The organism is Bradyrhizobium sp. WSM3983, assembly GCF_000473045.1.
In the GTDB taxonomy this organism is placed as follows: Bacteria; Pseudomonadota; Alphaproteobacteria; order Rhizobiales; family Xanthobacteraceae; genus Bradyrhizobium.
This window is the reverse complement of record NZ_AXAY01000017.1, coordinates 1-57,671: the sequence shown is the minus strand read 5'-3', so window position 1 is coordinate 57,671 and position 57,671 is coordinate 1. Positions and strand designations below refer to the sequence as shown.

Genomic DNA, 57,671 nt, shown 5'->3' with positions numbered 1-57,671 from the left:
CCAAGAGGGAAAAGGTTCTGCTCTTCGCTCTTCACCGGCACGAAGCGCATGGTCGGTCGCCTCACCGCCTCGCAGATTGCTTCCGCATCGGCCGCGTCGTTCTTGCCGCGCTAGAGGTAGGCTTGACGTAGCTCGGCGGCACAAGCCGGTGGCTCGTGGCCGAGCGCTATCAATGAGAGCGCCCAATGATGCGCAATCGCGCACGCCTCGATACCGGTCGGGCACGGAGCGAGCCCGGCCAAGAACTCCGGCAGATCGATCGGTCGCACAGTAAAGCTGGCATCGTCTCGGCGGCCACAACCACTTGCCAAACTCGTTCTCGGTCTGACATTCAGCGACGAGATCGAGTTCAGTCAGCGCACAGCCGCTAGCCCTGACCGGCCAAGCCGTCATCAGAACTCAGCGATGGCTCGCCATGACGCCGCAACCAGCTGAGCGGTTGTGCGAAGAAACGATTATATCAGTGAACGCAAGCTCGCGCTCCTCTCAATCATGATAGGGGAGCCGCGCTCCGGCTTGCGATATTGTTCGACCATTCAAACCGATCAATCGCTCGCAACCGAAAGCGCCGCAGCGGACGGGAAACGAGGGGTCGGTCCATTCACAAATCGCGCGAAGCTCTCAGAGCCGTCGTGGCGATTCGGCCAGGCGAGCGAAAGCAAGATAAGAGGTTAAGGCCGGAGGGCGATCATGAATACAATATTGGCAGGTCACGCGCGCGAGGGGGCAAACGATGTTCTTCTGAGCGATCTGGATGTCAGCGAGGTCAAGCGCTTTCAGGATGATAGCATATGGCCTTACTTCGAGCGGTTACGAAGGGAGGATCCCATCCACTACTGTAGAGATAGCCCCTACGGTCCATATTGGTCCATAACAAAATTCCACGACATCATTGCAGTAGACATGCTTCACGAAGTGTTCTCGTCGGAGCAGGGCGTCACGATCGTCGACTTGCCGGAGCAGTATTGGACGCCGAGCTTCATTAAGATGAGCCCTCCGAAACATGGCGAGCAGCGCAACACGATCAGTCCGATAGTGGCGCCGGAGAATCTGGCCAAGCTCGAGGGCTTGATCCGTCGGCGGGTCAAGGCCATTTTGGACGGCTTGCCACGCGATGAATCCTTCGACTGGGTCGACAAGGTCTCGATCGAGTTGACGACGCAAATGTTGGCTACGCTGTTTGATTTTCCGTTTGAGGATCGGCGGCTGCTGACCTATTGGTCCGACGTCGCCGCCACAACTCCGCGAACTGGCCACGAGATCGACACCTGGGAGAAGCGACGTGCAGTCCTGTCCGGGTGTCTGGACTATTTCACAAGACTTTGGAACGAGCGCAAAAATGCGGAGCCCCGCGCCGACTTGATTTCGATGATGGCGCACTCAGCAGCGACCCGGAATATGGAGCCACGCGAGTTCCTGGGAAACCTCATCCTCCTGATCGTGGGCGGGAACGACACCACGCGCAATTCAATGACTGGAAGCGTATTGTTCATGAACCAGAATCCGTCCGAGCTGAGGAAGCTACGCGAGACCCCTCGGCTGGTGTCGAGCGCCGTCTCCGAGATCATACGCTACCAGACGCCGATCGCACACATGCGCCGTACTGCCGTGGTCGATGTCGTGATAGGCAACAAGCAAATCCGACGAGGCGATAAGGTTGTCATGTGGTACATTTCCGGCAATCGGGACGATGAGGCCATCAACCAGGCCGACAGCTTCATCATCGATCGGAAGAACCCACGGCAACATCTCTCGTTCGGGTTCGGTATCCACCGCTGCGTCGGAAGACACCTTGCGGAACTGCAGCTGAAGATCCTTTGGGAGGAAATGCTGAATAGGCGCCTCGACATCAAGATTGTCGGCGAGCCGGAACGCGTCGCATCTAACTTCGTGCACGGCTATTCCGCCCTCCCAGTGCAGATAGTGGCTTAAGGAATAGGCTCCTTGGCGATCGATCTGAGATCAGCCGGAGCTCGCAACCGTGAGCCGGTCCGAGCAGCCCAACGCTGGACAGTCCCACGCTGGGAGGGTTCTCTCACCGGCCCTCGAGCATTATGGCTTCAGATGCGAAACTCACACTTCCGTTAAGAAGCCAATTGGCGGCAGCGAGGACATTCAGTTCGGGGAGGCGCGTTGATCACGTTCGGGGATGATTTGCGAGAACGCCGCGAGATGGGTGCCCGATTGCCTTTGGGGATCCCCATCAGTTCTTGCATTTCCGCGTCCAGACCAAGAACGGACAAGCAGCCAAGCCGACTATAAGTGGAGAAGACTCGCGCACAAAGATGCAACAAATATTTTGCTAGGAATATACGTGCCAGAACACCAGGAGCACTCGTTTGTTTGATGCTGGCTGATCTTTCGCATACAGCGATTCTGCTCGCCGTCACGTGGAAACGCAGCAAGCAATCGGATTGAGCCATGTAGCAAATGGCAGCATGCTTGATTTGGCTCCTCCTCGAAAGCACTGGCGAATGTCTCAGGCGGCTCTTTGTCAAGTCTTCGGTGAGTGCAGCGGCGCCAGCGCAAGAGTGACTTCATTTGCTAGTGTCAGCGTGACGACGCTGAACGTCGTCACGCGAAAGGTCGTGCTATTTGCGGTTTTTCGTGTTGGAGAGTTTCTCGCCCGGCCCGTCCTTGGTCGTCCCTTGACCAGCGGATATCAATTTCGACTTGTCGCCGCTGCCGAACGTGAAAGTGTCGGCGCCGGCACTGATCCCATTCCATACCACGGGCTCGGCGAGCGAAAGGATCCAAAGCACTTGAAAACCCGATGCGACATTGAGCTGTCCCGTCCACACGGTCGTTGAGCCGCAGCCCCCGAAGTTGACTGTAAAGCTGATCGCTGTGCCGCTATTGGTTTGGGCCAGCCAGCCTGTCATCGCCTGAGGGGCGCCTTCGTCGCAGCTATTCGTCGCGTTATTCGTATAGGTGCCGGAAATGGCGCCCGTGCTCTGGTCGTAGCTGTTGACCGCCAGAACCGAGCCGTATTGGTTGTTCCACGTCCAGATGGGCTGCGCCCGTGCGGGTGCCGCCAATAGCAGCCCAAGGCCAGCCAAAGCCATCCATCTTGTCAGTTTCCCATTTTCTTGGCGCATCGCCGACTCCATGTCGCTCCAGAAAGGTAGCGCTCTGCATATAAACCTCTCTTTGAAAATTCGCAATCGATACGTGTGTTTTTATATTGCAACACTTAATAGTTGTCTACGTCGATATACCGTTTAGTTTGGGCATCGTGCTTTTCACTCGGCGCGGCGCGGGACAACTTCTTCCAAGATGTGGATCGGCGCCGACGCATGGGTCTGCCCCATATGTAGCAAGGACCGGGCTGAAGATCTTTCCCTGGTTGAAAGAGATCGTGGTGCTTAGCGGCACTTGGCCGCTGGCTGACGCCTGATTGCCTGCGCCATCTTTTGATCCAACGAGAACACGCCGCTACAGAGTGAAACATGCTATTTTCCAGTAGACGGCAGTGGCGTGGTGTCGGTTCGCGTCGGCAGTATCGGATACTCGATCTTGGGCAGCTGCCCGGTCAGCGAATTCAGAAATGCGACAATATCGTTCTCTTCCTTTTCGCTAAGCTTGGCGCCAAGCTGAACTTCAGCCATCACGCCGACAGCTTGCTTAAGGCTCCAAACCTGACCCGAATGGAAATATGGCGGTCGCAACGCGACATTGCGTAACGGCGCCGCACGAAAAACGTATTCGTCGCTGGGCACCTTTGTGACCGCGAATCGGCCTTTGTCGGCGGCCGGAAGCAGGCTTGTGCTTGGCCTTTCGACCGCGCCAAACGGAAAATAATCCTGTCCGCCGACGTTGATTCCATTGTGACAGGAGGAGCATCCTGTTTCCATGAATAGCTTCAATCCTGCTTTCTGCCGATCACTGAGAGCATTTGGATCGCCTTCAAGGTACTGATCGAAAGGGGCTGCGGGCGTAATGAGAATCGCCTCAAAGGCCTCAATCGCCCTGGTGAAGTTGTCAAAGGTGACTGGCGACGCCTCGTTTGGAAACGCCTTTTTGAACATGACCACATAGTCGCTCATCGAGGTCAGCGTGTTGATCACATGCTCGGGAGTCGCGTTCATTTCAACACTCGCCTGCACTGGGCCCTTTGCTTGCGCCTTGAGATCCGGCGCCCGCCCATCCCAGAACTGCGCCACATTGAAGACCGCGTTATAGACGGTTGGGGCCCGGCGTGACCCCAGTTGCCAGCCGTGACCGATCGACGTCGGACCCGCATCCACCCCGCCGGTACCTAGATTGTGACAAGTATTGCAGCTAATGATCCCGCTAGCCGACATTCGCGGATCGAAGAACAGTATCTTGCCGAGTTCGACCTTTTCGTGGGTGACCGGGTTGTCCTTCACCGCAGGAACCACCGAGGGGATCGACTTGAACGTCCCCCTAGCAGCCTTCATCAAATCATCTTCTGCGCCAGCTTGCGGCGAGACCAGACTCGCAATGGCCGCAACACATAACTTGCGTATGAGGTGGAATCCCAGGATCGCGGACCTCTTTCTAACAAATATCATCCGTACCAGTTCTTATCGATGCTCTCCGGGTTCGGCGCCTGGCGCTAGCGCAGCTGCAACCCACCTGATATTCATGCTCGAGGCGCCTCAGCAAATCATCACAATAGAGCGACGCGCTTCAGTTTTTGCTCACCCATCATCCTTTCGAAAAGCCCCTGTCTTTCCGAGTTGTTCGCCGGCACCAGATGCGGCCGATCTGCGCGGCGTTTGCCCGGCTCCTGCAGTTGAACCTTGTGCTGCACTTGGCTGAAATCCAGTCGCGCAACCCCGCCCCGCGCGAAAGCGCGTCACGTAATACCAGCGGCCGGTTATGTGGCTTCGAGTGCCAATATGCGCGACGTCGAGGATCATTGCAGCATTCGATATGATCGTGGGGATCAGTCGGCGCCTTTTGGACGAACTGCACCACGCAGGAATTCCGGTTGGGATAAGGCTGGTAATGGTCCGCTTCCTTCTGGTCTACGGGCTATAGGTTACGAGCGCACGCAGATCTGCGAGGAGCCGACAACCTGCTTGACGGAGACGATACCGCGCACCCGGTCCTCTATCACTTCAGAGGACCTGGGATGAGAACAGCAAGTCTCGTACCAGTCGCGGCACTCGCCGAACTCCGCGCAGAAACAAGCGCTTGAGAAACTCGACGAGCCATTGCGGCGCATCATGCGATTGAAGCAAGCGCGACCTACGTCGGAAATGGGACACCACCGATTGCAGCAGCTGAGACATTGGTGGATATCGAACGACGCGGCTGGAGATGTCTTTGCTCGCTACAGATGTGCGAGAGCGAAGCACATACTACAATCAACGATCGCTGCGTTCACCAGGGATAGAAACACGTCCACCAGATTGCATAGACCAGGCCTTGCCACACCATGAGCGAAGTCAAGAGCCCAAGATTTAGCCAGATCGAGCAACGCAGGAAGCTGCGCGCTGATGAGGTTTGCTGGTCGTCTACCACGTGCGCTCTTCGACTTACCGCCAATCAACGATCACTATCCTGCACTTGGCGGTTAGCCGAAAACGCGTGGGTTATTTTATATCGGGAGGTGGAATGCGTTACGCGCCGGTCAACTACCAACGATGGTGATTGATCAAAATGACGGAAGCATGTCACCTGTTGACTGAGCTGCGGGATTGCCCAAACGACTTAGCCTTCGAGAACTCGACTAAGGACGCACTGTGCCCCCGACAGGTCAACGCACCTGCAAGGAATCGGCATGCAATATCAACCAAAATCGGCGGTCATCAATCAACCTGAGCGAAGCGCAGGCTCCTCACTTTCACAAATTCTGCGCGATGAAATTTGCTCCAAGACCACCCTCTCATTCTTGATGGAAGCTCATGATGCGCTTTCGGGCGCGATTGCCAAGCGCGTAGGCTTCAAGTGCCTGTGGGCGTCGGGCCTGTCCATTGCCAGCTCTCTCGGCTATCGCGACGCCAACGAGGCTTCTTGGAGCCAACTTGTCGACGTTGTTGAGCGCATAGTGGACTCGACCGAATTGCCTGTGCTCGTTGACGGCGATGGCGGATTTGGGAATTTCAACAATGCGCGCCTGCTGGCACGCAAACTCCATCAGCGTGGCGCCGCCGGGATTGCGCTGGAGGATAGCTGTTTTCCGAAAATAAACTCGTTTGTTGGCGATCGGCATCCCCTGGCTGACATCGATGAATTTTCCGGCCGCCTGCGGGCAGTGAAAGATACAGTCGCCGACGACTTGGTCCTTGTCGCCCGGACCGAAGCGCTGATAGCCGGCCATGGAATGGACGATGCTATTCTGCGCGCCAGCGCTTACGCCGCGGCGGGTGCCGACGCGATCCTCATTCACTCGAGCAAGACCACCGCGGAGGAGATCCTGTCCTTTGCAGCTGCCTGGCAACACCGTCTGCCTGTCGTGATCGTCCCAACGAAGTACTATCGGACGCCCGTCTCTGCATACCGCAATGCCGGTATCTCCGCAGTGATCTGGGCCAATCACTCCATGCGTGCGGCCATAGCGGCAATGAGGCACGTGTGCGGCCGCATTGTTGCCGAGGAAGGCATTGCCGGCATTGAGGCAGATATCGCGACACTCGACGAGGTTTTCCATTTGTTGAGGTACGACGAGCTTGCTCGTGCAGAGGCGAGATATCTTCCTCCTGACCAACAGCAATAGGTTCATCCACCCAGCAAGATACTCGTTTTGGACGGACTACCGTCATGCAATCGCGCTCCAATACAATCTCGGATAAAGCACTTGTTTGCCTTCCTGATACCGGCGGAATGATCAAGTGGCGCGACGGCGCGATGGCCGTTACAGAGCCACCGCCGGATCATGCTCGAACAGTTGATCAACTTCGGTGGCTAGGCAACAAAGAGAGCGACGAGCTCTCATCGCGACCGGCCGACGCAGCATTGGCTCTGCTGAGCCGTAACGCTCTCGTTTCTGATGACCCAGGCAAACCTCACGTCACTCGCCAACCATAGCCATCTAGTTGGAGAGGAGCGCGCTCATGTTGGCGCACCGGACAACCTTATTCAAATCGTCGGGCACCGCCGCGGCGAGGGTCGCCGCCAAAGCAGCTGCCGCGAGCGGCAGGGACATCATCGATTTGACCGCTGGCGAGGTCTGGAGCGACCTAGCGCCCTCGGTGCGCGATGGCGCTATCGCCGCGATAAATCGCAATCTCAACCGCTACACCGACACGGTCGGACTGCTAGAGTTACGCCAAGCTCTTGCTAGCAAGATTTCCGCGGAGACCGCTCAGCCCTGGTCGGTCGACGAAATTGCGGTGACAAGCGGTGCCAAACAGGCCCTCTTCAATGCGGCCATGGCTCTTCTGACGCCCGGGGACGAAGTGCTGATTCCCGCCCCATACTGGAGCACCTTCCCAGCCCAGGTCGGCATTGCCGGCGGTACGCCCGTCTTTATCGAGACCCGAAATAGCAATTATGTGCCGCGGCTTATGGACCTTGCGGCAGCAGTTACATCAAAGACTAAGGCGATTGTAGTCAACACGCCAAACAATCCGACCGGCACGATCTATGATCGCGGCACTCTGGCCGGCATCGCGCAACTCGCCATCGACCAAGATCTCTGGATCATCTTCGATGAATGCTACGGGGCTTTCGCCCACGACCCGCATACCCATCAATCGATCGTCTCGGTGGCGCCAGGGGCACGCGATCGTACTTTGATCGTTAATTCGTTTTCCAAGTCGTTAGCCCTGACTGGCTGGCGGATTGGTTATCTCGCCGGACCCGCGCCTGTCATCAGCGCGGTTAAGGCGCTACAAAGTCATACGACCTCCAATCCCAACGTCATTGCACAGCATGCGCTGCTCCACTTTCTGGAGCGCGGCGATCCTGCCTTCCAACTGCAACTCCGGCGCCAGGTCACCAAAGCGCGAGTGCTTGGGCTCTCAATCCTTTCGGCGCTGTCATTGGTGCCCCCGCCTGCTGCCCAAGGTGGATTTTACTTCTATCTTGATCTTACCGAATTGCTGCGATGTACCAATCGTCCTGGCCGCAAATTCACCGCCGATGACGTCGTTAACTTGCTGATGGACGCTGCTGTCGCAACGGTTTCCGGCACAGCCTTTGGCGATCCCGCCGGGGTTCGACTCTCCTACGGCGTCGATCTCGAATTACTGGACAGAGGCTTGAGGCTTCTGACCGCAGCTCTGAATGCGTGGACCAGAACCATCGATTGCAAGGCGCCCGCGATTGAAGAGGGTTGAGATCATGCTGCGCATTGCAAGCCTCGCCATCATCCTTGCGGCGGATGTCGGCTCGTGCCCAGCTACTTTTGAGCGAGACACGGCCTACCGCAGGCGCAAGATGGTCTCTATTTCTATCGACCCTTCCGCTCCGCTGTCGGCAACATTAGGAAACGGCGCCTCGATGGTCGCCGACGAACATCGTGAATACGCTGCTTGCGAAGCCAACGTCGCAACCGTATCCGGCACACGTTCGGGGCATTCGCTCTCCTGCGGACCTCTACCTGAAATACCAAAGACCGGGCTGGAGCGGCCCGTTGTCATCGCACGGTATGACGATGCGATATTGCGATTATGAAGGGGCATGAAATGACCGCCAATACTCCCAAAAACGCCGTTATTCTCGCTGCCGGCTCCGGCTCCCGCTTGCGACCGCTGACCGATCTGCGGCCCAAGCCTCTCGTTGAGGTCAATGGAACGCCGATCCTCCACAACGCTCTACGACATTTGGATGCTGTGGGCGTCGAAGATGTTACGATCGTTGTCGGTTACCGCAAAGACGCTATTCAATATGCCTGTGGCGCTCGCTTCGGGCGGCTCGATATCGATTACGTCGAGTCTTCCGTATTCGACCGCACCGGCAGCGCCTATTCTCTCTGGCTTGCGCGCGACGCACTCCTGCGCGGCGATAGCTATCTCCTGGAGGGAGACGTCTTTTTCGAAGAGAATGCGCTCCATTATCTCAACCGTCACGCGCCCTGTGACGTTGCAGCAGTTGCGCCATTTGAATCAACGATGCAAGGATCGGCAGTACTGCTCACAGAGAGCGGATACATTTCACATTTTCGTATGAAGCAGTCCGGCGCCGACTCGTCGGATAGTTACCCGATGCTTTTCAAGACTTTAAACCTGCTTCGGCTGTCAGCATCGACCCTCCGGATGACGATTGTCCCTGCGCTCAACGACCTCGTCGGCTCAGGAGCCACTCAGGCTTATACCGAAGAACTCTTAGCGTATCTGGTGGAACGCCGTGGGCTGCAACTCGCAGCGACACGCTGCGACGATCTACGATGGTGCGAGATCGATAACGCCGAGGACCTTCGTACCGCCAATCGCTTGTTCGCCGACCGGAGCAGAACCGAGCGGCAAGGCGCATCTGTGACATAATCGATTGCCGCGAGTGAGAATTATGCTTCGATATTTGCTTGACCCGGCAAACGCAATCACAGCGTTTGGCGTGATATTGTCGGGGGTTGCCCTATCTCTCGCGATCGACGGTCGCATCGAACTTGCAGTTGCGGTCGCTCTCTGGGCGATGCTCGCCGATCATCTCGACGGAATTGTTGCCCGCCGTAGCCGAAGCCGCTCCGAAACAACCGGTAAGATGGGCAAGAGCTTGGACGGATTCTCTGATCTTATATACGGAGCCGTTTTTCCCTCAGTAGTGGTGCTGCAGTTGACCGGTGTAAGCGTTCTATCTGCCGCCGTGAGTACCATGCTTCTCTTGGTAGGCGCACTCCGCTTAAGTTACTTCAGCATCGCTGGTCTATCGCCAGATCGTTGCTTTACTGGTGTGCCGTTATCTTATGACGTTCCGCTCGTTGCGCTATTCGTACTTGTACAGCCTTTCGTAAAGCAGCCAGCGTTCTCGTCATTAATTCTTAGCTCGTTTATTGCACTTGCTGGGTTGCACGTTTCGTCAATTCGCGTGCCAGCACCGACCCGCCCAATGTATATCGCGATTTTTCTCTTTAGCGTCGGAGCATCCGCGGGCTTATCAATCCGGACAATGGTTTAGACGATCAGACTAATCGGATGCGGAGGCATCAATGCGAAACAACATTATCGACCTATCACGAGCAGTTCCTCCGATTTTTCCCGCTCTGGAATCATCGCTCGCGGAAAGCATTGCTACACGGCTTAGCCGCAGAGATGCAGTGGGGATTCTAAGAACCAACAGGCCGCGCGGAACGGAGGAAGATCGACGGACTGGCGCTCAATGGATCTCTCAGCGCTTGGCATTCACGCCTAACATCGATCGGTTGGTTGTCACCAACGGCACCCTGAATGTTCTGTTCCTTCTCCTAAATCAATTGGTCGGCAGGAGCGGCACTCTACTTGCCGAAGAGATGACGTACCCCAATCTGCAGGCGCTGTCCGGGATGCTTGGTTTCAACATTAGAGGAATACCGATGGACAGCGATGGCCTGGATCCAAATGCATTCGAGGACCTTTGCCGCAAGATAAGTACACCGAAGGTTCTCTATACAATCCCAACCGTGCAGAACCCGACCGCAGTCGTGATGCCCCTCGAACGACGGGTTGAGATAGCGAAGATTGCCCGACGGTATAACGTTCTCATTATCGAAGATGACGCACAGGCGTTGATGGTCGACAACCCTTGCGCCCCGATCGCAACGCTCGCTCCAGAGCTTACCTGGTATGTGATGGGGCTAGCCAAGACAGTGGTGATGGGAATGCGGGTCGCGTTTCTTATGGCGCCGCGACCCGAGGATGCAAGCTCATTGATGGATCGCTTCGGTAAGATGTCAATGTGGTTTGTGGCTGCGCTACAAGCCGAGCTTGCCCAAGCCTTCGTTGCGAATAGAGTTGCGCATGAAGCGACAATACACATCCGAAAGGTCGCGGCATCGCGGCGCAAGATTGTGGCAGACATCTTGGACAGACCGCACCTCGCCGAGGGGCCCCTAGGACTCCACGTATGGGTCCCAACCCAGCGGGATGCGAGAGAGTTGGCGACCGAGGCCCTCGCGGCTGGCGTGCTTGTCCGTCCAGGTATTCAGTTTGCAGCTCAGCCGAAACTAACTGAAGCCATGCAGGGACTCCGCGTTTCGTACTGCGAAACGCGAAGTGAGGATGATCTACGTCGTGGCGTCGAAATTCTGGCGAACATCTTATCGCGATAGGGCCTTTCATTGATTGACTCGGAAAGGAAGGGAATTCTGTATCTTATTGCATCGAGCGGTAGCTTTGTTGCTGTATCCGCCTTAATCAAGTACGTGGTGCCAGAGATACCGGCACTCGAAGTCGCCTTTCTTCGGAGTTTGGTCGCTCTTCCGTTTTTTATTGGAGCGTTCAGGAATGGCGGTTTTGCCGTGAGAGATATATTGCTTTCACGGATGCATTTTTTTAGGGCGGCATTCGGTTATCTGAGCTTCCTGTGCTACGTTCTGTGTCTGAGTGAGCTACCGCTCTCTGAGGCAGTGGCCCTTTCTTACACCACTCCCATCTGGTCTTTTCTTCTAGCCGTGATGGTCCTAAAGGAAACCGTGAGCAAAGGGCTTGGAGCGGCATTGTTGCTCGGTTTGGCCGGAATGTGGTTGGTGGTCCAACCAACCTTTGGAGTTGCTGGTCCATGGCTGGCTGTTGGGCTCGTCGGTGCCGGGATGGGTAGCTTAGCCATCATGGTCGTTCGGCAACTTTCATCAGGCGAGTCACCCGAGCGAGCGTCATTTGGGTTCATGATCTGGAGCACATTGATCGGTCTTCCGCTCGCGACTTGGAATTGGGTTTGGCCGCGACCATCAACGGTGGCATTCTTGGCGGTCATCGGGTTTCTAACCGCCCTAGCACAAATTTGCCTTACCAGAGGCTACGCTCTCGCGCGACTTGCCCGAGGCGCTACCTTCGACTTCGTGAGGCTCCCAGCGAGCATTGTCGTCGGCCTCTACTGGTTCAACGAGCAGCCTACTCGGTCGGCTTGGCTAGGGGTCGCTTTGATTATATTCGGTTCCGCTTTTTCCGCGGCGCACGGCACACTATGGTGCAAGAGCGACCTTGAGTCGGCAAAGAGACTCTAAGAGATCAGAACCAGACAAATCGGCGAGCGAAATGCGACCGGCCGCACTTAAACACCGGCTGCCCCACCAGCGTCGCAACCGTGTGCTCAATCATCTTAGGCGCAGCAATCATACTAGGCGCGTCCTGCTATGCTTTACACTACGAGCACTTTCAGTCGCAACAACGGAGAGGATGACAGCACGTCATCGGTGACTAAGGCCTCGCTCATTAGCGCGGTATGATAAACTATCGAACGAGAGCGACCGATAGACGAGAAAGGGCTTCGGAGAGATCAGACTCCGATACGTCGGCAAGCGAAATCCGAACGCCAGAACTAAGCGGATTGGAATCAATTGCGTATTCAGACCCGCTCCTCACAAGGACCCCAACCCGCGCGGCCTCGGCAGCCAATTGGTCACCCGTTCTGCTTGGATCAGCCATCCACACGTGAAGGCCATTGGCGCCTCGCATCATTGTACTTGGAAGTAGTTTGCGCGCCATTGCCTGCCGTTTCGCCGCCTCTGCCTGGATCGACGCTAGCATGCTGCCCGCAAGCCCGCTCTCGATATATTGGGTAATTACGCTTGCCGAGACCGCGGAGGTGTACCAGAACGCCATCGACTCAAATGGCGTCATCACGCTTGTGAGCGTGCTCGACGACGGTGCGACTACATAGGCGACACGAAGGCCAACCAAGGTACATTTGGAAAGACCCGTGACTGTCCACGTAATCTCTGGAGCGATCGCGCTAAATGGCGCAGGTGCATCGACGGGAATCAAGCCCTGTGCTTCATCCTCGATTATGGCGACTCCGTAGTTCTGCGCAATCAAAGCAATCGAGCGTCTACGCTCCTCCGACATGATCATCGCACGGGGATTTTGTACTGTCGGAATGCAGTATAACACCTTGGGCGAATGAGCTTTACATGCCTCCTCGAGCGCTTCCGGCAGAACGCCATCATCATCAAGGGCAAGTGAGATCAGGTTCAGGCCTAGCAATTGGGCGACTTCGCGTATCTGTCGATACGTCATTTCTTCAACTAGAATAGCGCCTCCTCTTCCGGCCAGAGCGGAGAGCAATACAAACAGAACGTTCTGCGTACCATTTGTCAGAAAGATACGACCTGCCTCAAGGGGCTTGCCGTACCTCATGTTGAGGAAGCTCGCTGCGGCTTCCCTGTCGCGCTCCGTTCCAAACTTGCGGTGTTGACGCATTTCATTCGACGCCAACCACTTGGTTGCCATCGTCTGGAGCGTGCTTCGGACGTAGCGGTCGATATTGGGCACCACTGGTGACGTCACTCGTCGAAGATCAATTTGATAGTCCATCTCGTCAAACCAACATTACTGGAGGAGCGCTCTACCTTCGTTCGCCATTCTTTGCGTGGCCTTATCGGGTACTACGTTGAACGTAGTCAAGAATGACCAATTTGCGGTATGCAGCGGCGGGGAGCTTCTTCACGCCAGCGGCGCAACGAGACTCTCTGCGCATTGAGTAACGAGACCAATCAAGATGATCTGGCGATTGAGCGAGTTTCACCGTGACGCGGCAGCGGCAAACCTGTCCGACGCGATATCGCCTGAAAGCGACGCCTCCGTGACAACGTTCAAATAATGCGATTGGATATCTTTACTTTTTCGATTGATCGGCATGCAGTCTGTGAGCTGTCTATCAGCGATCGCGTTGGCCACGAAGACGATGATAGTCTAAACGCGACAAGAGTGTTCGCGATGATTGCCCAGAAGGCCGCGTCACGAGAAACCGCTAGCGCGTTAGGAACCACCACGACCCAATTGGCCGGTAACTCGTACTATGCAGGAGTCTCTCGATCTAGATCTCACCGAAATGAATCGAACGGAAACGCGAATTGATACAGGAGCGAGAAGGCTTTTACAAACACCGTCGCTAGCGCCAACATAGTTTACTAGCCTCGGCGGCGCTGGGACGATCCCCAGGATCGGCCCCTGAAAGCTCGATCCCGACGAACTAAGTGCTTCATTGGGAGGGCGCACCTTGTTTAGGAGCGGTGGCGACGTGGCGACCGGCCGGGTAGTACAAGCTCGACTAGGGAAGCCCGATCAGCGCGCGTTGCTGGACGATCGACAGCGGCGGATGGTCGGGAGCGAGCATCGCACGCTTTCTCCGTCCGTTTCAGCGAGGGAGCTTGCGTGACGAAGACCGATCTGCATGTTCATTCTTCATTCTGGCCGATCTGCTTTATACACCTCAATAGTCAGCGCCTCGTGGGCCTTCTCCACCAATCCGCCGCCCTCTCGAAGAGGCCGGACATCCCCTCGACGGCAGCACGCTTCTGCTGCATCGGAAGGTTCAGATCAAGGCTATACTTCGTTGGCGATCTCCGCCCCCTCCTTCAACGGCTCAAGCGTCGCCTCTGAACAATGCTAATCAGCTAGACTTGGTTTCCGTGAGTAACGTCAAGGATGGCCACAAGCCCTATCTCTGCCGGGCAACATCAGCAGGCGTCACCGGTGAGCCCACATTTCCCCAGCTTCCTCTGAGATAGTTGCTCAGGTTGGCTATCTCTGTATCGTCCAGCTCGCTTGCAAACCCATCCATAGACTTCCAGGACGGCTGCTGTGATGGTGCGGGCCGCGCACCATAGAGAATGATGTTGATCAGGGCGGCCGGATCGCGGGTCTGAACTACTGGACTCCCAGCCAGCGGAGGACCCGTCGTGATACTGCCCGATCCGTCCGGCAGATGGCAGGTCGCGCAGCGCAAGGTGTAAACAAGCTGGCCGGCGGAGGCTTGAGTTGCGGAGGGCGACGTCGCGATTTCGACAGCGGGCGCAAGGTCCTTCAAATAAACGGCCATGGCGTGAATGTCCGCCTCGCCAAGGTGTCGAGTACTGTTGCCAACAACCTCATTCATTGGACCGAAGATGCCTGCGCGAGGGCTATGCCCTGATTTCAGGTAGCGTTCAAGATCGCTCGTTTGCCATGACGCCAGACCATCCTTTGCGCCAGTCAGATTGGGTGTTGACCAAAGTCGCATCTCACCGGGCCGGACCCAATCCTTGTAGAGACCTCCTGCTAATGCGAGCTCAGCTTTCTCAGCCCCGAAGCTATTACGCGGTGTGTGACACGCGCCGCAATGCCCCAATCCTCGAACGAGGTAAGCTCCTCTATTCCATTCTTGAGACTTCTTCGGGTCAAACTGTAAACGGGCCGGCGTGAAGAACAGAAGATTCCAAACGGCCATCAGCGAACGCTGGTTAAACGGAAATCGCAATTCATTGGCGCGAACAGTACGCTGTACAGCCGGAAGACCACGCACGAAGGCCCAGAGCGCATCCAAATCTTCGTCGGATAGAATTGTGAAAGCCGGATATGGGAATGCTGGATAGAGATGGGCGCCATCACCACGAATGCCTTCGCGCATCGCGCGAACAAACTGTTCCTTGGTCCAGCGGCCAATCCCTGTATCCGGATCGGGTGTTATATTTGAGGAATAGATCGTGCCAAACGGCGTCTGAAATGGCACGTTGCCTGCGAACGGTTCGCCATCAACTGCAGTATGGCAGCTAATACAGTTGCCTGCGGCCGCCAAATATCGCCCTTGTACCGCGAAGTCCGATCCTTCAACGACAAATGACCTTCCTTCAGGCGCAGCGATCTCCTGGCCGAGAACCGGAGTCGTGAGGGCTCCAATCAGAACCGCTGCAGCAAGCGCTTGAACACGGCCTATAGCCAATCTAACGCGCCTCATGCCTTTGCAGCCCATGCATCGCAGTGACCGCTTGGACTGGCGGCACCATTAAAGATCTGGCAGTGTCCGCAAGTGTTTGAATGGTCCGCCGCCGCGAAAAACGAACATCCACTGCAGGTCTTGCTCTGATCGGGCGACAGGTCGACGTAATGCTGCGCGTCACGCAACGCCTTCTCAGCACTCGTCGCTGCTTGGTCCGAACAAGCTTGCGCTGTCGTGTCCTTTTTGCAGGCGACGAGCAAGAACATTGCGCCCAGAGTGGTCAGCGTGCCCGCTTGGCACAGGAGTCTCCGTCGCGAAACATTTTCAGATCGCATCATGTTGCTTCCAAATCGTTACGGATTCTCAGGATGCTTCCGCGCTTCTTGCGGAGCTTCATAGGCCATCACCGGTGAGGCCTTCATCTGACTCCCCTGAGTTTGATTGTTGTTGACCTCCCATGCGTTGCAGTCACCTGGGCGCCGATCTCCTTCATATGTAAAAACTGGCCTTCCTCGATATGCCCAGACGTTTACCCCCTGAGAATCCTTTTCGATCGCGCGGAAGGGATGCCGTGGATTGATCGAGATCACGGACCAGATGTTGTTATTGATTTCTGATTGTCTCGCCGTAGTCGCGAGCGGATGCCAGATTTTGGCGCATCGGTCTTCGCCTCCACAGAAACTGGTCCAATAACGCGGACTGTCGCCAACATCGTCGCAATCCAAGCGATCCGAGGTCTTGTCGACGCAATGAATTGTGTAGAGCGTCATGCCTTGTGAATCGGCATAAACTTTTCGATCGAGGCTCCCCTGCGACATATAGGTCGCCAATACATTGGGGATCGTTCCGATTGTGACTTCGGGTGGATGTTGAGGGGCCGCCTTCAACACAGCCGCTTGCCAACCCTTAAGTGGTTTTCCATAAAGGTCGCCGAAAACGTTGCGAAACTTCTGGAACTCCTTGGCAACATCCGAGTCCCTTGCATAGGTATACAGTAGCTTTCCCTTATAGGCCCATTGCCTCACGCTCGGTCGTGTAACAATTGACCAATCTGTGAGACCGTCGCTCGTCGCGAGAGCCGGTGCAACGAAGGGGCGCCAAAGTTTTGGATCACTGATCGTCTCATTGGAATCGGAGAAGTAGAGAACCTTTCCAAAAGCGTCGGCCAAGGCTAGACCGAGTGCGGTTTTTTGAACTGTGACATCCAGCGGCGCGCCGGGGAGCGGCGCGGAGGCAACTTTCCACGGGTTAAAGTCCAAATACTTTTCAGCTCGCATATTTCCGTTTACGTCTCCGGGCAATTTGTCCTTGATCGACATGTAGAGCGGCGCGCCCTCATAAGCCCATTGCCTTGTGCCGTCTGCGCGTTGGACGATTGTCCATTTTCCGACGGGGTGAGCATCTGATGGGGCTAGCAAGGGGGGATGCTTTTGGATGCAGGTGCGGCGCGTTTGACTGTCCGGAGCCAAAATGGCGAAATCCGCACCAAGATTCTCGGATTCGTTGGTGAAATTATCCGATCCAGTACGGTAAATCTCTGCTCGAACCTCGTTCTCGCAATCCAGAAGAGGATGGCGCTCTTCCGGCTCACGGTTGAAAGAATAGAGACTCATGCCGTTGGCGCCGACAAAAATCGGCCCCTCGTCTGTCAATTGGACATTGACGCTCGAAGGCACGGCTAACCCGAATTGAGAAGCGTCTGCCGCCGACCACAATAACAGCATCCAGGTCGCGACAACTGAACTGCCAATCCTGACCATCATGCCTGAAGGACCTCATCGAGCACCTTGGTGGCTTTCATTGAGCCAAAGCCCCATTCGCGCTTCTGAAGGCCCATGGCCCGCATGACCGTTAGTCCAACTTGCGTACCCACATCTTCCGGCCCAGCGGTTACGTGGAGCCCGGACTTCATCCGACCGCCAGCTCTGCCTGCAGTCATCATGGGGATCCCATCCATGGAATGGTTTTGGGCCCGCTCATGATCGCTGTGGGCAAACACTAAAGCATTGTCCAACAGCGTTCGGTCGCCTTCACGAACGCTCGCCAACGCGCCAACAAAATAAGCCCACTCCTTCATTGCCTGCCGAATGAACCAGGAATGAGTCGGCTGATAACCTTGTCCGTTCGAGTGCTCTTCATGGGTCACCGCATGGTGCGAACTTGGAACTCCCGCTCTGGTCGTCGCGGCATAGCTCTCGGAATATCCCATATTGAACACGCGTGTCTGATCGCATGAGAGCGCCGCGACCAGAATATCCGTCATGAGACGATGCCGTTGAGCAACCAAAGCAGCGTCCTCACCGATCGTCGTCACGTCAGTTGGCGCAGGCGGCACGCGACAGGCGGGCGCCGGCGGGGGCTTTTCAAGCTGAAGCGCCAGGCGCTGCTCAAGGTCACGAAGCGATGTGAAATATTGGTCGAGTCGCGCGCGATCGGCGGCACCTAAGCTCCGCTTCAACGAAGCGCTGTCCTCGAGGACAGCCGACAAGACACTTTCGCGGACCATGAGGTGCGGATTCGGATGAAATACTGGAGAATTCGGATCTTGAAAGTCGGGCCCGAAAACGCGCTGATAGAAGGCCAGTGGCGAGATTTCCGGCGGATTGACAGCTTGGGCACTGCGGAAACTATAACTGTGCTCGCGATTGCCGGTCGCCGTCATCTCCAATGAGCGGAATCGCGTGCCGCCACCGATGGCGTCAGAGACAGTTACGTCGAGGCTCTCTCCCGGAACAGATGTCCTGTCTGTAGGAGCTTGGCCACAACGGAGAGTCACCCAGCCCGAATAGTGACAGAGAGAAGGTCGGCCATCTGTAAAGGTGCGATAACCGGTAAAGAGATTTATATGCTCTTTGACGGGCTGGATTGAGACGAGCTCTTCTTTCAAGTCGAAATCCGCCCCGGTTCTCTCGGGTACAAAGATCTCCTTATTCATGCCGAGCCCCCAAAACCAGGTACCGAAGCGCACCGGCAAGGCACGGCCATTGGCGAGGGCCGTGCCACTATTGTTCAGGAAGCACTCGAGAAAGGGCATGCCAACGGTCACGGCAGTGCCGCCGAGCATACCTCTCAAGACCTGCCTGCGATTGATTCTTTTGAACATGGTCACTCCTCCTTGCGATCTACTCGAGCGTCTTGCGTGCCGCGGTGCTTATCGAAGTCAACCGAGACGGCGTAAAAGGCCTCACTGCTTGCGATATCTCTCAAGAGCGCAACCAATCGATAGCCTTCTGAGCCAAAACGTTTGGTCTCATAGTCGAGCCACGGTCGGTCGCCCGCGCTGGCAGGCCTCCCGACGCCGTAGCTGTACAGTCTGTTCACGAGGCACGAAACGAGCGCAGGATTGTTGCGGACTGCTTGACCGAACCCAGCCACGTCGACAAACGATTTCCCGTCCAGTTCACCGCTAACATCAATGGGCGCGCCTCCTTCCGTCGTGCGGTACGCTCCAGAGCCGTCGTAATTCTCCAAGGCGAGCCCAATCGGATCCATGATCTTGTGACAGCCTGCGCACGCAGGGTTAGTCCTATGCGCATCCAACCTGTCGCGAGCGGTTTTGAAGTTGCGATTGGGATCATCGAAGATTGCAAAACTTACATTTGGTGGAGGGTCCGGAACATGTTGACACAGAAGATTCTCTCTAACCGCGCGACCGCGCCGCGTGGGCGAGCTCTTACCTGGGTGCGAATACAGTGCGAGAAAGCCTGGCGACGTCAGCAGACCGGCGCTCTGCCCCGGCGATACTTCATGCGGAGTCCAACTTTCCGCATCTAAAACGGGACTTCTGTACAGTGGACCAAGGGTGGCGTTGATGAAGGTAAGACGTCTCGTGAACAGATCACGGTAATCGCTGTTGCGCGCAAGGAGCTGATCGGTAATCAAATGCAGCATTTGCTCTTCGGCCGAACGCGTCACTTGGATGGTAAATCCCGGATAGATCGTGGAATCTTTCGCGAGCGTAGCGAACTGGTCGAATCTCAAAAGATCCGAAAAGAAAGCTCGAACGCCTTTCTCGATGCGTGGAGATTCCAGCATTCGGTCGATCTGGCGCTTTAGCCCATCGGCGTTGTCCAGATTTCCCTTTTCGGCAGCATCCAGCAGGGTTTCATCGGGCGCAGCGTTCCAGAGAAAAAGGCTAAGACGCGTTGCCTTCGAGAAGTTCGTCAGACGTAGCTGACCAGAATTGTCCGGATCCGGTTCAGCCGTCTCTATAAAATAGAGGAATTTCGGAGAGGTAAGCATGCCGGCAAGGCTGTAGGTCAAGCCGGCATAGAAGTCGCTGAGCCGACGGGCGCCTTTGCCTGCGGCCTCGACTTGCGTCTCTATCTCGGCATTGGTTAGCGGCCTCCGATACAGGAACCGCCCGGTACGGATGAAGAACTGCTTGGCACAGGCGGCATCGGCGTCAACGACCGAAACCGGAATACAGGGCACGAAGATTCCTCGGTGCCGATCATCAGTGACTTGCTGCGCCACCGCCAGAGCCACGCGGTCGAATTGATCCAGCGCTCCCGGCGTAATTGCCGCGGCTGATTGGCCGAGGGCCAGAAGGCCCTGCAGTCGTTGTGGAGGCGCGAAGTCGACCTCGACCTTTGTGTCTTCGCCGAATACGTCATGAACTGCCGTGGCATATTGATCGGCTGAGATCAGCCGGACCGACGCCGGACCGCCGGAGACTGCGGGCGCGCGGTCACGTTCGCTGCGCTCAATGCCCAAATACCCGATTGTCGCCGTCGCGGCTAAGACAGTAATGGCTGTAACGGTCCACAGACTTGTTCCCGCCTTCATCGGCCCGCTTCCTCGGATGGATGGATGACGAAGGCGCGAACGAATTCGACCTTAAAAGCAGAGGAAAGCGCTGTACATTGGCCGGCTTGTGGATCTTTGTAGCCGTCAGCTAGCCGGCGAAGAGCGGCATATGCCGATGACGGGCTAGCCATGTAGACTTCGCCTGCGGAGGTAATAATTCCGAAATGCGAATACCATTCCCAGAGCTGATCAACCTCGACATAGCCAGCTCGAATGCCTTCCGCGCCCGAGGGGGACAACGAGAGATGCAATGTCATATTGCGTATGCGCTGCATCCCGATGTACGTCTGCGGCCACACAGCGTCTGCAGGATAAGTGACAAGTTGGCCATTAGTGATCCTGCCCTTGGCGTGATAGAGCGACTTCCCGATGGCTCGTTGGCTTTGCCAGGGGACGACCTTTCGGATCGAGTCAACCAGTAGCTGATCTGAACCTCGATATAGAGTCACTTCGACGTCCGGGCTGTTCTGCTCGTCCGTAACGCCGGAGATCTCGACCAACAGCCGATTTATTATTCCAGCTTGAACGTACTTTCTCGTATTCCCTTCGCTGAAGAGATTATTGACCAAGTTTCGGTGGCATCCGAAAAACCTGAAGAGTTGATTATCAACCTTCTCGTCGGACTTTACATTGCGAAATTTCTTGTGTTCGCACGTCGTTGCTGTAGCCTGACCATCCAACGTGCCATCCAGATCCACGCCATAGGCCACCGGGCTTTGAACTTCGCGGAACGGCAGCGGATCGCTCACAGCCTCCGGGTTGAAGAAGCCATTTTCACAATTTGGGCCACGGTTGTCGATCCGCCAGCATTTGTTGAGCTGTTCTTGTCGAGCAGAACGAGATGGAAACTGCGCTTCCCAATTCTCTCGATTATTATGGATCGGACCCTCAGGGCATTCGGCCTTCTCATCTTTGATCGGCGACATCGCCCAATCAAAGTTAGACAGGACGAGGCCGATCGTGTGCGTGTTCACGGGCGTAGCTTGAAGCTCACTGCCGGCAGCTAAGCACGCATCCAAACACTGATGGCCACACACCAGCATCAATATTGCTAGACCAAGTATTGATCGCCTGAACTTCATGGATTCAACGGCCCTACTAGGCACGCCGGTCGTTGCGAGAGAAGTATCGCTCTGATTTTTACCAAGATATCCTACCAACTGCGACATCGAGCTAGCATCCTTCGAGCGACCGACCGGCCGTACCGAGAACGTCATGGAAAGCACCATTCAACTCCGCCGGCTTATTGCTTGACCGCGCCCCCGGTCATTCCTTCGACGAACCACTTCTGTGCGGCGAGGAAGGCGATGACGAGAGGCAACACGACGAGGGTAGATGCGGCCATCAGGGGGCCGTAATCGTTGCCGGCCTCCTCGTTTTTAAAAGACATAATCCCGAGCGGCGGCGGCATGAGGGACTGGTCGCGGACGGCGATGAGTGGCCAGAAGAGGTCGTTCCAGTGCCCGACGACCGAGAAGATCGCAAACGCGATGACAGCCGGCAGCGCCATCGGCACCATGATCTTCCAGACGATCGCGAGTTCGGAGAGACCGTCGAGCCGCGCGGCGTGGACCACATCATTGGGGATGGTCTTGAAGCATTGTCGAAACAGGAAGATGCCGAACGGCGAGACGACATAAGGGAAGATGAGCGCCGCATAGGTGTTGAGGATGCCGAGATGGTAGCCGAGGATGAACAGCGGCAGCGAGAGCACCTGATGGGGCAGCAGCAGGCCGATCAGCACGACGCCGAACAGCAGGTCGCGTCCGGGAAACCGGAGCTTGGCGAGCGCATAGGCGCAAGGTGCGCAAAACAGGATCTGTAGTGCCAAGATCACAGCGCATACGATCAGGCCGTTGCCCATGTATCGCGGCAGCGGGGCGTCAGTCAGCGCCCTGGTGTAGTTTTCGACGCCATAGAATTGCTTGGGCCACAGGAAGAAGGAGGTGCTGAAGATCTCGCCCGGCGGCTTGATCGACAGCGACACCATCCATACGAAGGGCACGAGAATGAGTGCTCCGGTGGCGAGCAGCGCGGCATGGCGAAGTATCGCGACCGGCGGGGACAAACGACCTATCGAGGTAGCGCGGCTCATTGGTAGTGCACCTTCCTGTCCAGGACGCGCACTTGAATGACGGTGAGCGTCAGCACGATGGCGAGAAAGACCACGGCAACGGCAGCGCCATATCCTGTGCGTAGATACTCGAAGCTCTCGCGATAGAGCGTGTAGAGCAACACTTCGGAGGCGTGACCGGGTCCGCCCTGGGTAAGCAATTTGACGGCGTCGAAGGACTCGAGCGCTCTTAGCGCCACGACGATAACAACGAACATCGATATCGGTCCGAGCATGGGCAGCGTGACGGTGCGCAGCCGATCGAGCCAAAGATCGGCGCCATCGACATCGGCAGCATCGTACAGGTCCTGCGGGATTCCCTTCAGACCTGCGAGATACAACACCATTGCGTAGCCGAGATTCTGCCAGACGCCGATGATGGCAAGTACGGGCAGTGCCGTACTCTCGTCGCGCAGCCAGTTCGCGGTCGGCAGTCCAATTGCGGCAAGCGCTTGGTTGACGGGCCCAATCGTCGGATGCAGCAGCGTCTCCCAAGCGATCGCCATAGCGGTGAGTGTCGCCATGAAGGGGAGGAAGTGGATGGCACGGTAAAAGGCGCGGCAGGACCTTCCGCTTTCGATGAGCAGCGCGATCAGAAGACCGAGCATAAGCGTACTCGGCACAACGACCAGAACGTAGACGATGGTATTGAGGAGCGAGGCCCTGAAACCTTCGTCGGCAAAGACCTCACGGAAGTTAGTCAGGCCCACAAAGGTGAGAGAACGTCCCCCGAGCTGCCAATCTGTGAGCGCAATGAGAACGACTGCGATCACCGGCAGCAAGTACAGGGCGAGCAGAAAGAAGAGCGCAGGCCCGGCCAGAGTCCAGGCTGCCAACGCTTCGGCAAAGGCTTGCCTCTGGCCCGGTGTGGCGGTGCGGGATGCGGGTATTCGAACGCGCGTGGTCGCGGGCGGCTCGCCAGAGCTGCCGGAAAGGGCAACGGGAGCGCTCATCGGCCAGTCTCCCGAATGGGGGTTACCGACGCGTAGCCGGATTCTGCTTGCCGGCGTAAACGCCGCCCATCGCGGGTAAAGAGAAGGACGCGGTCCGGCCGAACGCCGACGTGCAAGGTTTGACCGGGGGCGATATGAGGCGCCCGTTCGGCCAGCAGCCTAGCAAGCAATGGATGATTGATGCCCGCGAGATCGAGATGGACGAAGAGATCAGAGCCCATGTGCTCGATCATGCGCACGGAACCGGTCAATGCGCCCTGCCCGCCTTGGTGCGCAAGATGAAAGGCCTCCGGGCGAATGGCGAGGGTGAGATGTGTGCCGGCAAGCGCATCGGCATCGACCCTGAGCGCTGATCCGGCCACATCGAGCAGCCCGTGTTCACGCAGCACACCGTCGAGCATATTGATTTTCGGCGAACCAATGAATTCGGCGACCCGACGATCGTCGGGATCGGCATAGATGTCCTGCGGCGGAGCCACCTGCAGCAACTCGCCGTCGAGCATCACTGCCACCCGGTCGGACAGGGTCATGGCCTCGGCCTGGTCATGGGTGACATAGACGAATGTGACGCCGAGCCGCTGGTGCAGTTCCTTGATCTCGGTTCGCATCTGCACGCGCAGTTTGGCATCAAGATTGGATAGCGGCTCGTCCATCAGGAAAACAGCAGGATGGCGCACCATCGCCCGGCCAACCGCCACACGTTGGCGCTGTCCGCCGGAGAGCTGGCCAGGCTTACGGGCCAAAAGATGGCCGATGCCGAGCGCGTTGGCTGTACGGGTAACTTCCATGTCTATCTCACTGGCGATCCGCGCGGTGCCTGGCAGCAGGCGACCAAGAACAGGAAGCCTCTGGAATGCTGAGAACCGGCGCATCCGAAGCGGTAATGCCATGTTGGAAGCGACCGTCATGTGCGGATAGAGTGCGTAGGACTGGAACACCATCGCGACGTCTCGCCGCTTCGGCCGCAATCCGTCCACAACCTGCTCACCGATCGAGATTGAGCCGGCGTCCTGCATCTCAAGTCCAGCGAGAATCCGCAGTAAGGTCGATTTCCCGCATCCGGACGGCCCCAACAGCGTCAGGAATTCACCATCTGCTACCGACAGCGAAACGCCGCGCAAGACGGACATCTGGCCGTAGTTCTTATTTATGCTTTCGATCGAAACGGACGCCACCGCCGTTGATTCTCCATCATCGATATAAGACCCTGCGCAAGCGGCAGGCCCCTCGTGCACAAGCACGCTATGCTTCAAGACCCAAAGCACTACAGCCGAATGACGTTCATCGAATAACTCGATGGAACATTAGGGAAAATGCGATGACGTGCAGCGCTCCACGAGGCAGGCAGTCGCACAAGGGCTACACATTCATAGGGATCTGCTTTGCTTGGGAACAGAACTCGGCGCGCGCGCTGCCACGAGCCCCAGCCCTTTTCGTGTGGGCACCGCGCAGCAACTGGACCCGAACCTGCCGCGTCTCGCTGAGTGCTTACTGCTAGGTCTTTTCCTGAGCGAGCGTCCCCACGGCGCCGCGCTCGCTGAATATATGGAGAGCACGTCGCGATCGGCTGCCGCGAGAGGACACTTGTTAGCAAAGGCCATTCCCGGCGAAGCCGTGCAAGAAGCCCGTCAGTACGGCACTTCGCAAGCGGTCTCCTTTGTATCTCGAGGCAGAACGGCTACCGACAGCGGGTGCAGCTAGGTTGCGCGATCAAGCCGTCGATGTGATCATGCTCGAAAAGCGGATTCGACACGCCACTCGCTATTTACGAAGCCGCCATTCGCGCGATTTGGGAAGGAAGAGCAGAAGCGCGTCGCACCGCGCTTGCCCACCTCGGCATGCAGGCGTTTGGTGCGCCAACCATATAGTTGCTCAATATCAACACGATAACCTTTTGAATGAATGCCGAAAGGTTTCCAAACTTCTGCAGGAGAACAAATGTCTGCGGCCGAGGATCTTTCTGACTACTGAAGCGATTGTGCACTATCGCTTCCGCTCCGCTTCTGCGGGACAATCGATCTTCTCCATGGTTCCTTGGTTGTTGAGGTGTGCTTAATGCAATGCCTTCGTTGCCTTGCAGCCGTTCGGTTCGCTTATTTCAGCAACGCGCGCGTATCTTTGGCCATGTCTTTAAGGGCGACGCTCGGGGCCAGTGCGCCCGTATAGACCTTCTGCATGTAATTCATAATGGTAGCGTGAATCTTTAGCCCATTAGGACCAGGAAAACGGGGCCAAGAGCCGGCACTCTTAAAACTTTGGGCAGCGACAGCTAGTCCAGAGTTCTCAGAAGAGAACGTGCCAAGCTTATCTAGTGATTGGATCGCAATCTGATTGAAGGGTAGAAATCCAGTTAGTTTGCCGATGAGAGTTTGTCCATCAGGCGACGATCCGTATTTCAGGTACTCCCAAGCCCGATCGGCCTTCTTTTCATTGGAGGTCAATAGAATGCCCGCCATACCCGAAGTTGGCACTCTACCGTTGGGTACGACTGGAAAAGGAATAACTCCTATCGCAAAATTCCTGGCCGCCGCTTTGACGTAGTTAGGAAGGCCGCTTGATGAATCGACCAGAATGCCCAAGGTGCCTGCCGTGAAAGCCTGACGTGCCTGCGCCTTTGTCATATCCGAATAATGGCGAGCGGCACCGATATCGGCCAAAACCTGGAGCGCTTTCAGGCCTTCTGATGAGTCAAAAGCGACGTCCTTACCGTCGCTGGTCAAAATCTTTCCGCCCTCACTCTGGACAAGCGTCATGAAGCTCCAACTCGACGAAGCATCATAGTTGAACGCGATTCCACCGCCCGTGGCGTCGATCTTCTTGGCAAGCTCCAGGATATCGGGCCACGCCTTTGGCAGGTGATCGGGTTCTCCGCCTGCTTTGGCGACCAGTTTGTTATTGAACATCACGACCATGAAGGACGCACCGAACGGAACCCCATAGATCTTGCCGCCGCATTTCGTAACTTCAAGCGCGCTCTTGGGCATGCCGAGTGAAGCCCATTCGAGATCGTTGGCTATGCGGTCATCAAGCGGCTTCGCAATGTCCCTCTCCGCGAGGATGCAAACGTCGGAAATACCGAAATACCCGGCATCCGGATCTTGGCCGATGAGGGACTGCCTTAGTGTAACCGCCATTGCGTCGGTGTACTCAAGAGCAGGCTCTAAGCTCAGGGTAGTTCCAGGATGCGTCAGCTGGAAGTGTTTTTTGAACTTGTTATGGATGGGTGCCATTAGATTAGATCCAGCATAGAGCAAGTTGAGGTCTGCTCCCGAGGCTGACCCAACGCTTAAAGCGATGGCGATGGTCATGAGTGCGATGCGTTTCATTTTTCCTCGCAGTTAGGTGTCGTGAAAGGAAGCGCGAAGTAACTATCCCCCGGGCAAAGACGGGGGCTTTAGGAATTGGGCCGCTCAAAGCCGGCCGTGGGGACGCTAATGCGTCCCCGATTTTGTTGGCCGCCTGAAGGCGGCCTTAGACCACATATTGAGTTGATCGAGGCGAGCATCTTCGTTCTTCGGCTTCCTCATGTATTTTCTGATCACCGCCTCGTCTCGACTGACGGTCGACGCGAAGTATCCGCGAGCCCAGAAGTGTTGCCCTATGAAGTTGCGCTTCCGCTCCGCGTAGAGACGATCCAGGTGGATGGCTGATCTTCCCTTGATGTACCCGATCACTTGCGTAGCCGCGTATTTCCGCGGGATCGATATCATCATGTGAACATGGTCGGGCATCAGATGCCTGCGAAAGACCTCCCCGAGATGCTGCCTCAACTCGGCTACAACGTCTTTCTGCGGCGCTTGGGAATGAGCACCACAGGGTATTTGCAATCCCACTTGCTGTGGCTAGGCTCGCGAAATCGTCCATCATGAAACTCCTTCTCGAATGCGTGGCGGCTCACGCCCTGAGTTTCATCGATGGGCGGCTGCCTTCAAACTCCTGCTGCCTCCGCGGCAGAGCCGGGGCTTCCTTTGTAGGCTAGAGTGGGTTTGGCGGCTGACGACTACGCCGGTTCGGTGTCCGTGGGCACCTGGGCCTGGACTCGAAGCAATCGGCCTACCTGCACTTGTAGCTTTGCGCCTTGAAGATATCGCCGCTGACATAGGTTGCCACGGTGGGATAGGCGCAGACCGGCAGGCTCATTGCTGGCCCCTTGGGTCGCGGGAAAATCTTGTACACCGAACTCTCGCTGTCGAGCCCTGGCGATGTGAAGACCATGCTGTCCGGCGAAATGCCTTTCTCCACCCAATCTACCAAAGCCCCGTACAAGCGCCCATTTTCCGGCACCGGCGGATTGGCGTCGGCGTTCGCTGAGCCGCTGAAATAACCGTGAGCCAGCCCCGGTAGCACGTACATCTTGTAATAGGCCTGGACCGATGCCGGACCGCCCATTTTGGCCATGACCCGGTCATAGTATTCGGTATGCCCTTGCACCCAGGCGCTAGAGTCATGCATACCCGTCACCTGCAAGAATTTGGTGCCAGAGAGCTTGAGCCGTGTCAGGTCTTCATGCTCGCTCGGTTCGCTCTGCGTTACGGCCTGCATCGCCCTGAAGGCTTCGAACGCCCCCGCGAGTTCCGCATAGGTCATATTTTTCCAGCCGTCCTCGCCCTTACCGGTCGCGTTCCTGAAATCCGACGTTCCGAGTTTGGGGTCGCCAAGAGCCAAGGCGATCAGGTCGCCTCCCGGGCCTTTTTGTTCAGGCCATGTCAAATCATTCTCAAGTGAACGAATATAGCCACCGCGCGGATATCCGTACCAGATCCGCGCACCCGTTCTCGCCGCGTCCCAGCCATTATCGACGGCCGGATCTGGCACGCTGCCGTCGATAGTCAGGCCATACCAAATCTTGTTCATGGCCAAGGCCTGCCTGGGGGTTAGGCATGCTTGTGTGTCGTTCGTCCCACCATCCGACAAGCACAGGGTAGCGACATCCCTCGTCGGATCAAAACGGCATGGACGGTTATCGAGGATGAATCCGAGATGCTTTCCTCCGACCGTGTCACAAGCCGCAACAGCCCTGGCCGACACCGCCTCAAGCTGCTCTCTCGACAGGCTCTTTCCATCAAGATCGCGCAGGACCACGAGTGCGGGATACAGCTGCCCGATAGTCCCGGCCCAGCTGACGGCCGCCCTCACGGATAGAATACCGTCATATTGTTCGGGCAGGTTCTGCGCGATATGAAGCGCCTGCCTACCGCCGCCCGAACCGCCCTCAAAATAAGAATATCGCGGTGATGCGCCGTAGTAGGCCGCCGCTAATGCCTTGGTCTTGATTGCCTGCTCGTAAAGGCTGCGATAGACCCAGTCCCGCCAGCCCGCAACGTTGACGGTCCGATCGGGGTTCATTGCGAACGAAGCGCCGACGCTCTGCTGGCCGCTGTCGGTCGTCGACGTCACGGCACCTTCCTCGGCCGCCAGCCGCGCCGCCGGGAGGTTGCCGTTACCGCCGCTCATTTTATCGAGCACCGCCTCGTTGGTGCCGTTGTCCCAGCCTCCACCACCTAGGACGTGTACCCGGTGGTTCCAAGCATTCCTCTCAGGTAGCCATACCTCAATCCCGATGCCGCGAGAAGTCGACGGAGCCTCGGCGGGACCGGGAACGCCAGGCTCAACCAGAAGCTTGACCCAACAAAGGTCCGCGGCGAATCTCGCTGGACGGCTCGGGAAATTCCGCTGCTCCTTCGTGGGATTGGGATAGGGATCGCCCTTCTTGACCTCCTTTACGAACAGAACGGTTGTATTGGCGTCGGGCTTAAACGCAGTCTTCATCATGTCGTCGCATGCCAATGTCGATGTAGCCGCCGACACGACCCTGGGCGAAACGCAAGCGAGAGCGATCGCAATCGAAAGGATGCTGACTGGTCCAAAATAGCCGGCCCTTGTCACGTGTTTCATTTTCTCATTCCAGAATCAGAACTTCTAGCCGATCGTGCCGCGGACGGAGTGGGGAGGATTGCTTCGCCATCACGTGCCTCCTTTGAACTCAACGAAGATGCTGAGATGAAGGGTTCGGTGGCTCAGCTCCGGCGGCGGGGACGGATAACGCGCGCTCCTGACGGTGGCGAGTGCCGCTTGATCGAGAACCGGAGAGCCGCTTGATTGAGACAAGCTGACCGCCGATACGCGTCCGTCCAGAAAATCGAACGTCACGCGCGCACGACCATGCTGGCCCGAGGCACGTGCAGATGCCGGATAGATCAGCGCGCTTTCTACCGCCCGCCGCATTTGGCCTTGAAAGCTCGACATCGCGCCAGCGCTCGGCGCCGCGCTAGCTGCCGCTTGTTGCTGCGCGGGACGCGGGGCCGGTTTTTTGTTGACCTGCTGCGGCGGCTTTGCCGGCTTCGGGCGCACGGCCGCCGCCTCCGTCTTCGGAGGCACCGGAGTGGGTTCTGGTGGAGCAATCTCTGCCGGCGGTGGAGGGACCTCCGGGGGCGGTGGAGTAACCTGAGGCTCTTCGGGTACCGGGGGAGTTTCCGCGACCATAGGAGGCGGATCTGCCGGTGCATCGGGCGCCGCAGGTGGAGCGGCCACCAGCGAGATCTGCATGGTCGGTGCCGACGCCTCTTGCCGTGTCGGGCGCTGGGTCAGCCAGCCCACGATGGCAAGAACACAGAGGCCCTCCAGCAATAGCGCAGCGGCAAACGAAACGGGCAGTGCGGAGCGCTCCTGCGGTGGGCTGAATTGGTCGGCTGTTGCAATGGTCACAACGATGGCACCCCTACTTTGCGTCCTTCGCGGCGAGGCCTACCTGGACAATGCCGGCTTTGCGGCACGCATCCATCACAGCGAGAAGATTCTGCAGCGTTGCGGTGCCAGCTCCGGCAATGGTAACGGCGGCGTGCTCTCGGTCCGGCTCGGCGGCCAATTTGGCCGTCAGATCGTCGATGGTCAGTTTTTGACCATCCGTTTCGATAGCGCCGTCAGCAAACATTGTAACGACGATCTTTGGATGGGGTAGATCCTGCGCGGTGCTGCTTTGCGGAAGCTGCGAGGCGATACCGGTCGCCGGGATCATTCGCAGCGTGATCATGATGAAGAACACCAGCAAGAAAAGCATGATGTCGATCATCGGGATGATTTCTATGCGGCCCTTCCGCACCTCCAAATATCGCATCGGTCAGGTTCCCGTATTCGCAACGGGGTGGATAGCGTGACCGTAGGCACGCTTTTCCCCTGAAGCTGCCCGAGGCGCATCGAGGCGGTTGACCATGGAAATCTTCAAGATTTCAAGTTGATGCACGATAAGCCGTGTCCAGTTGTTGAGACTGTTGAAGCAAACCAGACCAGCAATGGCGATGAGTAGACCGCATGCGGTCGCAATCAGAGCCTGGCCGACGCCGCCAGTGATCTCTGTCGCTGCGTTACCGGCGTCGCCAAGGACTGCGAACGCCTTGATCATGCCAGCGATGGTGCCGAGCAGGCCGAGCAACGGCGCCAGTGTCACGATGGTGTCGAGCATCCACAACCGGCTATCCAGCTTGGGGACCTGCCATAAGATCGCCTCCTCCAACAACTCGGACAATCGATGCGGGTCCTTGAGCTCGGAATGCTGCAGCGGCACTTCCAGCAAGGCGCGGTGTGGCAGCCGCGGCGATTTTTCGACGAGGTCTGCAAGCGTCTTCCGGTCGAGGTGCATGAATTGCGCGACGGTGCTGGTGACCCGCTTTCCGCGCCGGATGGTCCGGCCGAGATACCAGAAGCGATCGATAATCACGGTGAGCGCGATTAGCAGCAGGACGGCCATGACATAAAGAATGCCGTCGGATTGCGCCGCGAGCTCGGTGAGATGGTCCAGAGTCATGTTCATTCCTTCGGTGTTGACTTGCTGTCAGAACTGCACAGTCAGGCTGCTATAGATGTTCCGACCGATCTGCGTGAAGAACAGCGGCGTTCCCGACCCGCCGGAATAGCCGGCGAAATCTGCAATTGCACGACTGTCGAGGATGTTGCTGATCCCAAACTTCGCAGTCACCGCCACCAGATTGGGCAACGGGTTTTTGACTTTGTAAGTGATGGCCATGTCAAGCTGATTGAACGGTGACAGCGGTTGCTTTTGCCCGACGTCGCCGAACCGGGAACCTACCCATTTGTCCGTCAGCGAGGCGTACCAGTTGCCCTCTTGGTAGATCAGGCCGGCTGCAAGCGTCGCGTTCGGCGCCTCCGCAATCCATTGCCCAGTCTGGGTGCTTTTGGCACTGTTAAGGCTGCCATTGCCGAAAATGCTGAAGCCATTACCGACGTGAACCGTTCCTTCGATTTCGATACCCTTGTAGATTGCCCCGCCGGCGTTGAAGTAGTTCGCAAGGCCGCCGATTGTCCGCGATCCAATCATGTTCTGGAAGTCGATGTAATAGACGTCGCCGGCGAGGGTGAAATCCTTACTCTGATAGCTTGTGCCAGCCTGATAGTTCCAGGTGGTTTGAGGTTGGATATTGGAGCCGTTGGGCACAATCTGGGGTGGGGTCAAAAAGCCTTCCGCGGCCTGGGCATAGACCGACCAGTTGGACGAAAGCTTGTAGTTCGCGGCAAGCGAGGGCAGAACCTTCGCCCAAGTCAGCGCGTAATCCAGCGGCTTGCCCGTGTTAGGGTCGATGAGCGAATTGTAGCTGCGCGTGACATACGCATATTTCGCGCCGGTCGTAATCGTCAGGTCGGGCAGCGCTTTCCAGTCTGCTTCGACGTACGGTTGAACAGTATCCAGCGTGACGCCCTGAGTGTACTTGGTGGAGATGTATTTCTCCGCCAACGTCATGTCGAGGTTAAAGCCGGCTCGATGACCCGGCAAGTGGTCGGCCCATGTCCCCACCTTCACAGCGCCGTCAGGCAGATCTTTCGTGAGCGCGATGACATCGCCATAGGAGCGGTAGCTTCCAGGAGCTGCCTGGCCCGGCACGTTGGTGGCACCGAAGATCGTGCCGTTCCTGGTGTTGCCACTCACATCGAGTCCCGCATCTTGCCGTGGGGTGTCAAAACCGGATGTGTACAGCTTGTTCTCGAGATGCCAACCGTCGCCATAGTCGGACTTCAGGCCGAGGTATTCGAAGTCAGTTTTCCAACTTTCGCGGTTGTAACCCGCGTATCCTTGGCTGTTGGGAGAGGAGGATAATCCATAATTCGGGCCGTAGGCCGCGATCTGAGCGAGCGACGCGCCCTGAAAAAGGTTTCGCACCGCATTATTGGAGATCGATACGAAGGTGAGCGTGGTGTTGTCGCTGAGTGGCTGCTGAAGCTTCAGCGCCACGCTTTCCCGTTCACTGGCTACTTTGGTGGAATAGCCGTCGCTTTTCGTATACTGCGTGTCAACAAAGAACGAGGCGCCATTGGCGCCCTTGATCAGGCCAGAATCAAATTGGAGGCCGTGGAGCTGGGTGTTGAAGCTGCCGTAGCTCGTTGTCGCCGTGGTGGCCCAGGTCGGCATTGGCGACTTGGTTTGGAGCGCCACAGTACCGCCGAACGTCGCATCGCCGACGGTCGACGCCGTACCCGGGCCACGGTCGACTGTGACCTGCCCGAGATCGTTCGTCATGATTATAAGGCCACTGTGCTGGCTGAGATTGAAGCTTCGAAGCGGAATTCCATCGAGCGTGACGTTGAATTGGCCGTTCTGGAAACCGCGGATCGATATCTTGGCGTCGGTTGAGCCGCTCGGCTGGACCATCACGCTAGGCGCAACGCTGATGATCTTATCGAAGTTCGCCGTCTGCGGAATGTTGTTCTCAATATAATGCTTGTCAATGACGGAGGTCGGCTGCGTCACCGTCAGGGGCGTTGTCGTCGGCGCTTGATAGACGGCAGAATTGACATCTCCGGCATTGTCTGACGTCTGGACAGTCCCGAGATCAGTCGTCTGGGCATGGGCATCCGTCGCTCCTGCTACCGGCGGAACGCTCGCAGCCAGCCAAAGTGCGGCGTCGATAAAGCGGCGCTTGATCCGCCGCCGGTCTGCAGTATTCGAAACTCGCATCTGACGCCCCTTCTGTCTTCCCATTGGACTGCCTCGCGCTTATCGCCCCGGCGTCTCGTTGGCTCGTCCTCTTGGCTCCGTATTTGAACAGTCAGATGACGCTCATCGAATAATTGGATGCGTACTTGCGCAGATGCGATGATCTGTTTCGCTTTCTTATCGCGGCGCGTACCTTGGTGGAGATTACTCGCGAATTGGACGTGGGCGGTTAGCAAAGGCCCTCCGTTACCTGAGTCTGATCCGCCCTCGTCTCGCGACCTGAAAACTTATCTCGTCTCAAAGTTCACCGAGCGCCCCGGCGAACAGCCAAATTGGCCGACCTGCACGATGAGTCAGGGTGAACCGGATTTCAAAACACCGTCCGCGGTCTGCGAAGCCGGCATCCGGGCGATTCTCTACGGGCCGACGAAATACACGGCCGTCGCCGGGATCAGGCCGCTGCGCGAAGCGATTCGCGGGAGCTACGACCGCGATCACGGGCTCGATTACAGTATCGATCAGATCACGGTGGGCTGCGGCGCCAAGCAGGTCGTATTCAACGCGCTCTTCGCTAGCGTTGATCCAGGCGACGAAGTCGTAATTTCCGACACCGTGCTGGATCTCCTATCCCGATATGGTGGCGCTCGCCGGCGGCAGGCCGGTTCTCGTCGTCTGCGATGAATTCCACAAGTTCAAGCTGCGCCCGGAGGCGTTGGAGGCGGCGATCACACCGCGGACCAAGTGGCTGATGCTGAACTCGCCGTGCAATCCGGCCAGCACGGTCTACAACCGAGGCAAGTTGCTCGCCCTCGCCGCGGCGCTGCGCTGCGCTGCGCGGAAGATCGAGGCCGCCCTTGCAACAAGACAAGACCCGGATTTTCTCGTGATTGCCCGCACCGAAGCTCTGATCGCAGGCCTCGGCGAAGCGGAAGCCCTGCACTGTGCGCAAGCCTATGTGGAGACTGGCGCCGACATGATCCTGTCCATTCGAAAAAGAAGGAACCCTCGGAGATCGAAAGCTTTTCACAGGCCTGGTCCGGATCGGTGCCGCTGGTGATCGTGCCGAACGCCTACCCGGATCTCAACGCCGAGCGGGTAAAGGCGCTCTGCAATATACGGATGATGATCTACGGCAACTACGCCATCCGTGCTGTTGCAACTGCCATGATGGAGACTTCCGCCGGGTCATTGCGGATGGCGGCGCCCAAAACGTGCACAAGGACATCCTACCTGTTGAGGATATCTTCAGACTTCAAAAGGATGGATGAAGTCAAAGCAGCCGAAAATCGCCTTCTTCGCTGAACGCAACCGTTCTTACCGCGCCCCGTTTTGATCAAAGATAAATTTTACGCGTAGGCGGAGCCTAGGCCCCAGTGGCGGTCTGCAGGCGTAGAATCAGCGGTTCAATCCTCCGCGAAATGGCGTGGTGTGTCGGTTAGAAAGAAGCGCCCACCGCTACCTTGAACCGTTGGGCGCGATCGTACATATCGTACCAACTTAGAGCGCGAAGTCGCGAAAGATCGCTGCTAAGCAGCAATCCGGCATGACATCGAATAATGTGATGAAGATTCATTCCTGGGAATACTCCTCCGTGAAAATGGCGGACATTCTAGGACTCGCCGAGCAAAGAAGATGGCTACCGAGAACGATGAAGTGCTCCTGAATGCGATCTAGGTCTTTGTGACGATCGCGCGAGAAGGAAGCATAACGCGCGCCGCTGACGTATTGGGAATGACGCAGAGCTCGGTCAGCCGCTATCTGGCTGTGCTGCAGAGCGATCTCAGCACGGACCTCGTCGAACGACGCGGTCGGCGGAGCGAATTGACGGAATTCGGAAGACTTTTTGCGAACACAGTAGCCGAGCCGCTAGACACGGTGTGCTTCACCGCCAAACGAATGTGCCGGCGGAACCGTCCGGACTCCAATCGAATCGTGGTCCGTCTTCTTCCAATGGAAATAGGTCGCTTAACTGATACCGGCCTTCAGGCAGATGTCCGTCATCAGAACCCCGTCATGGGAGGCTTCCATCGCTTTCCGCTCCTCCCCGCCGAGGGAATTTGGCAGCGCAAAACTCTAGCTCAGATCACCGAGGTGATGGAATCCACCAATTCTTGGAGGAGATTGCGGGGCTCAGGTCAATTAGAAGCGCCTCGAGGCTGATATTCATTGGAATGGGCCTCGTCTACGAGACAGGAAGGGCCCATGCCAAGAGATAACCACTTTGCCAACGGAATGACGTTGTCAGTTTTGCTGGAGCGGACTTTGCTCCCTCTGTCCGCCGTAACCACAGCGATCCTTTTCGCCTGGCTGCTATACTACAGCAGTTACGGTCTCCGTGTAGGCACCGAAGGTTTCTACCTATACTCCATCGCGAACCCATTCGCCTACGCAATCAATAGTCCGCCGACGCTTTTTGGCTTCGTCTATCACTGGCCATATCAGTGGGCGGGTGGCGACATCGTAGTGCTTCGCATGGCGAACGTCACGCTCAGCATGACGCTGGGCTGGATTCTCAGCTTCCTGATTATCCGGCGCCTCTGGACAGTGGATCGGCCGCATGCGGCGGTGCTATCGGCAGGGATCGCCAGCCTGGCATTAGTCGCCTTTAACCCCTTGATGAAGCTCACGCCCAACTACGACACTCTGACCTTTCACTCGCTCTTGGTGGTGATGATCGGCTTGCTGCTGGCCGATCGGCCAGGACGCATCCGCCAGGTCTTGGGGTGGAGCCTGGTCGGCGTTGGCGGCTGGTGCTGCTTCATGGGCAAGCCGACCACCGCTGCGGCCATTGCCCTCCTCGTTATGCTCTATGTCGTCGTTTTGCGTAGAAAGTCCCTGCTGCCCATGCTTGGCGCGGCGCTGGTCGCTCTCGCTCTACTGATCGTTACCGCCTACTTGATCGACGGCGGCATCACCGGGCTGGTGACCCGTATGGTCAACAGCGCTGAGATGGAAGTCGTGCTGGGTGGCCGGCACGAGGTGTCTTTCATGTTTCGGATCGACTGGCTCGACATCAGTCGCGGGCAACTCGCCATCGCTGTGTTAATGGCGATAGCCTTTCTGCTCAGCATTCTCATGGGGTCTACGCACAAGTTCCTCCCATCGCTGGCTCTCGCTGCGGTGTTGATCGTAACAATAGCGATTGCGCTGCTGGGGACCGATCCGATCAGCATCAACCTCTCGACACTGTTCCTAGTGCCGGCCTTGATATGCCTTGGCGCGATGTTCAATCGTGAGGGTTTGGTTCTGCGCACCCAAGCTCCCACCAGCATCGCTCTAGCGTTAACCTTTTTGGTACTGCCGCACGTGTCCGCGCTAGGCTCCGCTCTCAATTACTGGTCCGCCGGTGCGAAGGAAGCCTTGTTCTGGATGCTCGCGGTCGTTGCCTTCCTGAGTCCTCTTGCGCAACAGGGACGCAGCGTCGCCGCCCTACTGCCCCTGACGGTGTTAGCACAGTTGCTCACTGCATCAGTGATCAATGCTGCCATCCTCAAGCCGTGGGGTCAGGTGAAAGATCTGCGCGCTTATACCGCTGTCACGCCCATGCCCGGTGGTGGAAAATTAGTGCTCTCGCAACCCCTCCACGACTATCTAGCCACGGCCAGAGCCCAGGCGCGTGCGGCCGGCCTTGAAATCGGTACCCCCGTGGTCGATCTCTCCGGCCGCTCGCCGGGCCTGCTGTTTGTGCTCGAAACGCGAGCGCTCGGTTTACCATGGCTGTTCGGGCCATGGGGCAGTAACAGTAGCCCAGCGCACTTCGGTCAACCTTGGCCGCTCGTGCCATCTTCCGGCAGTAACGCAGCCGCGGTGAAAGCGCTCGGACTTGAAAGCTGCGCCGATCTGGCCAAAGCGTGGGTACTGATCGAGCCGGAGGGCCCGCATCGTCTTGACCAAACCATTGTCATGGCCTCCTTTGGAGCCCGCGAGGCGGACTACGTCGCTGCCACTGCGTTCGAAACCGCGATCACTGACTCGGATGATCCGGATGCTTACAGGCAGGCTTTGCTCAAGCCTGTGCGCCCCACCGCGCTGGCGGAGCAATCCTGCAGTGAAGCCAGGCGATAACGGCCGGCTGGCCAGAAATGAAGCCCATCGTGAAAGCTGTAATCCTCGTGGGTGGCTTCGGAACCCGAGCCTCCGAGGAAACCCACCTCCGGCCGACATGACCTGGCACTGAATTTTCATCGAGCGGCGGTTAGAGTCTCAGAGTTCGTGTACGCCAAGTGGCGCGGGTGGAGCAACGGACGATCGGCGAAGCTGGTCGGGGTTGCGTAGCCGGTCGTCCGCTGCGGAGAGGTGGGCGGCATAGGCCCCGGGGGGTTAAGTATTTCAGTGATGAGTGTGGTCGCCGGACATTGTAGTCGGCGATCATCGGCGATCCAGGCAGCGATCTTGGCGCGGGCATCATCGAGATCGAAGAACAGGTTGTCAATCGGCCCTTTGATTGCAGGTTTTTTTGTCAAGCTGCCATTCTTTCTCTCCAGTGGCACGCCGGCAGCGATCGCTCCGTCGGAGCTGGTTAGGATTGCGGAGACGGAGCGATCGCGGATGGCGAGACGATCGCCTAGCGGGATTGGATAAATCCAATGTGGTTGGCGGTTTCAGCGTGACTGGGTTGATGTCGCAGCTGGGGTCATCGTCCTTTCCGAGGTCGCGAGCGCCTCATGATGATGTCCGGATCGGGCGCCTCAACGTTTGCAGCGGAGTGCGGACGAACCGCCACCAGCCGATTGACCGAGGTCGCCACGACCACCGTCCCAGCCGGACATCGCCAGTCCGGCGGACCGGACCAGGAACTTGCAAAATAGGATCAGGCCTCCTTCGCCTGCCCCCAGTCGAACGATGTGCCGTCGACCCAAATGCATTGGGCGAAAAGGATCAGTTGATGTTGTTGGTCGTCGATGTTGCCGGCAAGAAGCGTCTTGAATGGCCGAAACATAGGGCGCGCTTGCAAAGACAATCATCAAAGACGATGTCGACTTTTACGCCCGCCATTGCGCTGCGCTGAGCACAGGCTTCGCTTGCGCGGCGACATAGAGGAGCTCGAGCGCGGCGACCGCAATGACATAAATCTCGCAAAATAGAACCGGCCGTACTATCCGAAGGGGAAAGGTGCTCGCCGATCGCCGCGAGAAGGGTGGTGCAGATCGTGAGCGCCATCCGATCGACGCGTAGCCACTACGCAGGCGCACCTTTCGCGGATGCCGACCACGACAAAAATTAGCACGTAGTTCTGGGGACTTGTCACGCCCGCCGGTGCGTTTTCGCCGCGATCGTCATGTTCGACGCGAGTTACCACTCGCGAAAACGGGCTTGATCTCACTAGGAGGCGCTTCACCACGCCATTGACCAGTTTCAAGCCCAATGTCGCGTTCGCAATAGCTTGGCGGGTTCCAGACATGAGGCGCGTTTGCTTTCGGACCGAACACGCGCCGCACGCCACACCGAGTTGCGACTTGCCGCAAGACGCCCGGCGCGGACAGCCAGCGCATTTGGCCCAGCTCTTGCTCCGAGCGCTATCATGACCATGATCCGCCGCTGGGTTGTCTCAAATTGTTTGCAGCCAATGCGGTCGGGCCAGCTCCGTCAGCAAAATTGCGCGGGTATCAGAACCGATGGCGAGTTCTTTTACTTCGATCTCAGGCCCTTCGATGCGCGGGAAGGACGTGTCACTGAGGTTATTGGCGACGTCTACCCTACTCCCGCTTGGCGGGCAACAAATCACTGAACGGTCCCTGAATAGGCGCCGGTTATGACCTCGCTGCATAACGCCAGCGGTCCCGATCCGACTCCTCCGGCAGGCATCAAGGAATATCTTGCGATCATGCGGCTCGATCACAGCACGAAGCATATCCTCATCGTACCGGGTATTGTCCTTGCGTATCTGCTGCGCGGCATTCCGCATGATCATCCGATCCAGTCCTTTGTGCTCGGCTTCGCCGCTGCTGTCTGCATAGCTTCCGCCAATTATGTAATTAACGAATTTCTTGATCGCGATTTCGACAAGCATCATCCGACGAAGTCGTCGCGCTCGGCGGTTCAGAGCGTGATGAGCGGACATATCGTGGTCGGGGAGTGGCTAGTCCTCATCGCTATCGGCCTGCTCTGCGCGGCGCATTCGAGCACGCTTATGCTAATGATAAGCAGCACTTTTGTTGCACAGGGGATCGTCTATAATGTGCCTCCGCTGCGTACCAAAGACAAAGCCTATCTCGATGTGATCTCCGAATCTGTCAATAATGCCATCCGCCTGCTGATCGGCTGGGCGATCATTGATCCGACGTCACTCCCGCCGGGCTCGATAATTTTGGCTTACTGGCTCGGCGGTGCGTTCCTCATGTCTGCAAAGCGCATGTCGGAATATCAGGAAATCGTCGCTTCCCACGGGGCGGAACTATTGGTGCGCTACCGTGCGAGCTTCGCCCAATATACGAAGGTTTCGTTAACAGCGTCCTGTCTCGTATACTCACTTTCTTCGATTGCGTTTCTATCGGTCTTTTTGGTCGAATGTCGGATTGAGTACATCATCGCTCTGCCGATCGTTGTAATGCTGTTTACGGCGTACTTTTTGCTGTCCACGCGGCCCGGCTCCACGGCACAGAAGCCGGAGAAGCTCTTCCGCGAGCCCGGTTTGATGTTAATCTTGCTCGCGCTGGTCGTGGCGTTCATCTTTGCCAGCTTCGTCAATATACCACTTATTGCGACGCTCGTGGAACAGCATTACATTTCGCTCAAATGACCGACGCGAAGATCAAGTGGGACAGCTTGCGCCTGGTCGCCTTCGACGTCGACGGCACACTTTATAATCGGAGAGCAATGCGGCTGCGAATGCTCGTGGAAATGATCCGTTACGCAATCCTAGCGTGTAACCTGACAACTCCGAACGTATTGCGTATATATCGAGAGCTGCGCGAGAACATGGCCGATCAGAACGTCGAGTGTTTCAATGAGGTCCTCATCTGCCGCACGGCTGAGCGGACGCGAGTTGCTTCGGAGACCATACGCGCGATTATCGCAGAGTGGACGGAACGGCGTCCGCTCGCCCATATTCGAGCCTCTCGCTACGCGCATGTGGTCGAGCTTTTTGCCGCACTGAAGCGGCACGGCAAGACCATTGGGATTTTCTCTGATTATCCAGCGGTTGAAAAACTCAAGGGGATGGATCTGTCGGCTGATTTTATCGTCGCAGCCAGCGACGCGAACGTCGGCATTCTCAAACCGAATCCGCGAGGCCTCAAGGTTCTAATAGAAATGGCAGGCGTTACTCCGTCCGAGACGATACTTATCGGCGACCGAAAAGAAAGGGATGGCGAAGCGGCGCTACGCGCAGGCGCGCAGGCTCTGATCCGATCAAGCAAGCCGCTCGATGGCTGGACTAGTTTTGCGAGTTTCTCGGATCCACTGTTTGCTCCCCTTCTCAGTCCCTGACGGAATCTGGAACGATGTTCGCCCGCAATGTGATCACCGGTGGCACGGCCGCTTCGTCGACTTGCTCAGCTTTCGTGTCCTCCTCTCGATGCCCTGCCGATCCGACTCGCGCCAGTTGCGATGCCGGTTGCCGCAGACTTCAGCGAGCCAGACAAGGAGATTGCTGCAGCTTTCAAATAGAAACCGGCCATGACTGGTCGTGGACGTAGTCCATCCCCAGGTCTCGGTTGACCGTGCGGCCGGCGTCCGGTCATCGCGCGGCTTGGCCTTGACCCGGCGCTTGGGCGTTTTGTTGCGAATTGCTTGCCCAACTCGCCCTAGACACGTCGTGTCTTGTTCTGGCCCTAGCGCTACCACCCTTCGACGAAGGAGGACGCAAACGCGGCGGTAGCCGTAGCGAACGCGCGCATGGCAGACCTCCCTGATCCACTGTTCGAGGGCAACCTGGCCAGAGCGACGAGACTTGTAACGGTAGGTCGACCTGAACTCGAGAGCCGCGCAGGGCCCTACAGATCGAGACCTGCCATTTATTGCCGACCTCGTTGACCAGTTGGCGCTTCCGGCTAGGCCTGATAGCTTTCGGCGGACACGTGCTGCAGTACCTCCTTGTCGAGCTACACGTCAGCCACCAGCTTCTTCAGCTTGCTATCTCCTCCTTGAGCTGCTTCAACCATCGGATCTCTGTCGGCAGCAATCCGCCATACTTTTTCTTCCTGTTGAAATGCGCCGCTTGGCTGATCCCGACTTTGCAGCAGATCTCCGCAACCGGGACCCCATCGTTGCCCTGCTTCAGCATGAAAGCCTTCTGGGCGTCGGAAAATTTTGAGGCCTTTATCGTCCTTCGCTCTTCCCAGCCGAGGGGTTTCGGAAACGAAAACTCTAACCCAAATGGTCCAGTTTGCCGGCCCCCAGATCAATCAGAGCGGGCTGATACAAATAGCCACGGGTTTACGGAAACGCTTGCAGAGGCACGGTTGTTTTCGCTCTATCTTGGCAAACCCATTTAACAACGGCGGTGCCACATCTTCGCGCGCCTACGCAGCTGCCCGGACCGTGGCTGCGCTTGAGACGTTCTAGGGTTTCCGGAATACCAAAAGCTCGTGCCCATAAAACAATTTTGTGTAATGGGAACGAAGGATCAATTGCAGATCAAAGTTTGCGGCCCATTCCAGCGCGGCTTCAAGAGGCAGATAACGGATCATTTCCCTTGCGCTGACTAAGTCATGCAACCGGTTGAGAAAGGCACTTAAGAACGGCTCGTCCGCCATGTCCTTGTAAATGAAAAAGCCGCGCGGCTTGGTTCTCTTGATGCATCCTACGAAAGTGGCATTGCGGTATTCGAGCGGAACATGGTGCATGACATCGATCATCATCACCACATCGAACTGCTCTTGGGGAACATCGTCGATCGAGTCAATGACCTGAAATGTCAGGTCAGACAGCGGATAATTTTTCGCCGCTAGCGCGGCTTGCCCAACAGCTTTCGAACTGACATCGGCTCCGTAGCCGCTCGAGATCCGACCGAGCGCTGCGAGCGTGACCAGATGCCATCCGACTCCGCAGCCAATATCAAGGACAGAGGCGCCTTGAGGTATGTGTTCAAAGAGCGGCCAAGGCGGGCAGACGTCTGGCCGATGCCGGATTTTGATCCGCTGGAGAAATCCTGCAGAGGGATATGCTGGCAAGATATCGGGGAGGGGTTGCACCACGGGGGTTCCTGCCAAAGCTGAGAGACTGAAGCGGCTCATCAATCAACGTGTGGCATGTTTCTGTCATCTAGAGCAATTACCAGCGATAGTAGTTGACCGTGGTGGACAAGGTGGAAGTTACTTTGCGTGACTTCATCTGGGGAAGTTCGGACAATTCGTTGTCGCAGGCACGCGTTGAGAGTCGTCCTCCATTGTGTTGCAGAAGCCCGAAGAGGTTGCTTAGCGTCCGCTCCAATATATCGAACATGCTCTCGACATCCGCACGAAAGCTTTCGAAGCTTTGCAAAAATCGGGGTTCCTTTGAAAACGTTGACATCAAGATCAGCCAAAACGTCAGTATATTCCTGACCATCAGCATCGCGAATGCGGATCCCGCTTTGCCGCTTCAATAATGGTGGGATCGCCATCCGGTGACGTGGTCATGAAGGCTGAGTGAATGGATTGAGCACCGATCTGGGATCCGTTTCCGAAATTTCTTCGATGTCCATACCGATCTCCGCTGATCCCGCATTCAAGACCGGCGAGAGGCCGGGATCAGGTCTGCCTGCTTCCTCCGCGGATTGGATGTTCTTGCCGCGGGTGCGCGCCCACGATGCAAGTGCGTAAAGTAACCCGCAAGATACCGCACGTGAGGAGGGTCGTTCCAACATTGGAAAGAAGGAGCTTTGAGAACCAAGCTAATGCAGTCATCAATAGCGCAAGACTAGTAGCAGGCCAGGAAAATCACTTGGCCTGCCGGGCATAACCGTCGAAGATATCTGTGAGCGCTACCAATATCGTTCGTATGGATATGGCAGGTAACAGCTCTAGTATAGCAGCCAAGCGAAAAGGATTGCTGTGGTTACGGCAGACAGAGCCCAGCAAAGTCCGATCCAGCAAAACTGACAACGTCCTCCGGTCGGCAAAGCGGTTATCTCTTGGCATAGCCCCCCTCCTGCCAGCTTCGAAGACGAGGCCATTCCAATGGATATCAGCCTCAAGGAGCTTCTAACTAAATTGAGCCCCGCGATCTCCTCTAAGAATTGGTAGGGTGCATCACCTCGGAGGGTGGACATGACGCCGAGCCGGTTCACGGAAGAATCGGGACCTTACGGGAGCTGGAAGCCGGGCGAAGACGGGCCAACGCGGGCCGCAAAGTCGGATCAGCAGCACGACCTTCTACAAATGGAACGCCAAAATAGGCGGGCTGGAAGTGTCCGATCCCAAGAAGGCGCTGGAGTATGAGAACGCGAAACTGAGGAAGTTGGCTGGCGGTGGCGATGCTCGACAACGCCATGTTCAAGGACGTCGTATCGGAAAAAGTGACGTCCGCCACAAGGCGCGAGGCCGTCGCTCATTTTCAGGTCGCCTATGATGTCATCGAGCGGCGGGCAAGTGTACATCGCAACCCCGATCGCCACGCCGACGAGTGATAGGTGCTGACTTGAGACCGGCTTTTGAGAGGATCTGAAAAAAGCATGGCGCGGATCGCCGCATCGCGCGGTGATCTTGGGGAAAATACGGATCCGCCTGCGCGTGTTCAGGCATCCCTCACGTCATGAATTTGCCGACAGTCCCGCCGTAGGTCGATTTGGCTTTAAGACAATAGAATATGCAGCGGTTGTCCTAGAGAGCGACGTTGAGTTCGCAACATGAGCCGACAGTAAACAAGTGCCCGGTTGCTTCGGACAGCAAGCACGTGCCGCGCGTTCGCTCGGACCACCTGCCTAACCAATGCACTCTCATGTTCCAAAGCATAAGCCGATTGGCCCGCCTTTTAGCTCGCTGCGGGTCAACAGGTGCAGCTTCCCTGGTTGTCGCAATTGTCTGCTGCGGGACGCGGCATCTCCATGCCACGCAAGGTAATGCTAGCGATGAATTGCATTTTCAGGACACCACGGCGCTGGGCGCTGCTACCTGTGCCCTGGCGTTAATGACCGGCACCGCGCTGGCGGACGAATTCAACACGGACACGCTACAACCACGAGCAGCTCGCGTTTCCGGTCGTCACGACCCGCAAATGCCTGCTGGCCTCCTGCGAAATCTTTGTCTCCTACCTCCTCCCCGCCGCGGCCTCGCCATGCTGCCAGAGATAGGAGGTGCCAAGCGGTATGCAGTACCGCCTTTGCGATCGATCGCAGCGGCAATACTTATCTCGCCCGACTCTCTGTTGCTGGATGGCGCGCGTCTGCAGCCGTATCCGGATGCAATGAAATTATCGCGATTTTCGATCATTTCGCTCAAAAATGCGATGACAAGATTGGTTAGATCGTTTGAGAGCAGGTAGAAGGCTTTGGCAATTTCCCTTTTGAGTTCGCAGGCCTTCTATTTTGTCTCTCATTGCAGCACGGCTCAAAGTCGTCCGCGCCTCTGAAACCAAGGCCATGACGGCTCGCGCCGCCGAATTGCGTGATCAGGGCGTCGATGTCATCACGCTCAGTCAGGGCGAACCGGATTTCGACACGCCCTCCACGATCCGCGAAGCCGGCATTCGGGCGATCCTCTACGGGCGGACGAAATATACGCCCGTCGCCGGGATCAAGCCGCTGCGCGAGGTGATCTGCAAGAGCCTCAGTCGCGATCACGGGCTCGATTACGGTATCGACCAGATCACCGTGGGTTGTGGTGCCAAGCAAGTTGTCTTCAACGCGCTCTTCGCCAGCCTCGATCCGGGTGAGGAGGTGGTGATCCCGACGCCTTGCTGGGTCTCCTATCCCGATATGGTGGCACTCGCTGGTGGGAAGCCGGTTCTCGTCCCTTGCGATGAATTCCATGGATTCAAGCTGCGTCCCGAGGCGTTGGAGGCAGCAATCACGCCGCACACCAAATGGCTGATGCTGAATTCGCCATGTAATCCGACGGGTGCGGTCTACACCCAAGGCGAGTTGGTTGCACTCGCCGCGGTGCTGCGCCGGCATCCCCATGTCCATGTATTGTCCGACGACATCTATGAGAAGCTCACCTACAACGCGGCCTTCGCGACCATGGCCGCGGTCGCGCCGGATCTCTATGAGCGCACACTGACGGTCAACGGAGTGTCCAAGGCCGACGCCATGACCGGCTGGCGTGTCGGTTACGGCGCGGGACCTTCGTCACTTATCAAGGCCATGAACCTCGTCCAAGGCCAGACCTCCTCGCACACCAGCTCGATTTCGCAATATGCCGCCATCGAGGCGTTGTCCGGCGGCAGGAGTCATATCAAGGAATTCTCGAGCGCATTTCTCGAGCGCCGCGATGTCGTCGTCACCAAGCTGAACCAGGCGGAAGGGCTTTCGTGCCGGGTGCCGGACGGAGCCTTCTACGTTTTCCCCTCCTGCGCGGGTGTGATCGGCAGACGCACGCCAGATGGCAAGGTGATCGAAACCGACACCGATTTCGCCATGTATCTGCTCGACGCTTTCGCCGTGGCCGTCGTGCCCGGCAGCGGCTTTATGGCCTCACCCTTTATCCGCATTTCCTATGCCTCCTCGCTCGAGGACCTCACTCGCGGGTGCGATCGCATCATCGCAGCCTGCGCGGCTCTGTCCTGAAAGGTCTCTCCGATGTCCCCCGCCAAACGCCTCCGCTCCCGCATGACCGAGACCGGCCTTGTCCACATCATGGCCGCTCATAGCCCGTTTTCGGCGATCCTCGCAGAACAAGCCGGATTTGATGGCGTGTGGGCTTCCGGTTTCGAACTGTCGGCGCTTTATGGCCTGCCGGACATGAGCCTGATCTCGATGACCCAGCATCTTGACATGCTGTGGGCGATCGCCGGACGCACGACCCTTCCGATCGTGGCCGACATCGATACGGGCTACGGTAATGCGGTCAATGTCATTCATGCCATCGGCGAATACGAGCGGGCCGGCGCCAGCGCCGTTGTCATCGAGGACAAGACCTTTCCGAAAGTGACAAGCCTTGTTGCCGGCGGCCGCCAGGAACTGCTGCGCGTTGAAGAGTTTCAGGGCAAGATCGAGGCTGCGGTTTCGACGAGACGAGACCCAAATTTTCTGGTCATCGCGCGCACCGAAGCCCTGATCGCAGGCCTTGGCGAAGCGGAATCCCTCGATCGCGCGAAAGCTTATGTAAAGGCCGGCGCCGACATGATCCTGATCCATTCGAAAAAGAAGGATCCTTCCGAGATCGAAAGTTTTTCGCGGGCCTGGGCCGGAGCCGTGCCGCTGGTCATTGTGCCGAACGCCTACCCGGATCTCGACGCCGAGCGCGTCAAGGCGCTCCGCAACATACGCATGATGATCTACGGCAACTATGGCATCCGCGCTGCCGCAACTGCCATGCAGGAGACCTTCCGCCGAATTATCGCCGACGGTGGCGTCCAGAACGTTCACAAAGACATTCTGCCGGTGGAGGAAATTTTCAGACTTCAGAAGATGGACGAGGTTAAGGCCGCTGAAGCTCGGTTCCTCCGCTGAACGCAGCATTCTCCCCGCCATCAAGATTTCAATGCAGTAAGTGGCGTCTCAGCGCCTGTCAGACGATCACGAGGCCGATGCTGCAGGTCGATTGCGAGGACAGGCATCGACGACCATTCTCACGGGGCGCTTAAGATGCGGCTCCGGGGGAAGATCGATTGACGTGATGGGCCTGCGGTACGGGTCGTGCCTATTTCAAGCGCGCAGGTTTTATGCGCGAACCATCATCGACAAGCAGCAATCCGGCTGTAAACATCAAATAAGCGATAAGCATCGAATAATGTGATGGAATATCTTCGGTTGATAATGCACCACCGCGAAATGAGCGGACATCCCAGGACCCGCCGGAATAGAAGATGGCCAGCGACGACGATGAAGTGCCCATCAACGCGATTCGGGTGTTCGTGGCGATTGCGCGAGAAGGAAGCGTCACGCGCGCGGCCAGCGCGCTGGGAGTGACACAGAGCTCGGTCAGCCGCTATCTCGCCGTGCTGCAGGAGTATCTGGGGACCGACCTCATCGCGCGACGCGGGAAACGAAGCGAATTGACGGAATTCGGAAGGCTTTTTGCGAACACGGTCGCCGAACCATTGGACACAGTGTGCTTCACCGCAAAAAGGATGCGCCGGCGGACTCGCCCAAGCGCCAACCGGATTGTGGTGCGGACGTCGCTTTCGACGTTCGCCTACTCCCTTCTGATTCCGAATCTCCAGGCATTTTCCGCCGAGATGGGTGGCGTCATCGTGGATGTCACGAGTTCACTGTCTCAGCCGACATCGTCGGACGACTACGACGTGTTGATTACTCGCGATCTTTCGATGATCGAACCGGCCGACGATTGGGAGGTCTACAACGAGCAACTCGTCTGTGTAGGCTCGCCAAATCACGTGAATGGCAAGAACCTCTCGATCGTTCGCTCTATGCCAATTCTGAACATCACATCCCGGCCCGACATACTGCCCACCTGGCTGCGCGCGATGAGCCTGACCTTTGCCGACATCAAGTCGGGCGCGCGATACGATCACAATTACCTTGCTCTACCGGCGGTCATGACGGGAAAATGCCTTCTGGTGGCACCCGAAATTGTTGTCAGCGATTTGGTGCGCGGAGGCGCTCTGCACGTCGTGCCGGGATCACGGACCGGCAGCGGCATGCAATATCGCGCCTATGCGGTGGACCGCAGTGACAATTCTGAAATCTCTCGGGCCTTTTGCCGGTGGCTCGTCCGTCTTTGCAAAAAGGCCGCCCTCCTCGAAGCCGCTTGAGATCGTGTGAGCAACCGCGGCTCCTCTCAAGTAGCAAACTCTCGCTATTGAGACCGCTCCCGCTCGGACCCACAGCGGCAGCCATATCGAGCGGTTGAGGGGACCTCCATCACCGCCGCGAACTGGCCAGCCCGCTAAGTCCCGGACGAAACGAAGACGGCTTACCAGCTCGCGGTTTCCGGAAGCTCAAGTAACTCTAAAGTTTGGGCGGAAGCGAGCGCCGCGCGCGAGCCTGTTCGTTGGCCTGGATCATTCGCTCCGAGAGCCGCGAATGGTAGGGCGCGCTGAGCAGCATCAAAAAGAGCGCCCGGTCGGCTTCATAGCGAGCCGCGGATCGGCTGCTTCTCGAACCTGTCATGACCAGCGTACCTTCGGTCGTGAGAACCGACCACACCCATCTTTGTCTGCGCTGTTCCAGGACAACTTCGAAGATTGGAAGTCGATCAGACATGGCATCAGCCCCTCAACAGATAACCTCCACCCGTCGTCTGGATTTCTGCATCCATAGCCAAACCTATGCGGTTCCGGCTTGCTCTTCCGCTCGACCGGTTCTACGCGCATTCGGTGTGGGTTCTCGGAAAGCTTCGATGGACCCCCTCGACCTGCCAGTTCCTCGAGCGAAATCTCTTCGGCGGCGAGCCCGCGCTCCGTTGGACGATGCTCATTTGGTCATTTCGGCAGGTGTCCAGGTTTTGATTCACCGAAATCGATAAAGGGCCGCAGGCGTCTCGCCGAGGATCCGCCCTCGGGCGTCTTCGTCCGGGACGAGTTCCTGAAGCCACTCAAATGTCTGCGCATAGGATGGCGCGTAGGCGTGGGCGGCTGCGACGTGCGGCCACTCCGAGCCCCAGAGCAGCTGTTTCGGCCCGAGCTCCTGCAGCATCCTGGCCGCAGCTGTCTGGGCCCAGCCGTCTGGGACGCGTCCGATCCCCGACAGCTTCACCCACACCTCGGCGCCCTGCGCGAGCGCGAGGAGCCGCGCGAGGCGAGGATCCCAGGCGGGATCGCGGGTGCTGTCCGCAAGTCCGAAGCCGCGGAAAACCAGTCGATGGCCGTCCGCAAGAAGCGGCTCTGCAAGGTGCTCACGTCCTTCCAGGCCACCCGACACCTCCAAGTGAAAGCCCAGCTGGAGGGCGGCTTCAAGGGATTCGGCCAGTGGATCTGGATCGGTCAGGGTTAGCGTCAAACCGACGGCGCCTGATCGAGCCCACCCCTCCAGCACTTCAGGCGCCAGCGGTTGCTCGAGGGGAGGAACGAGCCTCACCGGCATCCGGGCCTGGCTCGCCTGGGCGAAGAGCTCGGCCGGGTCGCCGTTCAGGAAGGCAGGCTGGACCAGGACCAGCCCGGTGATCTCCGATTCGCGTGCGGCGCCTTCCAGAGTTTCCATGGAGCCGTCGATGATGGGCGCAGCCTGCCGGCTCTTAAGACGGAAAGCATGCACCTCGCAGTCGATCCTCATGAAACGTCCTCGCCGCAGAGCTCCGCCGGAACAAAGTTCAAAAGACCCCAGCTCATACACCTGTCCATATTCTCGATGCCAGCACGAGAGTGGGACTTTCCAACTCCTGCTCAAGCACGCCGCCGGTGACGCCGGCTGCGCATCCGCGCGATGAAGGTCGGCCGCCATGATCTCACCGATAGGGCCGAATCCGCACATGGAGTGTTCGCGCGCCACTGCAGATTCGGCCTCGCTGCAGATGCTCTTCTTGGTCATTTGGTCGGCAATGCAAGTCTCGTTACGGAAAAAAGATATGGGATGCAGATAATTCAACACGGTCCGGTTCTGTTGCAGTGACGCCATTCGGAAGCCCCGCCTCTTTGAGGGCTTACGATCATTTCGCGCGATGCAAATACCTTGCGAGCGAAATCCAGAATCGTTCGCAGTGCCGTGCGCGCAATTGTCCTCCTTCCGCCACTGTCAGAATCGGCATTTGTCGCGATTGCCACGCTGTGGCCGGGCTCCGTCATATGCTTGCGGTCGGCTCGAACCGGAAGGCCTACACGACGTTTGTGCGTGCAGCATGACTTCTCTGGTAACACCGAACTCCTTGGCAATCTCGCCTAAGACATTTATCTCGTCCGGATAGCAGTTCCTTCTGCTGCAAGCTCGCAACGCAGGATCAGATCACGCAGAAATCCAGCAATTTTTGCGCCATTGCGCAGAATTCCAGAGGATGGCCACCTTCCGCAATGACCAGTGATTTACGCGCCATCGACAAGGCAAGGCGCCTGCCCTCGCTTTCCGGCAGCCGGATGGCCGCCGGAACTGGAGCGGCCGGCGATTGAGGGTGGGCAGTCGAAGATCTGGCAGCCATAACAGCAGCGAACTCACCGGCGACGCCATCCTGACCTGGGGCTCGGGACATCAAGGCCGTCGACACGAAGCAGCATGGGCCTCGTTCAGTCTAGCTTCGCACGCAGGGGCAGCGTTGCAAAACTGAACACGTGAACCAGAAAGCAAAGACCATGACCGAGCACACAGGGCACAACTTGCATGCAGCGCGGCGTGACCTCAGGCCTCAACCGCGTTTGGAGTGCAAAGTGCGTCGTGGCGAGCTGCTACTTGATTTGTCGGCCGGCTCCTTGATCATAGATCGATCATCGATTTTCGAAACAACGACGACACGGTGCTCGGTAACCTTTGTAGCTTCAAACAATGCGAACAGCCGCGACCACAACATCACGCGGGCCAAGAAGGCGCCCCCGGCCCCGCTCTTGGCAGGAGTGCAAACGCCGTCGAGGAGCCCGATCGTGGAGAACCGTCAGACCTGCATCCACGGGGCGGACTTGGGCGCTCGGAGTGCGATCCAATCAGGATCCGACCACGGCCGCTCCACCTCAAAGCTGAACAAAGGGATTAGGTAGTCGCGAATGATGATCGTGACGTGAGCTTCGCTGGCCTCATCCTCGGTCAACTGCCTGGTCTCATCGGCATCCGCATCTTGAGCTGTGGTCTGGATCAAATGCCTTCTTCCGAAGGAAAACCTCACATCATCGAAAAGGAACAGAGCGCCAGGCCTCAACAGCCGCACTGCTGCGATGGCGGCCGCCAGATCGACATAGATCGAATGGCTACCATCGAGATAGACGATATTGAAAGTTTCTCGATTCCTCGCCAAGCGAATCAAGTTGAACAGGAATGTTCCTGCCGCATTCCCCAGAAAGGTGATGTTTCGATCGGGCGATGACCGCGCAGAAGCGTGAGTACCAATAGCCGCCGGGCTCGGCGGCAATGTCCTCCTCCGGCAGATTGCAGCGTCACGTGCCTGCGCTTGAGCCGCGGTGCACGGCTACGCTGTCGCTCGTCGGCAAGCCGCCCCTGCCCGTGGGCTCCCCAAGACGGATCGGGCAAACAGCCTGAGCTTCCAAAACCGCGTCCGGCGACCAACTCGGGCCCCCGGCCTCGAAGCGTCGGATCGTCACCCGCATGGTCGAGGGCGCCGCTCGACCCGCCTGCAATCTCGCTGCTCGGCAGTCTGCGCGTTCATCCTCATCATCGCACATGGCGCATCGCACGCCTCTCCGTCGGCATCCGTGGTGCCCGTTGCAAAGCAGAAAGGGGCGACTGTATGGGAGCCAGTAGAGGCCGGGGACATCCCGGAATCTTGCGCGACCTCTTCTTGGAACGGAAGCGACTTGAGATCAGAATGGCGGGAGAGAACATCTCGGACCGAGGGGCGACATAGAGCGGATTCCGCACTCCGGGTAACGGTTCGAGTTCGAACAGACATATTCACGTCCTCTATCAGCCTCACAATTCGCTCTCACCCTCGCCGCAGACTTTCCTTTCTCCGCATGCGAACGTTGCGGCTCTTGAACGCCCTATCCCAGCAGGCGCCGCTCCCTCAATTTCAGCCGTTATGGCCCCCTTCCTTCCACAGCATGAAGTCGATCTTTCCGGGGATATCAAGATGCTCAGGAGAATCGGGAGAGAAAAGCAGACTGCCATCGCGCGCGAATTTGGAAATCGCCGTCATTCGCTGCAATGTAGTTTTCTCGCGTTGCTTTTCCGACTTTGGAGCCGAATACAAAGCGCGTCGTGAGGTGACGTTAAGATGATCAGCTATGCGCCACACACGATTCAAACGCACGCGGAATGCCGCGGAGAAGTTGATCGGGTCTGGAATGAAGATCGAGAGATTGCGTACGCCCATCTCGTCGAGCATCTCCAGGAGCTGGTAGAGTACTAAATGGTGATCATTCGTGTTACGTAGCAGCGGAAACTGGTTGTAGAGCCTAATCCTTCGCTTTCGAAGTTTTTCGACCTTTTGGCCTGCCACTGAATTTTCATCCAGCAGCAGTTAGAGTCTCGGGGTTTTGTATGCCAAGTGGCGCGGATGGAGCAACGGACGATCGGCGGAGCTGGTCGGGGTTGCGCAGCCGATCGTCCGTTGCGGTGAGGTGAGCGGCATAGGCCGCGGGGGTCAGGTATTTCAGCGACGAGTGAGGCCGCCGGATGTTGTAGTCGGCGATCCAGTTGGCGATCTTCGCGCGAGCGTCATCCAGATCGAAGAACAGGGTCTCGTTGAGCAGTTCATCGCGCATCCGGCCATTAAAACTTTCGATGAAGCCGTTCTGCATCGGCTTTCCCGGCGCGATAAAGTGCCAATCGATGACCGTGTCCTTGCTCCAGGCGAGCATGGCGTTGCAGGTGAACTCGGTGCCATGGTCGGACACGATCATTCCTGGCTTGCCGCGTCGCTCGACGATTGCGGTCAGTTCGCGGGCCACCCGCCGCCCCGAGATCGACGTCTCCGGAATGGCGCCCAGGCATTCCTTAGTGACGTCGTCGACGACGTTGAGAATGCGGAAGCGCCGGCCGTTGGCGAACTGGTCGTGGACGAAGTCCAGCGACCAGCGCGCGTTTGGCCTCGCCTCGATCAGGATCGGGACAAGGGCCCCCACAGCTTTGCGGCGAGCCCGCCGCTTGCGGACGGTGAGCCCTTCCTCACGATAAAGCCGGTAGATCCGGTTGATCCCCGATGGCTCACCCTCCCGCCGCAGCAGGACGAACAACCGGCGGTAGCCGAAACGCCGCCGCTCGTTGGCGAGATCGTGCAACCGGCTACGCAGAGCCGCGTCTGCAGGGCAGCGGGAGCGATAACGGACCAACTTCCGATCTGCGCCCACGATCGAGCAGGCCCGCCGTTCCGACAGGCTCATGACGGCCTGCAGATGCACGACCGCAGCGCGCTTGGCGGCGGGCCCTACCATTTTTTTGAAAGCAGCTCGCGAAGGGCGGCCGCGTCGAGCATCTGCTCGGCCAGACGCTTCTTCAGCTTCGCGTTCTCCTCTTCTAAGGTCCTCAGCCGCTTCGTCTCGGAAACGTCCATGCCGCCGAATTTGGCCTTCCAATTGTAGATCGTCGCTTCGGAGATCCCATGCTTGCGAGCCAGGTCAGCCGTCTTCGCCCCAGCCTCATGCTCCTTCAATACCGCGATAATCTGCTCTTCCGTGAACCTTGCTCGCTTCATTTGTCCGTCCTTTTTCGGGCCGGACTCTAACTCCTTCTGGAGGAAATACTCAGTGGCAGGGTCACGTCACCAGTGCTTCGGTCAGAGTCACCGGCTCTGCGGTCGCCTGCCCGCGCACGACGAGATCGCCGTCGCGGATCAGGCCGGCGAAATCAATCGGTGCTGCTTCCTGCGGCATCGCCGGCTAGTCCATCGGCTCAAGGCGCGCGGAGGATTCGCCGAGCAGCGTGCGCAGCTCCGTCTTCACGATCTTGCCGTAGCTGTTCTTCGGCAGCTCACTGGTGAGATAATAATGCTTCGGCCGCTTGAAGCGCGCGATCCAGGCTTTGCAGATCTTGTCGAGCTCGTTGCATGTTACCCTCTTGCCCGTCACGGGAACGACGACCGCAACGACCTCCTCGCCCCATTCCGGATGTGGCCGGCCGATCACCGAGACTTCGGCGACCGCCTCGTGCCGCAGCAGCACTTCCTCGACCTCGCGCGGATAGATGTTGGTACCGCCGGAGATGATGACGTCCTTGGACCGGTCCTTCAGGGTAAGGAAGCCATCCGCATCGAACGCGCCCATGTCGCCGGTGTAGAGCCAACCGTCGCGCAGTGTGTTCGCAGTCGCCTCCGGATTCTGCCAATAGCCGGACATTACGGTATCGCCGCGCACGATGATCTCGCCGATCTCGCCAGGCGCGACATCGCGCCCCGCCTCGTCCACGGTGCGGACCTGCACCACGCCCTGGGAGATGCCGACCGATGCAAGGCGTTCCTCGTAGCGTGGATGTCCGGTATGGACATGCATGGATTTCGGCAAATACGTGATGGTCATCGGCGTCTCGCCCTGACCATAGATCTGCGCGAGTTTTGATCCGAATACGGAAAGCGCCGCTTTGCAATCGGCGACATACATGGGACCGCCGCCATAGATGATGGTCTTCAGCCCCGGGGCGCTCACGCCCGCAGCTTCCGCGGCGACCGTCAGACGCCGCACCATCGTGGGTGCGGCGAAAAAAGAGATGCCGTCGCGCCTTGCCGTCAGATCGAGGATCTCGTCGGGCTCGAAGCGACAGCTTTCGGGAATGATCTGGGCCCCCATGCCGAGCACATGCGGCACCATGTAGAGGCCGGAGCCGTGCGACATGGGCGCGGCGTGCAAGAGCGCCTCGCCGGGCACGATCGGGTTGATTTCGGCGAGATAATTCAGCGCCATGACAAGCAGGTTGCGATGGCTCAGCACCGCGCCCTTGGGCCGCCCCGTGGTGCCGCTGGTGTAGAAGATCCAGGCCGGATCGGTGATCGCGACATCGGTAATCGCGATACCATCGGCCCTTTCGAAGCTACGATGCTCCGCTGAGCCGATCTCGACGATGCACGGCTTGCCTGCGCCGAGCGCCAAGGCTTCCGAGGCGACGCTCGACATGTCCTCGGTCACGAACACGACCGCGGCGCCCGAATTGTCGAGAATGAACGCGACCTCGCGCGGATGCAGCTTGGCATTGATGGGAACAGCGACCAGCCCGGCATGCCAACAGGCGTAGAGACAGGCGACATAGTCGGGCTCGTTCTTCATCAGAAGCGCGACGCGGTCGCCTTTGCCAAGACCAAGGCGCTTTTGCAGCGATACGGCCAGCGACGCCACCGTCGCGGCGAGCCGGCCGTAATCGGCCACCGGCGTCAATCCCTTGAGCAACGCCGGCGCAGAGGGATCGGCTCTGGCGGCACGCAGCAGATGATGAGCGAGGTTCATGGCGATCCTGCCAAATTATCCGCGGGCAAGATTAGTACGATTTGGCGAGGCCCAGCACCTTTTCCGCGATGAAGCTGAGCGCGAGTTGCGGACTGACCGGGGCGATGCGCGGGATCAGCACCTCGCGCAAGTACCGCTCGACGTGGAACTCCTTGGCGTAGCCAAAGCCGCCATGGGTCATCACCGCCTGCTCGCAAGCCGAGAAGCCGGCCTCGCCCGCGAGATATTTTGCGGCATTGGCCGCGGCGCCGCAGGGCATGCCCTTGTCGTATTGCCACGCCGCCGACATCACCATCAGCCAGGCCGCCTCGAGCTCGACCCAGTTCACCGCGAGCGGATGCTGGATGCCTTGATTTTTGCCGATCGGACGATTGAACACGACGCGTGTCTTGGCGTATTCGGTCGCGCGCGACAGCGCGAGCTTGCCGAGACCGACGGCTTCCGCCGCGATCAGGATACGCTCCGGGTTCATGCCCTCGAGAATGTACTGGAAACCCTTGCCTTCTTCGCCGATGCGGTCCTCCATCGGGATCTCGAAATCCTCAAAGAACAGCTCGTTGGAATCGACGATCTTGCGGCCCATCTTCTCGATCTCGTGGACCTTGATCTTCGTGCGGTCGAAATCCGTGTAGAACAGGCTGAGGCCGTGGGTCGGCGAGCGCACCTCCTCCAGCGGGGTGGTGCGCGCCAGCAGCAAAATCTTGTGCGCGACCTGCGCGGTGGAGATCCACACCTTCTGGCCGTTGACGATGTAGCGGTCGTTCTTGGCGACCGCCCGGGTCTTGAGCTGCGTGGTGTTGAGGCCGGTGTTGGGCTCGGTGACGGCAAAGCAGGCCTTCTCGCGGCCCTCGACCATCGGCGGCAGCATGCGCTTGCGCTGCTCCTCGGTGCCGAACACGACGACGGGATTGAGACCGAACACGTTGATGTGCACCGCAGACGCACCGGACATGCCGGCGCCGGATTCCGCGATCGTGCGCATCATGATCGCGGCTTCGGTGATGCCGAGCCCCGAGCCTCCATATTCCTCCGGCACGCAGATGCCGAGCCAGCCGGCGTCGGCCAGCGCCTTGTGAAAATCGTGCGGGAAGCCGCCGTCGTGGTCCTTCTTCAGCCAGTAGGCATCGGGAAAGCCTTCGCAGATCTTTGCGATGGCGTCGCGAATGGCTTCCTGCTGATCGGTGAGCGCGAAATCCATGTTCTTGATCTCCTTACTGGGAGCCGCACGGCTCCGATCTTAGCGTCCCATCTGCGAGGGCAGCCAGAGAATGATCGACGGAAACGCGACCAGAATCGCGATCGCAATCAGGTGCGCGATGAAATGCGGGAAGGTGCCATGGAACACCTCCGCCACCGGCCGCTTCGCATAGCGGGCGACGATGAAGCAGTTCAGGCCGACCGGCGGCGTGATCATGCCGACTTCGGCGGTGACGATCTTGATGACGCCGAACCAGATCGGGTCGAAGCCGAGCGTCTTGATCAGCGGCAGCACGATCGGCACGGTCAGCACCAGGATCGCGATCTGGTCCATGAAGGAGCCGAGCACGATGTAGCCGCACAGGATCAGCGTGATGATGACCCAGCGCGAGGTCGGCAAGGAGCCGATCCAGGCGACTAGATCCTGCGTCACGTGGGTGAGCGTGAAGAAGTAGCCGAAGATCGAGGCACCGACCAGGATCATGATGATCATGCAGGTGCCGTGGCTGGCGCGCAGCAGCGTCTTGTACAGCGAGGTCGGCGTGATCTTGCCCTTGACGATCGCCAGCAGAAAGGCGCCGAACGCACCGAAAGCCGACGCCTCCGTCGGTGTCGCGACGCCGAGATAGATCGTGCCCGTGACGATCGAGAACAGCACCACCATCGGCGAAACCTGCCACAGCAGTGCGAATTTTTCGCGCCACGGCACCGATTTCGCGGCGGGTGCACGCGACGGATCCTGCCAGACCAGGAAATAGATCGTGGCCATGATGGTGAAGGTAACGAGGATGGCGGGGATGATGCCGCTGATCAGGAGTTTTCCGATGTTCACCTCGGCGAGCAGGCCGAAGATAACGAGCGCGACGCTGGTCGGCAGCAGCATCGACAGCGTGCCCGAGATCGC

General features: G+C 57.9%; 47 protein-coding genes and 4 pseudogenes. 20 read left to right on the top strand and 31 right to left on the bottom strand.

The window, feature by feature from the left end; genetic code table 11:
* Window positions 1-17: 17 nt before the first annotated feature.
* A pseudogene (locus tag YUA_RS51850) lies at window positions 18-245 on the bottom strand (IS110 family transposase); the annotation flags it as partial.
* Between the two features lie 445 nt (window positions 246-690).
* On the opposite strand from YUA_RS51850, the gene YUA_RS0123800 reads away from it, so the two are divergent.
* Window positions 691-1,932: a cytochrome P450 gene (locus YUA_RS0123800; RefSeq protein WP_051383353.1), complete on the top strand. Its 1,242-nt coding sequence runs from the start codon at window positions 691-693 to the stop codon at window positions 1,930-1,932.
* A gap of 659 nt (window positions 1,933-2,591) precedes the next feature.
* Here the strand turns inward: YUA_RS0123800 and YUA_RS0123795 are convergent.
* From YUA_RS0123795 to YUA_RS50150, 3 genes are all read right to left on the bottom strand, one after another.
* Complete coding sequence (locus tag YUA_RS0123795; protein WP_027532948.1) at window positions 2,592-3,098, bottom strand: avidin/streptavidin family protein; 507 nt, start codon at window positions 3,096-3,098, stop codon at window positions 2,592-2,594.
* Window positions 3,099-3,452: 354 nt separating this feature from the next.
* Window positions 3,453-4,535, bottom strand: coding sequence for a cytochrome-c peroxidase (locus tag YUA_RS44860; RefSeq protein ID WP_051383352.1), 1,083 nt, complete (start codon window positions 4,533-4,535; stop codon window positions 3,453-3,455).
* 98 nt (window positions 4,536-4,633) lie between these two features.
* Window positions 4,634-4,777 carry a hypothetical protein gene (locus YUA_RS50150; RefSeq protein WP_156947209.1) on the bottom strand — a complete coding sequence of 48 codons (144 nt, stop codon included), beginning with the start codon at window positions 4,775-4,777 and terminating at the stop codon, window positions 4,634-4,636.
* Between the two features lie 975 nt (window positions 4,778-5,752).
* Between YUA_RS50150 and aepX the strand changes: the two genes are divergently transcribed.
* The 7 genes from aepX to YUA_RS52685 all read left to right on the top strand — a co-directional run bounded on the left by aepX (window position 5,753) and on the right by YUA_RS52685 (window position 12,052).
* Entirely contained in the window at window positions 5,753-6,688 is a 936-nt protein-coding gene (gene aepX / locus YUA_RS0123775; RefSeq protein ID WP_084292818.1) for a phosphoenolpyruvate mutase, read from the top strand.
* A 337-nt stretch (window positions 6,689-7,025) separates the two neighbouring features.
* Window positions 7,026-8,252 (top strand): pyridoxal phosphate-dependent aminotransferase, encoded by a 1,227-nt coding sequence (locus YUA_RS0123770; protein ID WP_027532946.1) that lies wholly within the window; start codon window positions 7,026-7,028, stop codon window positions 8,250-8,252.
* Window positions 8,253-8,256: 4 nt separating this feature from the next.
* Complete coding sequence (locus tag YUA_RS50145) at window positions 8,257-8,589, top strand: hypothetical protein (protein ID WP_156947208.1); 333 nt, start codon at window positions 8,257-8,259, stop codon at window positions 8,587-8,589.
* A gap of 11 nt (window positions 8,590-8,600) precedes the next feature.
* Window positions 8,601-9,398: a phosphocholine cytidylyltransferase family protein gene (locus YUA_RS0123765; RefSeq protein ID WP_027532945.1), complete on the top strand. Its 798-nt coding sequence runs from the start codon at window positions 8,601-8,603 to the stop codon at window positions 9,396-9,398.
* 22 nt (window positions 9,399-9,420) lie between these two features.
* Window positions 9,421-10,029: a CDP-alcohol phosphatidyltransferase family protein gene (locus tag YUA_RS0123760; protein ID WP_027532944.1), complete on the top strand. Its 609-nt coding sequence runs from the start codon at window positions 9,421-9,423 to the stop codon at window positions 10,027-10,029.
* A 31-nt stretch (window positions 10,030-10,060) separates the two neighbouring features.
* Entirely contained in the window at window positions 10,061-11,158 is a 1,098-nt protein-coding gene (locus YUA_RS44850; RefSeq protein ID WP_084292817.1) for a PLP-dependent aminotransferase family protein, read from the top strand.
* 9 nt (window positions 11,159-11,167) lie between these two features.
* Complete coding sequence (locus YUA_RS52685; protein WP_027532943.1) at window positions 11,168-12,052, top strand: DMT family transporter; 885 nt, start codon at window positions 11,168-11,170, stop codon at window positions 12,050-12,052.
* Between the two features lie 226 nt (window positions 12,053-12,278).
* Here YUA_RS52685 and YUA_RS44845 read toward each other — a convergent pair whose 3' ends face one another.
* The 16 genes and pseudogenes from YUA_RS44845 to YUA_RS0123665 form a co-directional block, all read right to left on the bottom strand.
* Window positions 12,279-13,361, bottom strand: coding sequence for a PLP-dependent aminotransferase family protein (locus tag YUA_RS44845; RefSeq protein WP_084292816.1), 1,083 nt, complete (start codon window positions 13,359-13,361; stop codon window positions 12,279-12,281).
* Between the two features lie 1,126 nt (window positions 13,362-14,487).
* Window positions 14,488-15,747, bottom strand: a complete 1,260-nt coding sequence (locus YUA_RS47525) for a cytochrome c (RefSeq protein WP_198029498.1) — start codon at window positions 15,745-15,747, stop codon at window positions 14,488-14,490.
* Window positions 15,748-16,097: 350 nt separating this feature from the next.
* Entirely contained in the window at window positions 16,098-17,507 is a 1,410-nt protein-coding gene (locus YUA_RS47040) for a hypothetical protein (protein WP_027532941.1), read from the bottom strand.
* The gene (locus YUA_RS0123725) at window positions 17,504-18,847 is read right to left on the bottom strand and encodes a DUF1552 domain-containing protein (protein ID WP_027532940.1); all 1,344 of its coding nucleotides are present in this window, start codon (window positions 18,845-18,847) and stop codon (window positions 17,504-17,506) included. The genes YUA_RS47040 and YUA_RS0123725 overlap by 4 nt, the downstream gene beginning before the upstream one ends.
* Window positions 18,848-18,849: 2 nt before the next feature.
* Window positions 18,850-20,532 (bottom strand): DUF1592 domain-containing protein, encoded by a 1,683-nt coding sequence (locus YUA_RS44835; RefSeq protein ID WP_051383348.1) that lies wholly within the window; start codon window positions 20,530-20,532, stop codon window positions 18,850-18,852.
* Window positions 20,529-21,722, bottom strand: a complete 1,194-nt coding sequence (locus tag YUA_RS50140; RefSeq protein ID WP_156947207.1) for a hypothetical protein — start codon at window positions 21,720-21,722, stop codon at window positions 20,529-20,531. The genes YUA_RS44835 and YUA_RS50140 overlap by 4 nt, the downstream gene beginning before the upstream one ends.
* Before the next feature lie 74 nt (window positions 21,723-21,796).
* Entirely contained in the window at window positions 21,797-22,648 is an 852-nt protein-coding gene (locus YUA_RS0123710; protein WP_027532939.1) for a carbohydrate ABC transporter permease, read from the bottom strand.
* Window positions 22,645-23,619, bottom strand: a complete 975-nt coding sequence (locus YUA_RS0123705; RefSeq protein ID WP_027532938.1) for a carbohydrate ABC transporter permease — start codon at window positions 23,617-23,619, stop codon at window positions 22,645-22,647. Before YUA_RS0123705 ends, YUA_RS0123710 begins: the two co-directional genes overlap by 4 nt.
* Window positions 23,616-24,794: an ABC transporter ATP-binding protein gene (locus YUA_RS0123700; RefSeq protein WP_027532937.1), complete on the bottom strand. Its 1,179-nt coding sequence runs from the start codon at window positions 24,792-24,794 to the stop codon at window positions 23,616-23,618. The genes YUA_RS0123705 and YUA_RS0123700 overlap by 4 nt, the downstream gene beginning before the upstream one ends.
* A 918-nt stretch (window positions 24,795-25,712) precedes the next feature.
* On the bottom strand, window positions 25,713-26,945 hold the full coding sequence (locus YUA_RS0123695; RefSeq protein WP_035971729.1) for an extracellular solute-binding protein: 1,233 nt from the start codon (window positions 26,943-26,945) through the stop codon (window positions 25,713-25,715).
* Window positions 26,946-27,050: 105 nt separating this feature from the next.
* A pseudogene (gene tnpA / locus YUA_RS44825) lies at window positions 27,051-27,483 on the bottom strand (IS200/IS605 family transposase).
* Window positions 27,484-27,672: 189 nt separating this feature from the next.
* The gene (locus YUA_RS44820) at window positions 27,673-29,514 is read right to left on the bottom strand and encodes a tannase/feruloyl esterase family alpha/beta hydrolase (RefSeq protein WP_084292814.1); all 1,842 of its coding nucleotides are present in this window, start codon (window positions 29,512-29,514) and stop codon (window positions 27,673-27,675) included.
* A 69-nt stretch (window positions 29,515-29,583) separates the two neighbouring features.
* On the bottom strand, window positions 29,584-29,970 hold the full coding sequence (locus tag YUA_RS50135; RefSeq protein ID WP_156947206.1) for an energy transducer TonB: 387 nt from the start codon (window positions 29,968-29,970) through the stop codon (window positions 29,584-29,586).
* Between the two features lie 367 nt (window positions 29,971-30,337).
* Window positions 30,338-30,733, bottom strand: a complete 396-nt coding sequence (locus YUA_RS0123675) for a biopolymer transporter ExbD (protein ID WP_027532935.1) — start codon at window positions 30,731-30,733, stop codon at window positions 30,338-30,340.
* Window positions 30,734-30,736: 3 nt separating this feature from the next.
* Complete coding sequence (locus tag YUA_RS44810; RefSeq protein WP_035971777.1) at window positions 30,737-31,420, bottom strand: MotA/TolQ/ExbB proton channel family protein; 684 nt, start codon at window positions 31,418-31,420, stop codon at window positions 30,737-30,739.
* Window positions 31,421-31,447: 27 nt separating this feature from the next.
* Window positions 31,448-33,607, bottom strand: a complete 2,160-nt coding sequence (locus YUA_RS0123665) for a TonB-dependent receptor (RefSeq protein WP_084292812.1) — start codon at window positions 33,605-33,607, stop codon at window positions 31,448-31,450.
* A gap of 303 nt (window positions 33,608-33,910) precedes the next feature.
* Here YUA_RS0123665 and YUA_RS51845 point away from each other — a divergent pair, with 303 nt between their 5' ends.
* From YUA_RS51845 to YUA_RS0123630, 8 genes are all read left to right on the top strand, one after another.
* Window positions 33,911-34,243: an aminotransferase class I/II-fold pyridoxal phosphate-dependent enzyme gene (locus tag YUA_RS51845; RefSeq protein WP_027532933.1), complete on the top strand. Its 333-nt coding sequence runs from the start codon at window positions 33,911-33,913 to the stop codon at window positions 34,241-34,243.
* A complete protein-coding gene (locus YUA_RS52680; RefSeq protein WP_027532932.1) occupies window positions 34,197-34,619 on the top strand; it encodes an aminotransferase class I/II-fold pyridoxal phosphate-dependent enzyme in 423 nt (140 codons plus the stop codon). The genes YUA_RS51845 and YUA_RS52680 overlap by 47 nt, the downstream gene beginning before the upstream one ends.
* Window positions 34,607-34,864: a hypothetical protein gene (locus tag YUA_RS51170; protein ID WP_027532931.1), complete on the top strand. Its 258-nt coding sequence runs from the start codon at window positions 34,607-34,609 to the stop codon at window positions 34,862-34,864. The genes YUA_RS52680 and YUA_RS51170 overlap by 13 nt, the downstream gene beginning before the upstream one ends.
* Window positions 34,865-35,242: 378 nt before the next feature.
* Window positions 35,243-35,722: a LysR family transcriptional regulator gene (locus tag YUA_RS51835; RefSeq protein ID WP_084292811.1), complete on the top strand. Its 480-nt coding sequence runs from the start codon at window positions 35,243-35,245 to the stop codon at window positions 35,720-35,722.
* 42 nt (window positions 35,723-35,764) lie between these two features.
* Window positions 35,765-37,627: a hypothetical protein gene (locus YUA_RS0123645; RefSeq protein WP_027532930.1), complete on the top strand. Its 1,863-nt coding sequence runs from the start codon at window positions 35,765-35,767 to the stop codon at window positions 37,625-37,627.
* A gap of 820 nt (window positions 37,628-38,447) precedes the next feature.
* Window positions 38,448-38,570, top strand: coding sequence for a hypothetical protein (locus YUA_RS52355; protein WP_256375381.1), 123 nt, complete (start codon window positions 38,448-38,450; stop codon window positions 38,568-38,570).
* A gap of 744 nt (window positions 38,571-39,314) precedes the next feature.
* Window positions 39,315-40,301: a UbiA family prenyltransferase gene (locus tag YUA_RS0123635; RefSeq protein WP_035971726.1), complete on the top strand. Its 987-nt coding sequence runs from the start codon at window positions 39,315-39,317 to the stop codon at window positions 40,299-40,301.
* Window positions 40,298-40,990, top strand: coding sequence for an HAD family hydrolase (locus tag YUA_RS0123630; protein WP_027532928.1), 693 nt, complete (start codon window positions 40,298-40,300; stop codon window positions 40,988-40,990). The genes YUA_RS0123635 and YUA_RS0123630 overlap by 4 nt, the downstream gene beginning before the upstream one ends.
* 193 nt (window positions 40,991-41,183) lie before the next feature.
* Here YUA_RS0123630 and YUA_RS51825 read toward each other — a convergent pair.
* Window positions 41,184-41,825, bottom strand: a pseudogene (locus YUA_RS51825) (transposase); the annotation flags it as partial.
* A 238-nt stretch (window positions 41,826-42,063) separates the two neighbouring features.
* Window positions 42,064-42,699: a bifunctional 2-polyprenyl-6-hydroxyphenol methylase/3-demethylubiquinol 3-O-methyltransferase UbiG gene (locus tag YUA_RS0123620; protein WP_198029497.1), complete on the bottom strand. Its 636-nt coding sequence runs from the start codon at window positions 42,697-42,699 to the stop codon at window positions 42,064-42,066.
* Window positions 42,700-43,952: 1,253 nt separating this feature from the next.
* Here YUA_RS0123620 and YUA_RS50120 point away from each other — a divergent pair.
* The 4 genes from YUA_RS50120 (at window position 43,953) to YUA_RS0123595 (ending at window position 48,358) form a co-directional block, all read left to right on the top strand.
* Window positions 43,953-44,111 carry a hypothetical protein gene (locus YUA_RS50120; protein WP_198029496.1) on the top strand — a complete coding sequence of 53 codons (159 nt, stop codon included), beginning with the start codon at window positions 43,953-43,955 and terminating at the stop codon, window positions 44,109-44,111.
* An 897-nt stretch (window positions 44,112-45,008) separates the two neighbouring features.
* Window positions 45,009-46,208 carry a pyridoxal phosphate-dependent aminotransferase gene (locus YUA_RS0123605; protein ID WP_027532925.1) on the top strand — a complete coding sequence of 400 codons (1,200 nt, stop codon included), beginning with the start codon at window positions 45,009-45,011 and terminating at the stop codon, window positions 46,206-46,208.
* 42 nt (window positions 46,209-46,250) lie between these two features.
* Window positions 46,251-47,093 carry an isocitrate lyase/phosphoenolpyruvate mutase family protein gene (locus tag YUA_RS0123600; protein ID WP_245285241.1) on the top strand — a complete coding sequence of 281 codons (843 nt, stop codon included), beginning with the start codon at window positions 46,251-46,253 and terminating at the stop codon, window positions 47,091-47,093.
* 356 nt (window positions 47,094-47,449) lie between these two features.
* Entirely contained in the window at window positions 47,450-48,358 is a 909-nt protein-coding gene (locus YUA_RS0123595; protein ID WP_027532923.1) for a LysR family transcriptional regulator, read from the top strand.
* Between the two features lie 697 nt (window positions 48,359-49,055).
* Here the strand turns inward: YUA_RS0123595 and YUA_RS47025 are convergent.
* The 9 genes and pseudogenes from YUA_RS47025 to YUA_RS0123540 form a co-directional block, all read right to left on the bottom strand.
* Window positions 49,056-50,159: an amidohydrolase gene (locus tag YUA_RS47025; RefSeq protein ID WP_027532920.1), complete on the bottom strand. Its 1,104-nt coding sequence runs from the start codon at window positions 50,157-50,159 to the stop codon at window positions 49,056-49,058.
* 319 nt (window positions 50,160-50,478) lie between these two features.
* On the bottom strand, window positions 50,479-50,724 hold the full coding sequence (locus YUA_RS50115) for a hypothetical protein (RefSeq protein WP_156947204.1): 246 nt from the start codon (window positions 50,722-50,724) through the stop codon (window positions 50,479-50,481).
* A 396-nt stretch (window positions 50,725-51,120) separates the two neighbouring features.
* Window positions 51,121-51,591 carry a hypothetical protein gene (locus tag YUA_RS0123575; RefSeq protein WP_156947203.1) on the bottom strand — a complete coding sequence of 157 codons (471 nt, stop codon included), beginning with the start codon at window positions 51,589-51,591 and terminating at the stop codon, window positions 51,121-51,123.
* Between the two features lie 618 nt (window positions 51,592-52,209).
* Window positions 52,210-52,638 carry a hypothetical protein gene (locus tag YUA_RS0123570; protein ID WP_027532918.1) on the bottom strand — a complete coding sequence of 143 codons (429 nt, stop codon included), beginning with the start codon at window positions 52,636-52,638 and terminating at the stop codon, window positions 52,210-52,212.
* 7 nt (window positions 52,639-52,645) lie between these two features.
* Complete coding sequence (locus YUA_RS0123565) at window positions 52,646-53,713, bottom strand: IS3 family transposase (RefSeq protein ID WP_245285240.1); 1,068 nt, start codon at window positions 53,711-53,713, stop codon at window positions 52,646-52,648.
* A pseudogene (locus tag YUA_RS51820) lies at window positions 53,680-53,832 on the bottom strand (transposase); the annotation flags it as partial. The pseudogene YUA_RS51820 and the gene YUA_RS0123565, both read right to left, overlap by 34 nt.
* A gap of 184 nt (window positions 53,833-54,016) precedes the next feature.
* Window positions 54,017-55,570 (bottom strand): class I adenylate-forming enzyme family protein, encoded by a 1,554-nt coding sequence (locus YUA_RS0123550; protein WP_027532915.1) that lies wholly within the window; start codon window positions 55,568-55,570, stop codon window positions 54,017-54,019.
* 31 nt (window positions 55,571-55,601) lie between these two features.
* Window positions 55,602-56,768, bottom strand: a complete 1,167-nt coding sequence (locus tag YUA_RS0123545; RefSeq protein WP_027532914.1) for an acyl-CoA dehydrogenase family protein — start codon at window positions 56,766-56,768, stop codon at window positions 55,602-55,604.
* A 39-nt stretch (window positions 56,769-56,807) separates the two neighbouring features.
* Window positions 56,808-57,671 (bottom strand): TRAP transporter large permease (locus YUA_RS0123540; RefSeq protein ID WP_027529305.1); only part of this gene is annotated, 864 nt, incomplete at its 5' end.

Coding starts and splice junctions, on each gene's coding strand:
- YUA_RS0123800 (WP_051383353.1), top strand. CDS start 691: ATGAATACAATATTGGCAGGTCACGCGCGCGAGGGGGCAAACGATGTT.
- YUA_RS0123795 (WP_027532948.1), bottom strand. CDS start 3,098: ATGCGCCAAGAAAATGGGAAACTGACAAGATGGATGGCTTTGGCTGGC.
- YUA_RS44860 (WP_051383352.1), bottom strand. CDS start 4,535: ATGATATTTGTTAGAAAGAGGTCCGCGATCCTGGGATTCCACCTCATA.
- aepX (WP_084292818.1), top strand. CDS start 5,753: ATGCAATATCAACCAAAATCGGCGGTCATCAATCAACCTGAGCGAAGC.
- YUA_RS0123770 (WP_027532946.1), top strand. CDS start 7,026: ATGTTGGCGCACCGGACAACCTTATTCAAATCGTCGGGCACCGCCGCG.
- YUA_RS50145 (WP_156947208.1), top strand. CDS start 8,257: ATGCTGCGCATTGCAAGCCTCGCCATCATCCTTGCGGCGGATGTCGGC.
- YUA_RS0123765 (WP_027532945.1), top strand. CDS start 8,601: ATGACCGCCAATACTCCCAAAAACGCCGTTATTCTCGCTGCCGGCTCC.
- YUA_RS0123760 (WP_027532944.1), top strand. CDS start 9,421: ATGCTTCGATATTTGCTTGACCCGGCAAACGCAATCACAGCGTTTGGC.
- YUA_RS44850 (WP_084292817.1), top strand. CDS start 10,061: ATGCGAAACAACATTATCGACCTATCACGAGCAGTTCCTCCGATTTTT.
- YUA_RS44845 (WP_084292816.1), bottom strand. CDS start 13,361: ATGGACTATCAAATTGATCTTCGACGAGTGACGTCACCAGTGGTGCCC.
- YUA_RS47040 (WP_027532941.1), bottom strand. CDS start 17,507: ATGATGGTCAGGATTGGCAGTTCAGTTGTCGCGACCTGGATGCTGTTA.
- YUA_RS0123725 (WP_027532940.1), bottom strand. CDS start 18,847: ATGTTCAAAAGAATCAATCGCAGGCAGGTCTTGAGAGGTATGCTCGGC.
- YUA_RS44835 (WP_051383348.1), bottom strand. CDS start 20,532: ATGAAGGCGGGAACAAGTCTGTGGACCGTTACAGCCATTACTGTCTTA.
- YUA_RS50140 (WP_156947207.1), bottom strand. CDS start 21,722: ATGTCGCAGTTGGTAGGATATCTTGGTAAAAATCAGAGCGATACTTCT.
- YUA_RS0123710 (WP_027532939.1), bottom strand. CDS start 22,648: ATGAGCCGCGCTACCTCGATAGGTCGTTTGTCCCCGCCGGTCGCGATA.
- YUA_RS0123705 (WP_027532938.1), bottom strand. CDS start 23,619: ATGAGCGCTCCCGTTGCCCTTTCCGGCAGCTCTGGCGAGCCGCCCGCG.
- YUA_RS0123695 (WP_035971729.1), bottom strand. CDS start 26,945: ATGAAACGCATCGCACTCATGACCATCGCCATCGCTTTAAGCGTTGGG.
- YUA_RS44820 (WP_084292814.1), bottom strand. CDS start 29,514: ATGAAACACGTGACAAGGGCCGGCTATTTTGGACCAGTCAGCATCCTT.
- YUA_RS0123675 (WP_027532935.1), bottom strand. CDS start 30,733: ATGCGATATTTGGAGGTGCGGAAGGGCCGCATAGAAATCATCCCGATG.
- YUA_RS44810 (WP_035971777.1), bottom strand. CDS start 31,420: ATGACTCTGGACCATCTCACCGAGCTCGCGGCGCAATCCGACGGCATT.
- YUA_RS0123665 (WP_084292812.1), bottom strand. CDS start 33,607: ATGGGAAGACAGAAGGGGCGTCAGATGCGAGTTTCGAATACTGCAGAC.
- YUA_RS51845 (WP_027532933.1), top strand. CDS start 33,911: ATGAGTCAGGGTGAACCGGATTTCAAAACACCGTCCGCGGTCTGCGAA.
- YUA_RS52680 (WP_027532932.1), top strand. CDS start 34,197: ATGGTGGCGCTCGCCGGCGGCAGGCCGGTTCTCGTCGTCTGCGATGAA.
- YUA_RS0123645 (WP_027532930.1), top strand. CDS start 35,765: ATGCCAAGAGATAACCACTTTGCCAACGGAATGACGTTGTCAGTTTTG.
- YUA_RS52355 (WP_256375381.1), top strand. CDS start 38,448: ATGTTGTTGGTCGTCGATGTTGCCGGCAAGAAGCGTCTTGAATGGCCG.
- YUA_RS0123635 (WP_035971726.1), top strand. CDS start 39,315: ATGACCTCGCTGCATAACGCCAGCGGTCCCGATCCGACTCCTCCGGCA.
- YUA_RS0123630 (WP_027532928.1), top strand. CDS start 40,298: ATGACCGACGCGAAGATCAAGTGGGACAGCTTGCGCCTGGTCGCCTTC.
- YUA_RS0123600 (WP_245285241.1), top strand. CDS start 46,251: ATGACCGAGACCGGCCTTGTCCACATCATGGCCGCTCATAGCCCGTTT.
- YUA_RS0123595 (WP_027532923.1), top strand. CDS start 47,450: ATGGCCAGCGACGACGATGAAGTGCCCATCAACGCGATTCGGGTGTTC.
- YUA_RS47025 (WP_027532920.1), bottom strand. CDS start 50,159: ATGGCGTCACTGCAACAGAACCGGACCGTGTTGAATTATCTGCATCCC.
- YUA_RS50115 (WP_156947204.1), bottom strand. CDS start 50,724: ATGTCCCGAGCCCCAGGTCAGGATGGCGTCGCCGGTGAGTTCGCTGCT.
- YUA_RS0123550 (WP_027532915.1), bottom strand. CDS start 55,570: ATGAACCTCGCTCATCATCTGCTGCGTGCCGCCAGAGCCGATCCCTCT.
- YUA_RS0123545 (WP_027532914.1), bottom strand. CDS start 56,768: ATGGATTTCGCGCTCACCGATCAGCAGGAAGCCATTCGCGACGCCATC.